The sequence below is a fragment of the Enterobacter sp. BNK-18 genome (genome assembly GCF_047456135.1).
In the GTDB taxonomy this organism is placed as follows: Bacteria; Pseudomonadota; Gammaproteobacteria; order Enterobacterales; family Enterobacteriaceae; genus Enterobacter; species Enterobacter ludwigii.
The window spans coordinates 803407-860786 of sequence record NZ_CP179899.1 but is presented as its reverse complement, the minus strand read 5'-3'; the positions used below and the strand labels follow the sequence as shown (position 1 = coordinate 860786).

At 55.4% G+C, this 57380-nt stretch carries 50 protein-coding genes, 4 pseudogenes and 1 riboswitch (2 of these 55 only partly in view); of the genes and pseudogenes, 15 read left to right on the top strand and 39 right to left on the bottom strand.

Features of this window, described 5'->3' with window-relative positions:
• Positions 1–426, bottom strand: partial view of a DMT family transporter gene (locus ACMGG3_RS04050; protein WP_041162529.1) — the start only. Its footprint begins 498 nt before the window's first position; only the first 426 of its 924 coding nucleotides appear in the window; the start codon lies at positions 424–426; its stop codon lies off the left edge, out of view.
• Positions 427–543: 117 nt separating this feature from the next.
• The gene (locus ACMGG3_RS04045; protein WP_001273664.1) at positions 544–714 is read right to left on the bottom strand and encodes a general stress protein; all 171 of its coding nucleotides are present in this window, start codon (positions 712–714) and stop codon (positions 544–546) included.
• Positions 715–1105: 391 nt separating this feature from the next.
• On the opposite strand from ACMGG3_RS04045, the gene wrbA reads away from it, so the two are divergent.
• Together wrbA and ACMGG3_RS04035 are read left to right on the top strand one after the other, a co-directional pair.
• Positions 1106–1702, top strand: coding sequence for an NAD(P)H:quinone oxidoreductase (gene wrbA, locus ACMGG3_RS04040; protein WP_014169491.1), 597 nt, complete (start codon positions 1106–1108; stop codon positions 1700–1702).
• 18 nt (positions 1703–1720) lie between these two features.
• The gene (locus tag ACMGG3_RS04035; protein WP_014169490.1) at positions 1721–1948 is read left to right on the top strand and encodes a YccJ family protein; all 228 of its coding nucleotides are present in this window, start codon (positions 1721–1723) and stop codon (positions 1946–1948) included.
• 32 nt (positions 1949–1980) lie between these two features.
• Here ACMGG3_RS04035 and agp read toward each other — a convergent pair whose 3' ends face one another.
• A complete protein-coding gene (gene agp / locus ACMGG3_RS04030; protein WP_032681278.1) occupies positions 1981–3222 on the bottom strand; it encodes a bifunctional glucose-1-phosphatase/inositol phosphatase in 1242 nt (413 codons plus the stop codon).
• Between the two features lie 86 nt (positions 3223–3308).
• Positions 3309–3668: a winged helix-turn-helix transcriptional regulator gene (locus ACMGG3_RS04025; RefSeq protein WP_020884724.1), complete on the bottom strand. Its 360-nt coding sequence runs from the start codon at positions 3666–3668 to the stop codon at positions 3309–3311.
• A gap of 100 nt (positions 3669–3768) precedes the next feature.
• Between ACMGG3_RS04025 and ACMGG3_RS04020 the strand changes: the two genes are divergently transcribed.
• Complete coding sequence (locus ACMGG3_RS04020; protein ID WP_032681279.1) at positions 3769–4518, top strand: SDR family oxidoreductase; 750 nt, start codon at positions 3769–3771, stop codon at positions 4516–4518.
• A gap of 1 nt (position 4519) precedes the next feature.
• Here the strand turns inward: ACMGG3_RS04020 and ACMGG3_RS04015 are convergent, their stop codons facing one another.
• The gene (locus ACMGG3_RS04015) at positions 4520–5023 is read right to left on the bottom strand and encodes a DedA family protein (protein ID WP_414149607.1); all 504 of its coding nucleotides are present in this window, start codon (positions 5021–5023) and stop codon (positions 4520–4522) included.
• A gap of 290 nt (positions 5024–5313) precedes the next feature.
• Positions 5314–5483: riboswitch (M-box (ykoK) riboswitch) on the top strand.
• Positions 5484–5543: 60 nt separating this feature from the next.
• On the opposite strand from ACMGG3_RS04015, the gene ACMGG3_RS04010 reads away from it, so the two are divergent.
• Entirely contained in the window at positions 5544–6545 is a 1002-nt protein-coding gene (locus tag ACMGG3_RS04010; protein WP_020884727.1) for a magnesium transporter, read from the top strand.
• 41 nt (positions 6546–6586) lie between these two features.
• On the opposite strand, the gene ACMGG3_RS04005 is transcribed toward ACMGG3_RS04010, so the two are convergent.
• Positions 6587–7663, bottom strand: coding sequence for a LacI family DNA-binding transcriptional regulator (locus ACMGG3_RS04005; RefSeq protein ID WP_041162527.1), 1077 nt, complete (start codon positions 7661–7663; stop codon positions 6587–6589).
• A 269-nt stretch (positions 7664–7932) separates the two neighbouring features.
• Between ACMGG3_RS04005 and ACMGG3_RS04000 the strand changes: the two genes are divergently transcribed.
• Positions 7933–9198, top strand: a complete 1266-nt coding sequence (locus ACMGG3_RS04000; RefSeq protein WP_025204490.1) for a maltoporin — start codon at positions 7933–7935, stop codon at positions 9196–9198.
• Between the two features lie 104 nt (positions 9199–9302).
• Here the strand turns inward: ACMGG3_RS04000 and ACMGG3_RS03995 are convergent, their stop codons facing one another.
• The 6 genes from ACMGG3_RS03995 to ACMGG3_RS03970 form a co-directional block, all read right to left on the bottom strand.
• Positions 9303–9545, bottom strand: coding sequence for a glucose PTS transporter subunit EIIB (locus ACMGG3_RS03995; RefSeq protein WP_025204491.1), 243 nt, complete (start codon positions 9543–9545; stop codon positions 9303–9305).
• A gap of 99 nt (positions 9546–9644) precedes the next feature.
• Positions 9645–11702, bottom strand: coding sequence for a beta-galactosidase (locus ACMGG3_RS03990; protein WP_414149606.1), 2058 nt, complete (start codon positions 11700–11702; stop codon positions 9645–9647).
• A 30-nt stretch (positions 11703–11732) separates the two neighbouring features.
• The gene (locus tag ACMGG3_RS03985) at positions 11733–12935 is read right to left on the bottom strand and encodes an arabinogalactan endo-beta-1,4-galactanase (RefSeq protein WP_223398199.1); all 1203 of its coding nucleotides are present in this window, start codon (positions 12933–12935) and stop codon (positions 11733–11735) included.
• Positions 12936–12937: 2 nt separating this feature from the next.
• Positions 12938–13789 (bottom strand): sugar ABC transporter permease, encoded by an 852-nt coding sequence (locus tag ACMGG3_RS03980; protein ID WP_014169479.1) that lies wholly within the window; start codon positions 13787–13789, stop codon positions 12938–12940.
• 11 nt (positions 13790–13800) lie between these two features.
• Entirely contained in the window at positions 13801–15105 is a 1305-nt protein-coding gene (locus ACMGG3_RS03975; protein WP_020884733.1) for a carbohydrate ABC transporter permease, read from the bottom strand.
• 57 nt (positions 15106–15162) lie between these two features.
• Positions 15163–16377 carry an extracellular solute-binding protein gene (locus ACMGG3_RS03970; protein WP_047744289.1) on the bottom strand — a complete coding sequence of 405 codons (1215 nt, stop codon included), beginning with the start codon at positions 16375–16377 and terminating at the stop codon, positions 15163–15165.
• 321 nt (positions 16378–16698) lie between these two features.
• Between ACMGG3_RS03970 and ACMGG3_RS03965 the strand changes: the two genes are divergently transcribed.
• Positions 16699–17814, top strand: a complete 1116-nt coding sequence (locus tag ACMGG3_RS03965) for an ABC transporter ATP-binding protein (protein WP_020884735.1) — start codon at positions 16699–16701, stop codon at positions 17812–17814.
• Here ACMGG3_RS03965 and hpxK read toward each other — a convergent pair.
• The 7 genes from hpxK to hpxU form a co-directional block, all read right to left on the bottom strand.
• Positions 17811–19052, bottom strand: coding sequence for an allantoate amidohydrolase (hpxK, locus tag ACMGG3_RS03960; RefSeq protein WP_414149605.1), 1242 nt, complete (start codon positions 19050–19052; stop codon positions 17811–17813). The two genes, ACMGG3_RS03965 and hpxK, sit on opposite strands and share 4 nt — an antisense overlap.
• On the bottom strand, positions 19049–20290 hold the full coding sequence (locus ACMGG3_RS03955) for a pyridoxal-phosphate-dependent aminotransferase family protein (protein ID WP_014169474.1): 1242 nt from the start codon (positions 20288–20290) through the stop codon (positions 19049–19051). The genes hpxK and ACMGG3_RS03955 overlap by 4 nt, the downstream gene beginning before the upstream one ends.
• A gap of 14 nt (positions 20291–20304) precedes the next feature.
• Positions 20305–21042 carry an amino acid ABC transporter ATP-binding protein gene (locus ACMGG3_RS03950; protein ID WP_020884737.1) on the bottom strand — a complete coding sequence of 246 codons (738 nt, stop codon included), beginning with the start codon at positions 21040–21042 and terminating at the stop codon, positions 20305–20307.
• Positions 21023–21679: an amino acid ABC transporter permease gene (locus ACMGG3_RS03945; RefSeq protein WP_025204495.1), complete on the bottom strand. Its 657-nt coding sequence runs from the start codon at positions 21677–21679 to the stop codon at positions 21023–21025. Before ACMGG3_RS03945 ends, ACMGG3_RS03950 begins: the two co-directional genes overlap by 20 nt.
• On the bottom strand, positions 21679–22344 hold the full coding sequence (locus tag ACMGG3_RS03940; protein ID WP_014169471.1) for an amino acid ABC transporter permease: 666 nt from the start codon (positions 22342–22344) through the stop codon (positions 21679–21681). Before ACMGG3_RS03940 ends, ACMGG3_RS03945 begins: the two co-directional genes overlap by 1 nt.
• A gap of 4 nt (positions 22345–22348) precedes the next feature.
• Positions 22349–23131 (bottom strand): transporter substrate-binding domain-containing protein, encoded by a 783-nt coding sequence (locus tag ACMGG3_RS03935; protein WP_020884739.1) that lies wholly within the window; start codon positions 23129–23131, stop codon positions 22349–22351.
• Between the two features lie 192 nt (positions 23132–23323).
• A complete protein-coding gene (gene hpxU / locus ACMGG3_RS03930) occupies positions 23324–24163 on the bottom strand; it encodes a MurR/RpiR family transcriptional regulator HpxU (protein ID WP_044867811.1) in 840 nt (279 codons plus the stop codon).
• A 153-nt stretch (positions 24164–24316) separates the two neighbouring features.
• On the opposite strand from hpxU, the gene hpxW reads away from it, so the two are divergent.
• Genes hpxW through hpxZ form a run of 4 tightly spaced genes read left to right on the top strand, consistent with a single transcriptional unit; the run spans position 24317 to position 27876 of the window.
• Positions 24317–25900: an oxamate amidohydrolase gene (hpxW, locus tag ACMGG3_RS03925; protein WP_333098105.1), complete on the top strand. Its 1584-nt coding sequence runs from the start codon at positions 24317–24319 to the stop codon at positions 25898–25900.
• Positions 25901–25910: 10 nt separating this feature from the next.
• Positions 25911–26099: an oxalurate catabolism protein HpxX gene (hpxX, locus tag ACMGG3_RS03920; protein ID WP_014169467.1), complete on the top strand. Its 189-nt coding sequence runs from the start codon at positions 25911–25913 to the stop codon at positions 26097–26099.
• Positions 26096–27493: an AtzE family amidohydrolase gene (locus tag ACMGG3_RS03915; RefSeq protein WP_414149604.1), complete on the top strand. Its 1398-nt coding sequence runs from the start codon at positions 26096–26098 to the stop codon at positions 27491–27493. Before hpxX ends, ACMGG3_RS03915 begins: the two co-directional genes overlap by 4 nt.
• On the top strand, positions 27490–27876 hold the full coding sequence (gene hpxZ / locus ACMGG3_RS03910; RefSeq protein WP_032677834.1) for an oxalurate catabolism protein HpxZ: 387 nt from the start codon (positions 27490–27492) through the stop codon (positions 27874–27876). The genes ACMGG3_RS03915 and hpxZ overlap by 4 nt, the downstream gene beginning before the upstream one ends.
• Positions 27877–27966: 90 nt before the next feature.
• Here hpxZ and puuE read toward each other — a convergent pair.
• The 3 genes and pseudogenes from puuE to ACMGG3_RS03895 all read right to left on the bottom strand — a co-directional run.
• Positions 27967–28818, bottom strand: a pseudogene (puuE, locus tag ACMGG3_RS03905) (allantoinase PuuE); the annotation flags it as partial.
• Positions 28751–29657 (bottom strand): annotated as a pseudogene (locus tag ACMGG3_RS03900) (aspartate/glutamate racemase family protein). The pseudogenes puuE and ACMGG3_RS03900, both read right to left, overlap by 68 nt.
• On the bottom strand, positions 29657–30373 hold the full coding sequence (locus ACMGG3_RS03895; RefSeq protein ID WP_020884746.1) for a GntR family transcriptional regulator: 717 nt from the start codon (positions 30371–30373) through the stop codon (positions 29657–29659). Before ACMGG3_RS03895 ends, ACMGG3_RS03900 begins: the two are co-directional and overlap by 1 nt.
• Before the next feature lie 144 nt (positions 30374–30517).
• Here ACMGG3_RS03895 and ACMGG3_RS03890 point away from each other — a divergent pair, with 144 nt between their 5' ends.
• Positions 30518–32014, top strand: a complete 1497-nt coding sequence (locus tag ACMGG3_RS03890; RefSeq protein ID WP_032681295.1) for an NCS1 family nucleobase:cation symporter-1 — start codon at positions 30518–30520, stop codon at positions 32012–32014.
• A gap of 99 nt (positions 32015–32113) precedes the next feature.
• Positions 32114–33433, top strand: coding sequence for a guanine deaminase (guaD, locus tag ACMGG3_RS03885; RefSeq protein WP_176586742.1), 1320 nt, complete (start codon positions 32114–32116; stop codon positions 33431–33433).
• Here guaD and uraH read toward each other — a convergent pair.
• Positions 33413–33736 (bottom strand): hydroxyisourate hydrolase, encoded by a 324-nt coding sequence (gene uraH / locus ACMGG3_RS03880; RefSeq protein WP_014169459.1) that lies wholly within the window; start codon positions 33734–33736, stop codon positions 33413–33415. The two genes, guaD and uraH, sit on opposite strands and share 21 nt — an antisense overlap.
• Entirely contained in the window at positions 33733–34233 is a 501-nt protein-coding gene (uraD, locus tag ACMGG3_RS03875; RefSeq protein WP_414149603.1) for a 2-oxo-4-hydroxy-4-carboxy-5-ureidoimidazoline decarboxylase, read from the bottom strand. The genes uraH and uraD overlap by 4 nt, the downstream gene beginning before the upstream one ends.
• Before the next feature lie 242 nt (positions 34234–34475).
• On the opposite strand from uraD, the gene hpxO reads away from it, so the two are divergent.
• Genes hpxO through ACMGG3_RS03860 form a run of 3 tightly spaced genes read left to right on the top strand, consistent with a single transcriptional unit; the run spans position 34476 to position 37645 of the window.
• Positions 34476–35630: an FAD-dependent urate hydroxylase HpxO gene (gene hpxO, locus ACMGG3_RS03870; RefSeq protein ID WP_025204503.1), complete on the top strand. Its 1155-nt coding sequence runs from the start codon at positions 34476–34478 to the stop codon at positions 35628–35630.
• 17 nt (positions 35631–35647) lie between these two features.
• On the top strand, positions 35648–36682 hold the full coding sequence (hpxD, locus tag ACMGG3_RS03865) for a molybdenum cofactor-independent xanthine hydroxylase subunit HpxD (protein WP_414149602.1): 1035 nt from the start codon (positions 35648–35650) through the stop codon (positions 36680–36682).
• A gap of 12 nt (positions 36683–36694) precedes the next feature.
• Entirely contained in the window at positions 36695–37645 is a 951-nt protein-coding gene (locus tag ACMGG3_RS03860; RefSeq protein WP_047955335.1) for a PDR/VanB family oxidoreductase, read from the top strand.
• 263 nt (positions 37646–37908) lie between these two features.
• Here the strand turns inward: ACMGG3_RS03860 and ACMGG3_RS03855 are convergent, their stop codons facing one another.
• The 15 genes and pseudogenes from ACMGG3_RS03855 to ACMGG3_RS03785 all read right to left on the bottom strand — a co-directional run.
• Positions 37909–39300 carry a VasL domain-containing protein gene (locus ACMGG3_RS03855; RefSeq protein ID WP_414149601.1) on the bottom strand — a complete coding sequence of 464 codons (1392 nt, stop codon included), beginning with the start codon at positions 39298–39300 and terminating at the stop codon, positions 37909–37911.
• A 529-nt stretch (positions 39301–39829) separates the two neighbouring features.
• A pseudogene (tssE, locus tag ACMGG3_RS03850) lies at positions 39830–40270 on the bottom strand (type VI secretion system baseplate subunit TssE); the annotation flags it as partial.
• Positions 40271–40496: 226 nt separating this feature from the next.
• Positions 40497–41345: pseudogene (locus ACMGG3_RS03845) on the bottom strand (type VI secretion system Vgr family protein); the annotation flags it as partial.
• Positions 41346–42049: 704 nt separating this feature from the next.
• Positions 42050–42844 (bottom strand): hypothetical protein, encoded by a 795-nt coding sequence (locus tag ACMGG3_RS03840; RefSeq protein WP_410378910.1) that lies wholly within the window; start codon positions 42842–42844, stop codon positions 42050–42052.
• A gap of 11 nt (positions 42845–42855) precedes the next feature.
• Positions 42856–45267, bottom strand: coding sequence for a type VI secretion system Vgr family protein (locus tag ACMGG3_RS03835; protein ID WP_414149600.1), 2412 nt, complete (start codon positions 45265–45267; stop codon positions 42856–42858).
• Positions 45268–45271: 4 nt separating this feature from the next.
• Entirely contained in the window at positions 45272–45796 is a 525-nt protein-coding gene (tssJ, locus tag ACMGG3_RS03830) for a type VI secretion system lipoprotein TssJ (RefSeq protein WP_414149599.1), read from the bottom strand.
• A 35-nt stretch (positions 45797–45831) separates the two neighbouring features.
• Positions 45832–46914 carry a type VI secretion system baseplate subunit TssG gene (tssG, locus tag ACMGG3_RS03825; protein ID WP_414149598.1) on the bottom strand — a complete coding sequence of 361 codons (1083 nt, stop codon included), beginning with the start codon at positions 46912–46914 and terminating at the stop codon, positions 45832–45834.
• Positions 46878–48647, bottom strand: a complete 1770-nt coding sequence (tssF, locus tag ACMGG3_RS03820; RefSeq protein WP_414149597.1) for a type VI secretion system baseplate subunit TssF — start codon at positions 48645–48647, stop codon at positions 46878–46880. The genes tssG and tssF overlap by 37 nt, the downstream gene beginning before the upstream one ends.
• Before the next feature lie 33 nt (positions 48648–48680).
• Positions 48681–50288 carry a type VI secretion system protein TssA gene (gene tssA / locus ACMGG3_RS03815; protein WP_414149596.1) on the bottom strand — a complete coding sequence of 536 codons (1608 nt, stop codon included), beginning with the start codon at positions 50286–50288 and terminating at the stop codon, positions 48681–48683.
• Positions 50289–50689: 401 nt separating this feature from the next.
• Positions 50690–54061: an ImcF-related family protein gene (locus tag ACMGG3_RS03810; protein ID WP_414149595.1), complete on the bottom strand. Its 3372-nt coding sequence runs from the start codon at positions 54059–54061 to the stop codon at positions 50690–50692.
• On the bottom strand, positions 54054–55262 hold the full coding sequence (locus ACMGG3_RS03805) for a hypothetical protein (protein WP_414149594.1): 1209 nt from the start codon (positions 55260–55262) through the stop codon (positions 54054–54056). The genes ACMGG3_RS03810 and ACMGG3_RS03805 overlap by 8 nt, the downstream gene beginning before the upstream one ends.
• Before the next feature lie 2 nt (positions 55263–55264).
• Complete coding sequence (locus ACMGG3_RS03800) at positions 55265–55528, bottom strand: PAAR domain-containing protein (protein WP_063925123.1); 264 nt, start codon at positions 55526–55528, stop codon at positions 55265–55267.
• 2 nt (positions 55529–55530) lie between these two features.
• On the bottom strand, positions 55531–56019 hold the full coding sequence (locus ACMGG3_RS03795; RefSeq protein WP_414149593.1) for a hypothetical protein: 489 nt from the start codon (positions 56017–56019) through the stop codon (positions 55531–55533).
• 136 nt (positions 56020–56155) lie between these two features.
• A complete protein-coding gene (locus ACMGG3_RS03790) occupies positions 56156–56734 on the bottom strand; it encodes a hypothetical protein (protein ID WP_414149592.1) in 579 nt (192 codons plus the stop codon).
• 92 nt (positions 56735–56826) lie between these two features.
• Positions 56827–57380: the 3' portion of a hypothetical protein gene (locus ACMGG3_RS03785; RefSeq protein WP_414149591.1), read on the bottom strand. 232 nt of this gene lie beyond the right edge of the window; 554 of the gene's 786 nt are visible here — the last part of the coding sequence; its start codon lies off the right edge, out of view — the gene reads right to left on this strand; it ends in the stop codon at positions 56827–56829.

Below are 57380 nucleotides of genomic sequence, written 5' to 3'. Positions count from 1 at the left end.
GGCAAGCAAGATAAGGCCAATAAACGCCAGCACGATCCCCGTGCAGGACATCAGACCCGGTATTCTCCCCAGACAGAGCCATTGCAGTAACGGCACCAGCGGCACATACATGGCGGTGATAAACGCCGATTTGCTGCTGGTGATGGTCTGTAATCCCCACGTCTGCAGGCTGTAGCCCATGGCAATCGCAACCCCAATGGCCACCCCGGCCTTCAGTTCTTTAAGCGTCAGCCCGCGCAAGGTTTTAAGCGAGAGTAATCCCACGGCAATCGCCGCCGTCGCAAAGCGCAGGCCGACAAAAAAGAACGGACCGCTCAGCGTGACCGCGTACTGGACGGCAAGAAAGGTTCCGCCCCAGAACATGGTGATCAGAATGAGAAGGGCTTCCTGAGGTTTGACGGAGAATGTGAAACGGGAGAGAGACATGCGGCACCAGCAAATAAGCATCAATCCTCTAGTGTGCGATGCCTTTGGTTACAGTTCAATGTTGCAGAAATAAAAAACCGCCGGGAGATCCCGGCGGCAGGGTATCAGCCCGGCGTATTACTTATTGCTGCCATGACTGTTTTTGCCCCCTTTTTTGCCAGCTTCTGATGCGCGCTGAGGGTCATTTTTGAAATTCCCCCCGCTAGACTGGCCACCTTTACGACCTGCTTCTGATGCTCTTTCACGGTCTTCAGCGAAATTACCTGAACCACCACGATGGTTTGCCATCTCTAACCTCCAGAGTGTGAAACATTAGACATCATATTGCATTCAGTAAAAGAGGATTCTTTCACCGCGCGGCTGAAGGACAGTGCCTTTATCTGTGCCGCGTGAAATTAAGCTTAGTGGAATGCGGCTATCCGGCAAGTCAGAGGTAATATTCTGCAACATGATCTCAGCCATTCGGGTGAGATTACGCGACGGCCATTTATAAGCCTTTCTTATCATTTTAAAAATCCGCAGCGGGAAAGTTGTTTCATTTTGCTACAAAGCGCTTTTGTATCCATATTGTTATAAATCAAAGAAATGCCGTTCATTTTTGCAGTCTGGCTGTGATGACATATCTTTAAATGAACGCAGCGATCCGCTGTCAGAAAACACAAACGAGGAGTGATGCAAAATGGCAAAAGTTCTGGTGCTCTATTATTCCATGTATGGACACATTGAAACCATGGCTCACGCGGTAGCAGAAGGTGCAAACAGAGTGGACGGCGTAGAAGTTGTGGTGAAACGCGTACCGGAAACGATGCAGGCTGAGGCGTTCGCCAAAGCCGGGGGGAAAACACAAAATGCCCCGGTTGCCACCCCGCAGGAACTGGCTGATTACGATGCCATTATTTTTGGCACCCCTACCCGATTTGGCAATATGTCAGGCCAGATGCGGACCTTCCTCGATCAAACCGGAGGACTTTGGGCATCCGGAGCGTTATACGGCAAACTCGCCAGCGTCTTCAGCTCCACCGGGACCGGCGGCGGTCAGGAGCAGACGATTACGTCAACCTGGACTACCCTTGCTCATCATGGGATGGTGATTGTGCCGATTGGCTACGGCGCGCAGGAACTGTTTGATATTTCCCAGGTTCGTGGCGGGACACCGTACGGCGCCACCACCATTGCCGGTGGCGATGGCTCCCGACAGCCGAGCAACGAAGAGCTCACTATCGCCCGCTATCAGGGTGAGTATGTCGCAGGCCTCGCCAAAAAACTGAACGGCTAACTCAACAGGAGGACAAGCATGCCAACTCAAGAATCCAAAGCCCACCGCGTGGGTGAATGGGCAAGTTTACGCAACACCTCTCCGGAGATCGCCGAAGCCATTTTTGAAGTCGCGAACTATGACGAGAAGCTGGCAGAGCAGATTTGGGAAGAAGGCAGCGATGAAGTGCTGGAACGTGCCTTCGGGAAAACGGACAAAGACGCGCTCTTCTGGGGTGAGCAAACCATCGAACGTAAAAACGTCTGAACGTTTCCCCCCGCCTGAGCGGGGGGTTTTACCTATTTCGCCGCGTTATTCATCACCGCATTGAATTTATCGATTGGGCAAAAACCGTTCGCATCAACCGGACACCCCTTCAGCTCCAGCGTCACACGCTGTGCCGGCGCATCCAGTGATAATACGCTGGCGTTACGCAACTGGTCGGCGCTCTGATAGACATACTCAATCTTCATGAGCTCCTGGTTGGCGCTTTTATCATGCCAGCGCTGGAAAACAATTTTCCCGCCAATTGGCGTCCGCTCGTGCTGGTCATGCAGCTGGTACGGTTTGAAATCCAGCGCCGTAAGCAGCGACGCGATATTGGAATCATGCCCCACCAGCAGGGTGATTTTCGGCGCTTTCGCCTGCCCGGTGACGAGAGCCTGGTCGATATACTTCACCAGCGGTTTGGCCACGTTTTGCGCCACCTCGGTGGAGGTAAACAGCGAGTCCTGATAGCCATTTTTCAGCTGCGACAACACGCGCCACTGTTGATCGGTTTTAATTTCACCCCAGGCAACCTGGTCTGCCGGGAAGCCTTCGTAATACTGCAGCGTGAAGGCATCCACCAGCGAGTTACCGACTTTTAACGGCCCCGATACGCCAGGTTCTTTTTCATAGTCGGCGCTGAAGGTATCTTTCGCCTCTGCCAGCGAGCACACGTTCTTCTCTTTACAGGACGGTGAATCGGCGTAATTCGTCATCTGCTCCAGCAGCTTGTAGCTCTCGCCAAGCTGCATTTTCTGCCGCTCAGTCTCCATCGCCTTCAGCGCTTTTTCACGGAATTCAGGTGAGTTATCCGTAATCACCGGGTTAAAGGTCGGATCCATGGTGCCCATTTTTTCCTGATGATGCACAGGCACATCGCACCCCGGGAAGGCGCCGGTGATAAAGAACTGCGCGGTGGCGACAGTGCGCTGCAGGCTGTTGGCATAGGCATATACGCTATCCGCGGCCGGGCACTCGCCGGTTTTCACCATCCCCTGCTGTGCCAGCCACTCGCGCATATAGTGGCCCATATAGACTTCAAGCACGCCACCTTTGGTGGTGAGCTGGCCGCCTGGCACCTCCCATTCTGGCCACTGCTTCGGTGTGGATTGCTCGAGCACGCTGCCATTATTGGCGAGCGGCGCGCGCAAATTATGGCGACTCATGATTAAAACTTGTTCCAGCTGATACCCTTCCGGCGTCTCTTGCGCCTGCACGCCAGATGTCACTGCAATGGAACCGGCGATTGCCAGCGCGAGTAGTGCTTTTCTCATCCCTAATTCCTCACTCGTTTTAAAATGTCGCAGTGAGTGTGACAGATTCGTGACAATTTTCCGGGAAGCGTTTCGCAAACTGAGGATTACTTTTCAAGGCGATCGCCGTATTCGCTCATCCAGTCGGCCAGCGGGGAGAGCGCGCTCTGGAGGGTTAATCCCAGCGCGGTTATCTGATACTCCACCCGCGGTGGGATCTCCGGGTAGATAGTGCGCGACACCAGCCCGCGCTGCTCAAACAGGCGCAACTGCTTCGTGAGCTCTTTTTGCGTGATGGGGGCAGCGGCGCGCAGCAGATCGCCAAACCGGACCGGTGCATTGAGCATAATCAGGCGATAGAGCACCGGGATGGCCCACTTACCGGAAATCAGGTTTACAAACTGCGTCATCGGGCAGAGATAAACCTCAGATTTTTTTTCACAGGGTATAGTGAGTGATTCCGCCATAGCACACCTCTAGCCTCATTAGTATCCAAATGGTACCTGGTTTCCTTTCGATACTAACGTTTCTATAGTGCTTTCTCCAGAGTCATTTCAGGAGAAGCACATGGGTCGTTTAGCAGGTAAATATACGCTGATTACCGGCGGCACTTCCGGTATTGGTCTCGCTACCGCGCAGGAATTTATTGCCGAAGGGGCGCACGTTGCTGTCACCGGACGTAACCCGGATACCCTTGCCGAAGCACAACGCATTCTGGGCGATAATGCCTGGGTTATTCCGACCGATGCGGGTGACATCGCCGCGCAAAAAGCGCTGGCGGACACGCTCGCCTCTCGCTGGCCACGTCTTGATGCCGTGTTTATTAACGCCGGCGATGTGACGCACGGGCTGCTTGAAGAGTGGCAGGAAGACGCCTGGGATCGCCTGATGGGCATCAACCTTAAAGGACCGTTCTTTTTGATTCAGGCCCTGCTGCCGCTGCTCAATAATCCCTCCTCTGTGATCCTGTGCGGGTCCGTGAGCGCCCGCATCGGGCTGCCTGCCAGCAGCGTTTATGCCGCCAGCAAGGCGGGATTACTGTCGCTGGCACGCACGCTGTCAGGGGAGTTGTTGCCGCGCGGTATTCGCGTCAACGGCCTGAGCCCGGGTCCGGTAGAAACACCGGCATTTAATAAAACGGGGTTAAGCGAGGAAGCGCTCAAGGCGATGCTGGGGGATATCACCAAACTTGTGCCGCTGGGCAGAATGGGCACGCCGACGGAGCTGGCGAAAGCCGCGCTCTATCTTGCCTCTGACGAATCGCGCTATATGGTGGGAACGGAACTGCTGGTCGACGGCGGAATGGGAAACCTGTAGGTCAAAAGGCGCTGATGCCGGTGACGATGCCGACATACAGCGCCGCCCATACGACGGCTGAAATCAGGCTTACCGCGTACACCTTCGCCGCGTTCAGTCTGAGCATGCCCGCTGCCAGCGGGACGATATAACGCAGCACCGCCAGGAAACGCGCGGTAAAGAGCACCAGCACGCCGTTTTTCTGCAGCTGATGTTGTACCCGCAAAAATTTCTCGGCGTGCCGGGAGGTGAAGCGCGTGACCAGCCGCGTGTGGCCCATCAACTGGCCGATATGATAATTCAATACCGACCCTGTTGTGGCACCCGCCGCGACAGCCAGCCACGTCAGTGCCGGATGCAGGCTGGTCTGGCTGACGGTGATCCCTGCCAGCAGCATCACCGAGGCCGGCGGAAGCACGGAGGAAACCAGTACCGTAGACTTGCTCAGCGCGATGACGAAAAGCAGCGCGAACAGATGCGTCGGATAGAGCGCAAAATGATTCAGCAGATTGTCAAACCGCGTCATATTCCACCCCGCAGCGTTCGTGATGCTGACCATTAGAAACGAACAACCTTAAGTGGGGTATCAACCGCTCAGACCTCCAGCAGGAAGGCATTAACGACACGCCAAAATGTCAGCGCCATTTAGAAACACAGAAGTGTGGAATTATACTCTCTTGAGCAATAACCTCCGTCATTGATGAATAATCGATGTCATTAATACGCGGGATTAAATTATTGTTCTAAACGTTTCTTAAACGTCTTTTAAATTCCACAGCGCGATTTTTAAAGTGGCGTATTATCCCTCTCGTTTTACAACGATCTCGTTATGGCGAGGCTCCTGTACAAATACACGTTATCGCTCTGGTGGGTTCGAGAGAACCGGCACAGGGTAAAACAGGCACTGTCGAATCAAGGCTTTGTCAGTATAACTTCCCTTACGGGATACGGTGTACAGTGCTGAACCCAGGACGTGGGGATCTCCTCTTCGACATGCCCTGTCTTGCTCGCCCCTGAGAGATTTTATTATTCAAAGGGAATTCACTATGTCTTACGCTATTCACAATCAAAACCTGGCATTCAATGACAGCGCAATCGCGCAATATATGAATACCGATTTTATCGTCCTCGATATTTCATTATGCGTGGCGCTGGCACGCGAGCAATTTTTCGAAAAATTAAAAGACGATGATATTCCATCGCATATTTTCCTCGAAGATAACGGTCGGCTGGCAGGCATGGTTGCGGTGCGCAAACTGCTGCAGACCGCCGATACGGTACAGCCGGTGAAAACGCTGATGATTTCTCAATTTCTGCAGGTCAAACCGGAAGACGAGCGTGCCGATGTCGCCGGGCTGCTGGCCCACGGCGAGGCGGATGTCGTGCCGGTGGTCACGCACGGTAAAGTGGTAGGCTGCCTGACCGAACGCGAAATCGCCCATCTGCTGGAAGATGATGTCACCGAAGATGCCCAGCTCCAGGGAGCAACGCTGCCGCTGGAAAAGCCGTATCTGGAAACCAGCCCCTTCAGCCTGTGGAAAAAACGCTCCGTCTGGCTGCTGCTGCTGTTTGTCGCTGAAGCCTATACCAGCTCGGTTATTCAGCACTTCGAAGAGGCGCTGGAATCCGCCATTGCCCTGGCCTTTTTTATTCCGCTGCTGATAGGGACCGGTGGGAACAGCGGGACGCAGATCACCTCCACGCTGGTGCGTGCAATGGCGCTGGGTGAAGTGCGTCTGCGCGACGTTGGCCGCGTGTTACGAAAGGAGATGACCACCTCGCTGATGATTGCCGCCACGCTTGGTCTTGCCGGGTGTGTTCGCGCCTGGATGATGGGTATCGGGCTGGAAATTACCCTTATCGTCAGCCTGACGCTGGTCTGCATTACGCTGTGGAGTGCGATTGTCTCGTCAGTTATTCCGATGGTACTGAAGCGCTGCGGCATTGACCCGGCCGTCGTTTCCGCGCCCTTTATCGCGACGCTTATCGACGGAACCGGTCTGATTATCTACTTCAAGATTGCGCAGTACACGCTGGGGCTGGAATAAGAGTGCAGCACCTCACCAACCGGGTTGAGGTGCTCACCGTTTTACATATCGCCAAGCTGATGTGCGATATCACGAAGCTGTTGCGCCAGCGCCTGCAGGTTTTTGCCCTTCTCACCTTTCGGCCCGGTCGACTGCCGCACCACCAGCCGGGCAGGCAAAATGGATGACATGCGCACGGCATTGTCTTCGCCACTGTCAAGAATGCGGCGCACCGCCTCCTTCCCCTGCAGATCCAGGTCCAGCGATACCGTGGTCAATGCCGGATAGAAGAATGAGCTTTCGTAGGTGTCATCGTAGCCAATCACCGATTTTTCACCCGGAATGGAAATCTGATGCTGATGGAAAGCACTTAATACCCCCAGCGCCATCTGGTCGTTGGCCACCAGCACGGCAGAAAATTGCGGCGTCTCGCGCAGCATCTGCAACGCACCCGCGTAACCGCTCTGCGCATCCCAGTTCCCGCGGATCACCGAGGCCGGCTCCAGACCGTAACCGTTCAGGGTTTCAATCCAGCTTTTCAGCCTGAGCTGCGCCGAGACAGAAGACGCTGGCCCCGCCAGCAACGCGATTTCCCGGTGCCCCAGCTCGTAGAGATATTTGACGCTGGCACGGGTGCCATCTGCCGGGTTAAACGAAACGTTAAACACGGAACTGTAAGGGTCAACGTCGAGGAACAGACAGACGATATCGTCGTTGTCCGTCGCGATTTTCTGTGCCTGCTCTGCTTCCAGCGGGACGTTGATGATCACCTTACTGACGAGCTGAGATTTCAGTTCATTGATCGAATCCTGGATGCTGTGGTTGACGTTCTCATCAATCATGGAGATCAACACCTGATACCCTTCCACATTTGCATAGCGTTTTACCGCCGCGGCGACCTGTGACGGCGCATGCAAAGCCAGCGAAATCGTCACCAGTCCGACGGTCTGGGTCTGCTTTCCGACCAGCTGCTGCGCCAGGCGGTTCGGGACATACCGCAATAACTCTATGGATTTCTCCACCTTGTGACGCGTGGCTTCGGATACATTGGCAGATTTATTCAGTACCCTGGACACGGTCTGATAGGAGACGCCCGCATGGCGTGCGACGTCCTCTAACGTTGCGCTTTTCGACTTCATGGTCCGGTTCCTTATGTTGTTATGCGCTGATTGTATCAGGGGCGATATAAAAAAACGCCCACTGGGCACTCCTGGCTGCCATAACACCATCAAAAAGTATTACGTTCACAATACTACATTTCTGGTCACACCTCATCAATCGTAACAAAATTGGCTATTTTATTTGCACTTAATCACAGATTAACGATCACGCAATTGCCAGAAAAAAGGTTTAGGCATTTTATGACAGCGGATTTGTGAACGTATTACAAAACAATAAGAGGGTAACAATGAACACGACGATCCGCTCTGTATCTGTTGCGTTGGCTGCCGCGTTAGCGTCTCCTTCGCTGTTTGCAGCGTCTTCAGTACCAATTGATTTTCATGGGTATCTTCGCTCCGGTGTGGGCGTCTCACGGGATGGTGGGATGGAGGAGTGGCAAAAAAATAAAATTGGCCGTCTGGGTAACGAGGCCGATACCTACGGCGAGCTGGAGCTGGGCTCAGAGGTGTACAAAAAGAACGATGTCAGCTTCTACCTCGACAGCATGGTGAGCATGGTCTCTGACGGCTCTAACGACAATGAAACCACCTTCGGCGACGATGCGCAGTTCGGGTTGCGTCAGTTGAATCTGCAGATCAAGGGCCTGATCCCCGGCGATCCGAACGCGGTGATCTGGGGCGGTAAGCGCTACTACCAGCGCCATGACCTGCACATCATTGACACCAAATACTGGAACATCTCAGGCGCGGGTGCCGGTATCGAAAACTACACGCTCGGACCGGGTGCGGTGTCCGTGGCCTGGATCCGTGGCGATGCCAACGACGTGGACTACCGCGTTGACGGCGATAGCGACGTCAATATCAACTACATCGACCTTCGCTATGCGGGCTGGAAGCCGTGGGCGGGTGCATGGACTGAAGTGGGCATTGATTACGCCATGCCAAACCCCACCAATAAGCAGAAAGAGTACGGTGGGCTGTATGAGGCCGACAACGGCGTCATGGTCACCGGTGAGATCAGCCAGGACATGTTAGGCGGCTACAACAAGCTGGTGCTGCAGTATGCGAACAAAGGCCTGGCGCAGAACATGGTGTCCCAGGGCGGCGGCTGGTATGACATGTGGAACTACGTGAACGACGCCAGCGGCTACCGTGTGATTAACACCGGCTTAATTCCGATTACGGACAAGCTCTCCTTCAACCACGTGCTGACCTGGGGCTCGGCGGATGACACCACGCAATTCACCGATAAATCGCGCCTTGTCTCGCTGGTGGGTCGCGCACAGTACCAGTTCACCGAATACGTGCGTCTGATTGGTGAAGTGGGCGGTTTCTACCAGAAAGATACCTACACCGACGGCTCCAGCTACAAGCAGAGCGGAGAGAAGTACACCCTCGCACTCGGACTGGCGGATGGGCCTGATTTTATGTCGCGTCCGGAACTGCGCGTCTTCGCCTCTTACCTGAATGACTCCGAGAAAGGACAATCCTTCGAAGACGGCACCGCAAATAATACCTGGAACGTTGGCGTGCAGGTGGAAGCCTGGTGGTAATGTTTATTTCCTGATATGCGTTAATCGTTATTGTATCTCCAACAACTGGCAGTCTATTCTCCTCGTTTGGGATAGCCATTATTTTGGCTATCCCTTTTTTATTGTTAGTGATTAAAATGCGCATCTAATAATTGCCGCAAGGTATCAGACTGCCGGCCAAATATCGCATGCACCTGCTGGCCGATAATAATTACGCCCAGCGCCCCCTCCTGTTGTAACGCCTGCGTATCCACCTTATTTAAATCTTTTACCGTGACGCGCAGACGGGTAATACAGGCTTCAACATGTTCGATATTATCGTCGCCGCCGAATGCAGGAATTAAACGCTGAGTTATTTCACTGTCCATAATACGCCTCTCTGTTATGCAGATAAAAAAATGCCTGCTCATAGAGCAGGCGCCTTCAGATTGATTAGCCAGGGTTGTACGACGCGACGCCCTCAGCGACTACGCTTTACGTCTGAGTACCCGACAATCCCACGGCAGCAGAGCAGTATCACCGGCGGCGGCGGCATCGGTCATGCAGTCGGTATACCCCTGCGGCAGCGTAATGAGCTGCTGCTGGGCGGTGTAGTTCTGCACAAACACCCACGTGGTGACGCCGTCCGTGCGAGCCGTTGCCACCACGCCCGGTGGGAAATCGCATTCCATGGCCCGCGGCAGCGCCAGTTCGTCAATAATCCCGGCGAAGAAATCACGCTGGAACGGCAGATCGTTGCGCGACGCCACATGCCACGCTTTCCCCTTACCGAAACGGTTCACCGTCACGGCAGGCCGACCGGCGTAGAAATCATCCCGGTAGGTCGCCAGCGGCTGAGCGTTTTCGACATGGATCAGTTCGCACAGATGACGAACCTGATACGGCCCCTGCAGGCCAGCCGCATTACCCGCCAGCCCCTGTACCAGATTACGTTCTCCCTCACCGAGACAGTCGATCTCTTCTGCCCAGATGCCGAGCAGTTTACGCAGCGGCCCCGGGAACCCGCCGAGATGACAAAGATCGCTTTCATCCACGATGCCGCTCCAGTAGGCGGTCACCAGATGGCCGCCCCCGGCGACAAACGCTTCTGCGCGTTCGGCGAAGCCTTCCCGCACCATATAAAGCATCGGCGCAATCACCAGCGCGTACTGGCTGAGATCGCCGTCGGCATCAATCACATCCACCGCGATGCCTTTTTCCCAGAACGGACGGTAGTGTTCGTTAACGGTTTTTTCGTACTCCATCCCCATGTTGCGCGGCCCTTCGGCATCGTCCAGCGCCCAGCGATTTTGCTGGTCGAAGATAATCGCCACCCGTGCCTGCGTGCGACACCCGACTACCCCCGGCAGGCGCTCAAGCATTTCGCCCAGACGCGTCACTTCGCGCCCGACACGCGTATCAAGATGCCCCACGTGGTCGATAACCGCCCCGTGGAATTTCTCCACCGAACCGCGGCTTTTACGCCACTGGAAGTACTGTACGGCATCGGCCCCGTGTGCCACCGCCTGCATTGACGAGAGAATATGCATCCCCGGCTTTTTCAGCTTGCTGGTCGGCTGCCAGTTGGTGGTACTCGGCGTGGACTCCATCAGCACAAAAGGTTTGCCGCCTTTCAGGCTGCGCATCATGTCGTGGTACATGGCGGTGTAGCAGGCGAGCTGGGTTTCGTCTTTCTCCTTGTGCCACATCGGGTAGCTGTCCCAGGAGATAAAGTCGATCGCTTTCGCAAGCTGCCAGTAGTCGTAATCGTAGAAGTACTCCATGAAGTTGGTCGTCACCGGCAACGCTGCGTTGACGGCTTTTAGCGGCGCAACCTCATGGCGGCAGAAATCTGTTACCTGCGCCGTATTAAAGCGGCGCCAGTCGAGGTTCAGACCGTGAATGGACACCTCTCCCTGCGGCGCAGGGGACTCAATCTGCGACCAGTCGCTATAGGTGTGGCTCCAGAAGGTGCTCCACCATGCGTGGTTCAGCGCATCCAGGGTTTTGTAGCGCGCTTTCAGCCAGTCACGAAAGCGCTCCTGGCACAGATCGCAGTGGCACTCACCGCCGTACTCATTGGAGATATGCCAGCCCAGCACCGCCGGGTGCTGTGAATAACGCTCAGCCAGTAAGCTATTCATTTTGAATGTCTTCTCACGGTACACCGGGGAAGACATACAGTGGTTATGACGCCCACCGTGCAGCGCAGGCACGCGGTTACGCCCTACGCGCAGCACCTGCGGGTATTTTTGCGACATCCATGCCGGTCGCGCACCGCTCGGCGTGGCGAGGAAAATATGGATCCCCGCTGAATATAATTTATCAATGACGTTATCCAGCCAGACAAAATCATATTCCCCTTCACGCGGTTCGAGCTTCGCCCAGCTAAATATGCCCACCGACATGACATTACATTTCGCCTGCTGCATCATGGCAATATCTTTTTCAATAATACCGGGGTAATTCTCCCATTGCTCCGGGTTATAGTCGGCGCCATGCAATAACGCAGCGACCTTCGAACTTAAAGGCGCAAATTTATTCATATTAAAAACGTCCTGAATTGAAACAGAATACTATTTAAATACCGTTATCGACGGCAGCACTTTGCCATGACAATCAAATAACGCCTGGTTTTCGCGGGCATTTCCCTCTTTCCAGTCATCATGGATATATTTCATGCCGGTTTTGGTGGCCCATGTGGTGCCCGGTACGGCAATCCAGGTCGGCTCCCAGTAGAACAGGCCCTTACCGCGACGATCGGGAACGTTAATCACGGCCTGCATTAAATCGTGGATATAATCGTACTGACCCTGCACGGTGCCGGGATAGCCACCGTCCTTCTCTTCTTTGGCCTGGAAACTGTTTTCTGCGTTATCGCAGTTCTCCAGCGTATAGCCATAGGCCGCTTCCACCACAATGACGTCTTTGTTATAGCGTTTGCTGATGTCATCCATATTGGCTTTCAGCGCGCCGATCGGGCCATTCCAGTAGGTGTACATCGACAGGCCGATAATATCGAACGGCACTTCGCGCTTCGTGATCTCATCAAACCACCAGCGGAAGGTGTCATTTTTAGTGCCTTCGGCCAGGTGCAGCATAATTTTCACCTGCTCGCCGTCGGTCAGGTTCTCTTTCATCCCGCTGATTGCGGCGTTGAGTAACCCGGCTACGCGGTCAAACTCGCCGCCACCCTGCCCCCAGCTTTTGCCTTCCGGCCAGAGCAGCCCGCCATTGATTTCATTACCAATCTGGACCATGTCCGGCAGCACGCCCTCTTTTTTAAAGCGGGCAATGGTGTCGCGCGTATAGTCATGGATTGCCGTTTTAAGCTGCGGGTAATCCATCTTCTCCCAGGCTTTAGGTTTGAACTGTTTGCCCGGGTCGGTCCAGAAATCGCTGTAGTGGAAATCGAGCAGGAGTTTTATGCCCTGGGCCTTCACGCGCTTCGCCAGCGCCAGCGTGTTTTCCAGATTGTTACTGCCGCCCCCGTAGGTATTTCCGTTGGCATCCTGCGGATCCACCCACAAACGCAGGCGCACATAGTTCACGCCGTTGGCTTTCAGAATGGCAATCGCATCCTGCTGCTGGCCGTTCTGGTTATAAAATGTTGCGCCATGCTGTTCCGCCTCGAGCAGCGTCGAGATGTCCGCCCCCTTAATAAAGTCTGCCGGCATGGCGTTAAAAGGACGCGTTTTTACCCCGTCCGCGGCAAACGCACTCGCGGCAAGACCGCAAGAAAGACAAACAGCAAGCAAAGCGGGTTTGAGTCTTTTCATGGTTATCCCTTAGTACTCCCGGAGGTCAGACCGGAGACGAAGTATTTTTGTAAGGCCAGATAGAGGATCGCGACCGGCACCGCAATCAGCACCGCGCCTGCCGCGTAGGTGGTGTAACTGGCACCCATTTTTTGCGCCACCAGGTTATAAAGCCCGATGGGTAAGGTGTATTTGTCCGGGGTGCGCAAAATGGTGCTGGAGAGAATGAAATCCCCCAGCGGCCCGGTGAAGGAGAACAGCGCCACCACCGCCACAATGGGTTTGGAAAGCGGCATGATGATCTCGATGAAGATGCGGAAGTTACTGGCTCCGTCCATGCGCGCGGACTCATCCAGATCCTTAGGAATGGCGTCCAGGTAGCCCTTCATCAGATAGGTGTTCATTGGGATCATGCCGCCAACGTAAATCAGCACCAGCGCCAGATGGCTGTTGATTAAGCCCAACAGCTGCGAGAGCACGAAGATGGCAATCAGCGCCGAGAACTGCGGGATCATCTGCAGCAGCAGGAAGAGCATCAGTCCGTTCTGCCGCCCCTTAAAGCGAAAACGCGAGAAGGCATAGGCGGTAAAGCTAACGCTGATTAAGGTCAACACCATGGTCAGGAAGCTGATTTTCATCGAGTTCCAGTACCACGTCATGTAGTTCACCTGACCATTAAACAGGTCGGCGTAATGCTGGAACGACAGGTTCTGCGGAATAACAGAGGAGCTTAACAGGCTGTTGCCCGCGTTGAGTGAGGCGCCCACCGTCCACACCAGCGGGTAAATGATGATGACCGACACCAGCACAATAACCAGCCAGGAGAGTGAAAGGCGGACCCATTTCTCACGTTTAATACTTTGTGATTTAGCCATTGTTACGTCCCTTACGCCATGTCGTCATTTTTGAAAGATTTGGTGGCGCGGAACTGCCATAGCGCCAGGCCGACGACAAAAACAGACAGCAGGATGGTGATGGTCGCCGCAATGGCATATTGCGAAGATGACATCGTCAGTTTGTAGATCCACGACACCAGAATGTCGGTGCCGCCCGCATTCGACCCCACCACCGCCGGCCCGCCGTTATTGAACAGATAGATGATGTTGAAATTATTGAAGTTAAAGGTGTATTGCGTAATCAGGATCGGCGCAATGGCGTAGAGCACCAGCGGCAGCGTAATGGTCCGCAACCGGGTCCAGCTGCTGGCGCCGTCCATGGTGGCCGCTTCATACAGGTCATCAGGAATGGCCTGCAGCACGCCGGTGGTCATGGCGAAAACAAACGGGAAACCAAGCCAGGTTTGCATCATGATCAGCGCCGTTTTGGTCCAGAACGGATCGGTCATCCAGGCTTTAGGCGCAATCCCAAAGAAGGCCAGAATGGCGTTGTTAATCACCCCGAACGAGTCATTAAACATCCCGGCGAAAACCAGGATGGTGACAAAGCCCGGCACCGCCCACGGCAAAATAAAGATGGTGCGGATCAGAGGCTTAAAGCGTAAATCTTTCTGGTTCACCAGAATCGCCAGCAGTACGCCCACCGTACACTGCAGCGTGGTGGCGAGCAGCGTCCAGACCACCGTCCACTGCAGCACGTCGAAGAAGGTGGAACGCCAGATAGAGAGCGTAAAGATATTGATGAAGTTCTTAAACCCGACCCAGTCAACCAGCTTAGCCGGCGGCGTGTGGTAGAGGTTGTAGTTGGTAAAGGCGATGGCAAACCCGAACAAAATGGGAAACACCACCACAAACACCAGCAGGATAAAGCCCGGTGTGATCATCAGATACGGGAAGCCGTCGCTCAATAGCATCTGATACTGTTTACGCACGCTGTTAAGCTGCAACCCTTCGTCACGTTTCAGGCCATTGACCCACGCGTCACGCATCGACAGGTAATACACCATCACGCCGAACGCAGCGATTAACACGCTGATGATCCCCTCCGCCAGCAGGAAGATGGAGTTGTCGCGTGGCACCTCCTCACCCAGCGTCACCAGTCCCCACAGCCCTTCGCGCAGAAAATCAGCAAATACGCCGATAAAACTGGCAAGCAGCACCAGGAAGATGACCCCTTTCAGCCACTGACGGTGGTAAAACTGACCGAAGCCGGGAATGACCGCCAGCAGCAGGCTGGTCCAGGCGTGACGCCCGGCCACGCGCGGTTTGGCAAAATGTTCCGGGATGATACTCACAAACAACTCCTTTCAAAAAACGGGAGAGACACCCTCCCGTTCTGCGACGTCAGAAAACTACTGGTTGCTGGCCTGCATGGCTTCGATTTGCATCTGAACCTGTTTTTCTGCGCTGTCGAGCGCGGCTTTCGGATCCTGTTTGCCGGTCAGGCTCAGCTCGAGGGCAGCGTTCGCCGGAGCCCAGACTTCACCCATTTCCGGAATGCCCGGCATCGCTGTCGCCCGTGCGGCCTGCACGGCAACCGCGCTGGCTTTCTCGTCGTTCTTAATGAGCGGATCGTCAATCATCGCGGTCAGCGGCGGAATTTCTCGCGTCGCGATATAGCGCGTTTTGACGTACTGCGGCTGGTTGATAAATTCGATAAATTTCTGCGCCATGGCTTTGTCTTTGCTCCAGGTAGAGACGACATAGCCCTTCACACCCAGGAATGAACTCATTGGCTTACCGTCCGGCAGCGTCGGCAGCGGCGCAACGCCGTAGTTAATGCCCGCCGCTTCATACGGCTGGAACGCCCACGGACCGTTGATGACGGCTGCCGCTTTTTTCTCGGTAAACAGAGAATCGATCGCGTTCAGACCGTTATCGCCGATGATCCCCGCCGGGAACACGTCATCGGTATAGAATTTTTTCAGGTAGGTGACCGCGTCTACTGCGCCCGGCTTGTTCAGGCCCACGTCGCTGGCGTTATAACCGCCTTTATCGTTTTTACCGAAGATGTACCCGCCCATCGGGGAGATAGCCCCCCAGCTGTAGTAAATCTGGTCGAACTTGGCGAGCAGGCCGTACTGGTTTTTGGCGCGTTGCTGTTTAGAAAAGTCATACCAGTCCTGAAGTGAGTTGAGCGGCTTCGCGATCAGGTCTTTGTTGTAAATCAGCACCAGCGTCTCAACCGCTTTCGGCACACCGTAAAGGGTGTTATCCATTTTGAAGGCATTTATTGACGCCGGCGTGTACTGTTCGGTCTGCTTCGCCTCCAGATTCAGGGGGGTCAGCAGCCCTTGCACAACCGCCCCGCCCAGTTGATCATTGGGAATGACCAGCACGTCCGGGCCAATTCCTGCCGGGCCGTCGAGGCGCAGTTTTTCCAGCTGCTGCGCGTAAGGCATCTCCTGCAGGTTAACCTTAACGTCGTACTGCTTTTCGAAATCGGCGACCGCGTCTTTAATGCCGGACGACTTTTTGATGTCTTCCCAGACGTTAAGCTGCGTGGTGGCATAAGCCTGCACCGCGAGCGTAGAGAGGATCAGAGCAGCGAGTATGTTCTTTTTCATTATCAACCTCATGTGAAGGTATAACAATTTTATGGTTGTTATTGCATTTCACCGCCATACACCTTCGCCAGAAAACCGACTAACACTGGCGTACAACGTATAACATCAAATGCCTTTGGTTTGGTATACGCTACCCTTCACATCATGATAACTCTACAAAAAACTGTAAGTTGTGTGATCGTCATAACATTAATGGAATATCGGTATAGGGTGCGTGAATACTGGAAGTTATAGTCAGAGCAGACAAATTGCACCGTCCAGCCATGTAGCAAATAATTGTTATACGTAATACATACGCGGCGGTTTACTCGGGGAATACAGATGTCGAACATACAATTGAGGAATGTCACCAAACGCTTTGGCGACACCGTAACCTTGCACAACGTGAATCTTGAGATTGAAGACGGTGAGTTTGCCGTCTTTGTCGGTCCTTCCGGCTGCGGTAAATCGACAATGCTGCGCATGATTGCCGGACTGGAGGACATTAGCGAAGGGGAAGTGTTGATTGGTGACGAGGTGATGAACGACGTTGCCCCCTCCCACCGCGGCGTGGCGATGGTGTTTCAGTCCTATGCGCTCTACCCACATATGACGGTAGCCGAAAACATGGGCTACGGCCTGAAGGTCAATAAGGTGCCGAAAGATCAGATCCGCCATCAGGTCGAGATGGTGGCCAAAACGCTGCAGCTTTCCCACCTTCTGGATCGCAAACCTAAGCAGCTTTCCGGCGGCCAGCGCCAGCGTGTGGCTATTGGCCGCGCCATCGTGCGTAATCCGCGGGTCTTTATGTTCGACGAACCGCTCTCCAACCTGGATGCCGAGCTGCGCGTGGAGATGCGTCTGCATCTTGCCCGTCTGCACCAGGAACTGAAAACCACCATGGTGTATGTCACCCACGACCAGATAGAAGCGATGACCCTGGCTGATAAAATTGTGGTGATGAACTACGGAAAGGTTGAGCAGATGGGCGCGCCGATGGAACTCTACTACAAACCGGCGAACAAGTTCGTGGCCGGGTTTATCGGCTCGCCGAAGATGAATTTCCTGCCGGCAACGGTAGAGGCCTGGCAACCGGGTGAGCTGACGGTGAGATTATCCCAGCAGAAGACGCTCACACTGGCCCTGACCACCACACCGTTGAACGCAGGCAGCCCGGTGACGCTGGGCATTCGTCCGGAACATTTAACCACCGATCTCCGCCACGGCACGCGGCTGACGTTTAACTGTGAAGTGGTTGAGCGTCTGGGCAACAACACCTACCTCTTTGGTCAGTGCTACGGCCACGACAATGTGAAGATTTTGCTGCCGGGCGATGTGAAATTCGCGCCGTGGCAGCAAATTGATGTGGCTTTTGATGATCGCCACTGCATGGTGTTTGACGAGCAGGATGTGCGGGTGAGTGCCGACATCGATGAAGCGGTACGCTCGGTCGCTTAACCCGCCAGACGCGTTACCGCACGCGTAAAGGCATCAATCGCCAGCGCGACATCCTCAGCCATCACCGATTCCGCCGGATGGTGGCTGACGCCAGCCCTACACCGCACAAACAACATCCCTACCGGCCAGCGCTCCGCCAGGGCGATGGTGTCATGACCGGCACCGCTCGGCAGCGATAATGTCTTCCCCTGCACCGATTCTACAGCCTCCGCCAGCAGCGCCTGCAGACGTGTATCGCATGGCGTGGCGGCGATTCGGTAAAATTCGTCGGCTGCAAAATGTATTCCGCGACGGGCCGCTATCGCCTGCGCCTGCGTCAGCAGTGCAGTAAGCAGAAGGTCAAGCGGCGCATCCTGCGGGCCGCGAATATCTAACGAGAGCGCGACCTCGCCGGGGATGACGTTTACCGCACCAGGCAGACAGCGCAACTCACCCACCGTGGCCACCAGGTTGCCGCCGTGCTGACGGGTGGTGTTTTCAATCAGCACCATCCATTCGGCGGCGGCGGCCAGCGCGTCCTTACGATGCGCCATCGGCACGGTCCCGGCGTGGCCGGCCTCACCGGTGAAGCGGCAGTTCAGACGACGCGCGCCGTTAATGGCTTCAACCACGCCCAGCGCCAGACCGGCCTGTTCCAGACACGGTCCTTGTTCAATATGGAGTTCCAGACAGGCGCTGAAATCATCCGGGCGTCGCGCGGCCATCGCGACACGGCAGGGATCTAACCCTGCCTGTACCATCGCCTGCGCCACGCTGATTCCTCTGGCATCGCATGTGTCGAGCCAGCCCGCAGGCCAGGTGCCCGTCAGGGCGCGGCTGCCCAACAGCGTGATACCAAAGCGGGTACCCTCTTCATCGCAAAAGCCGACAATCTCAACGGCCTGCGCCAGCCGTTTTCCCTGCTGGTGCAGGCTGTCAACGACTTCAATGGCCGTCAGCACCCCCAGCATCCCGTCGTAGCGCCCGGCATTGCGCACGGTATCCAGATGCGAGCCAAGCAACACCGCCGGTGCGCCCTCCTGCTCGCCTTCATAACGTCCGCAGATATTCCCCACGCTGTCCTGCCAGACGGTCATGCCCGCCTGGTTCATCCACTGCCCGACCAGCTGGTTAGCCTGCAGATGCTGGGCAGAGAGATACACGCGGGTAAGGGAATCCTGGGTTTCGCTGATGGCGGCCAGCGCATCGGCGCGAGCCATCACACGTTCTGCCGCCTGCTGGCGTGTCGCGTGATTCATAGCGCCGTCTCAGTGCGGTAATGATCCCACGCGGCCTGCATCGCGGCACCCTGCGTAGTGGAAAACTTCAGGTAGTTCAGTACCGACTCCAGCGCACTCAGGGTGGTCATCACGCAGTCTTTACGCGCGTTATAGCCCATGGTGCCAATACGCCACACTTTGCCGTGCAGCGGACCAAACGAAGTACCGATTTCAATGCCGAAATCCTCCAGCATCAGTTTACGCACCTGGTCACCGTTTACGCCCTGTGGGATAAGCACGCCCAGCACGTTGTTCATCTTGTGCCTGAGGTCGCCGAAGGTCTCGAGTCCCATCGCCTGAATACCTTTCAGCAGCGCATCCCCGTGCAGCTTGTGGCGGGCGATACCGTTATCCAGCCCTTCCTGCAGAATGAGGCGGGCACATTCGCGGGCGCCAAACAGCGCGGTGGTCGCTTCGGTGTGGTGGTTCAGACGCTCGGGTCCCCAGTAATCCATCACCATGCCGAGGTCGAAATAGTTGGAGTAAATCATCTCCTCGTCGCCGTCGCGATGGGCATCGGTACGGATCCCCTCTTCGATGCATTTGCGGCGACGGATTGCCTCTTCCATCCGCGGGCTCAGGGTAACAGGCGAGGTGCCGGACGGACCGCCAAGACATTTCTGCATCCCCGCCGAGACCGCATCCAGCCCCCAGGCATCGGTCTCCAGGGCGTTGCCGCCGAGCGACGCGGTAGCATCGGTATAAAACAGGACATCGTAACGACGGCAGATTGCCCCGAGTTCCGCAAGCGGCTGCAGCATGGTGGTGGACGTATCCCCCTGCACGGTTAACAGCAGGCGCGGACGCACGCGTTTAATGGCATCTTCCACCCGATCCGGTGTGAACACCTCGCCCCACGGTACCTCGATGGTGTGGACCTCTGCGCGGCAGCGGCGGGCAATTTCGCACAGCAGATGGCCGAAGCGACCAAAAACGGGCACCAGCACTTTGTCCCCCGGACGAATGGCCGATACCAGAATCGCTTCAATCCCCGCACGGGAGGTGCCGTCCACCAGCATCGTCCAGCGGTTTTCCGTGCGGAACACGCCGCGGTAGAGTGCCATGACGTCGTTCATGTAGTGGGTCATCGCCGGATCGTACTGGCCGATAAGCTGGCTCGACATGGCTCGCAGCACGCGCGGATCGGCGTTGATTGGCCCCGGCCCCATCAGCAGACGTTGTGGCGGATTGATTTGCGGAAATTGAGCGATATCCATTTTTTAGTCCTTAGTTAATTGAGGCCGCGCACGGAGGAGATAAACTGTTTAAGCTCAGTGGTCTGTGGGTTAGCGAACAGCGTTTTGCTGTCGCCCTGCTCCCAGACGCGCCCCTGATGCATAAACACCACGCGGTCGCCCACTTCGCGGGCAAAATTCATTTCATGGGTCACCAGGATCAGCGTCATCCCCTCAGCGGCCAGTTGTTCCAGCACCTTGAGCACTTCGCCTACCAGTTCCGGATCGAGCGCGGAAGTTATCTCGTCACAGAGTAAAACTTTAGGCGACATCGCCAGAGCACGGGCAATCGCCACGCGCTGCTGCTGGCCGCCGGAGAGGCTTGACGGGTAGTAATCCAGACGGTCACCCAGCCCGACTTTCTCCAGCATGCGCTGCGCCAGCACCTGACATTCTGCTGCGCTTTTCTTCAGCACCCGACGTGGCGCGAGCATCACGTTTTCCATCGCCGTCATGTGCGGGAAAAGGTTGAAGTTCTGAAATACCATGCCGACCGAGCGGCTGATTTCACGCGCCTGGGAATCCCGGTCGGTAATGGTCATGCCGCCGAGCTTGATGCTGCCGTCCTGATACCCTTCGAGGCCGTTAATGCAGCGCAACAGCGTGCTTTTACCCGAACCGCTGCGCCCGATAATTGAAATGACCTGGCCCATGTCGATGTCCAGATCCACGCCCTTGAGCACGTGGTTATCGCCGTAGTACTTCTGCACCTGATTAATGGTGATGAGAGGCATTGAATTTAGTCTCCAGATAACGGCTGTAGCGCGACAGCGGATAACACAGAATGAAGTAGCCGAGCGCCACCAGCGCAAAGACTTTAAACGGCTGATAGGTCACGTTGGTCAGCATCGTCCCGGCCTTGGTCAGCTCGATAAAACCGATAATGGATGCCAGCGCGGTCCCCTTAATCACCTGCACGGCGAACCCCACCGTTGGGGCGATGGCGATGCGTAACGCCTGGGGAGCCACCACGCGAAACAGCGTCTGGCCGAAGGTCAGCCCCAGACAGCGCGACGCCTCCCACTGCCCTTTCGGCAGCGCACGAATACTGCCAAACCAGATATCAAGCAAAAAGGCGCTGGTGTAGAACGTCAGGGCCAGCGACGCGGCGGTCCACGGCGAAACATCGATACCCAACAGCGCCACGCCGAAGAAGGCCAGGAACAGTTGCATCAGCAGCGGCGTGCCCTGAAACAGTTCGATATAGCCGCGGATAAGACGTTTTACCGTACGCCCACCCGTGAGGCGCAACAGCAACAGCGGCAGCGTTACCGCCGCCCCGCCGACAAACGCCACCAGCGACAGCAGCACCGTCCAGCGTCCGGCGAGCAGCAGATTGCGAATAATGTCCCAGTCGGTAAAGGTGGTCATCATGCCTGTACCCCCAGCCACTTCCGTCCTGCCGCCATCATTAGCTGGCGCAGGGTAATTGACAGCACCAGGTAAATTCCGGTGGTCACCAGATAGACCTCAAAGCTCAGGAACGTTCTTGACTGAATCAGGTTGGCGGCAAAAGTCAGCTCTTCATAGGAGACCTGCGACACCACCGACGAACCGAGCATAACGATAATGCACTGGCTGACCAGCGCCGGATAAATACGCTGCAGGGCCGGTGGCAGCACCACGCGTATAAACGTTTGCAGGCGGGTAAGCCCCAGCACGCGGCCGGCCTCCCACTGTCCTTTGGGCGTAACCTGAATACCGGCACGGACAATCTCCGTGCTGTACGCGCCCAGGTTGACGACCATTGCCAGCAGCGCCGCTTCGCCCGCCGTCATCTTCAGCCCCAGATTCGGCAGACCGAACACAATGAAAAACAGCTGCACAACAAAGGGCGTGTTGCGGATAATCTCCACGTAGCCGCCCCAGATCCGGCTGAACCACGTCGTCCGGCCGCTGCGAATCGCCGCCCCGAAAATACCGATCGCCAGCCCGCCGAGGGTTGCCATCACCGTCAGTTGAATGGTGACCCACAGCCCTGCCAGCAGCGCCGGCCAGTACGGCCAGAGCGCAGAGAAATGGAGTTGCTCTGTCATCGCCTTACACGCCCAGGCTTGCCGGCAACGGCGCTTTCAGCCACTGCTCAGAGAGGCTATTCAGGGTGCCGTCTTTAATTCCCTGCTCGATCACCGCATCAACTTTCGCTTTCAGCGCCGGTTCGTTTTTCTTCAGCCCGATAAAGCACGGCGAGTCCTTCAGCATAAAGCTCGGAACCGGGGCTTTGGCGGCGTTCTGGCGGGAAATCGCCGCCACGACCAGATTACCTGTCGCCACGTACTGGACCTGACCGGACAGGTAAGCCGACAGGGTGGTGTTATTGTCTTCGTAGCGTTTGACGTCTGCATCTTTCGGCGCAAGGCTGGTCAGCACCATGTCCTCCACCGCGCCGCGCGTCACGCCAATGGTTTTTCCACTCAGTTGAGCAGCATCTTTCAGCTCAGCCCCTTTCGGGCCGAACACGCCGAGGAAGAACGGCGCATAGGCACGGCTAAAATCGATCACCTTTTCACGCTCGGCGTTTTTACCGAGGCTTGAGATCACCAGATCCACCTTATCGGTTTGCAGATACGGCACGCGGTTGGCACTGGTCACCGGCACCAGCTGCAGCTTGAGCTTCATCTGTTTTGCCAGATAGCGCGCCATGTCAATGTCGTAGCCCTGCGGCTGGAGATCGGTCCCGACCGAACCAAACGGAGGAAAATCCTGCGGGACGGCGATACGAAGAGTGCCGCGTTTCTCAATATCCTGAAGCTGGTCAGCTTTTGCTGGCAGGTTTGCAAACAGACAGACGGCCCCGGTCAGTGCAATCAATAACTTTTTCATGGTGCTTCCCCGTAACGTTAACATGAAACAAAAGATTCTTTGAATTGGATTTTGCAACTAATGTGCCAGATGAAGCGAAACGGGAAATTTTCTCTGAAGGCCTGATAAAACGAGAGCGGGGCGGAAAAGGCCTCCCTTTCCCGCCCCGCTCTGCTGCACCATTTTAATGCAAAGCACCAGCCTGATGCCCCATTATCGCTGTTCCAGTTCGTCCAGCTGCTGATACAGGGAGGCGATATCGTGGATCCGGGGACGGCCTTTATCGAGGATTTCATGCAGGAAGGCGTTAGCCAGCAGGTTGATCAGACTGTTGACCGACGAGTAGCTGTCGTACGCCGAGACGCTGTCCAGCGGGGCGCAGAGCTGCCAGCTGGTCAGCGGAAACAGGCTGTGCGCCTGCGGCTCACACATCAGCAGAACCGGAATACCGCTGTGCTGAAGCTGCTGCAACAGCGGCCGAACGATCCGCGGGCGACGGCGAAACGCCATCATCATCACCAGATCGTCGGGCGTGAGATCGACCAGTTCCTCGCTCAGGCTCTGCCCCGGCTGCGGCAGCAGCAGCACCTGTCCGCGCGCCTGCAACAGCTGCTGGCGCAGGTGCAGCGCCGCCGGATAGGCGTTGCGCATCCCGATAATCACAATCCGCCGCGCCTTCACCATTGAGGCCATGGCCTCGGCAAACTGCTGAGCATCCAGAGCGTTGACCCACTGGGTGAGGTTTGCCATCTCCTGCTTATAATGCCGCGCCAGCAGAGTGTTGCCCTGCACCGCATCGCGGTTATCGGTCAGCGGCATGCCGCTCTGGCGCAGCGTGCGCAGTTCGTCGCGCATCTCTTTATACTTCTCATAGCCCAGACGCTTAAACAGACGGCTCACCGTGGCTTTCGACACCCCGCTCAGCTGCGCCAGCTCGGCGCTGTTATAACTAATGAGGTCGTCGAAATGATCAAAAATAAAATCAGCCACCCGTTGCTCCTGCGGTGACAACGACGCGTATTGCGCTTTCAGACGTTCATCAAGCTGTTCCATAAAGCCTCTGTAACTTTTGTTTCACCTCACTATACCTTTCATTAAGCATGCCAGCTTCTTAAAACGTTATGTTACGACTGACGTGAAACTTTTCATTCATAACTGGAACAGCTTTTGCAGCACCTTGTGACTTTTGGGTTATGAGGACTCTCCATGCAAAGTAATGTCTCCGTACACGGAATGGCCGTGGCGCCCCACCATCTTGCCAGCCAGAGCGCCCTGGCCATTCTGCGCGAAGGCGGTAGCGCGATTGAGGCAATGGTCGCCGCCGCCGCAACCATTGCCGTGGTTTACCCGCACATGAACGGTCTCGGTGGGGACGGTTTCTGGCTTATCGTGCCGCCTGACGGCGAACCGGTCGCCATTGACGCCAGCGGCGCAGCTGGCTCACTGGCGACGCTTGCCGCCTATGACGATGTCTCTCAGATCCCCCATCGCGGGCCTCGCGCGGCGCTGACCGTGGCGGGAACGGTCAGCGGCTGGGACGAAGCGCTGAAGGTTTCACGCACGCTGACGGGCACCGCTCTTCCCCTGAATCGCCTGCTGGCAGACGCCATTGACTATGCCCGAAACGGCACGCCGGTGACCGCGTCTCAGGCCGCCGCCACGGCCAGTAAGCTGGATGAACTGAAGGACCTGCCCGGCTTCGCAGAGACCTGGCTGGCTGACGGCAAACCGCCGCAGGTCGGCAGCCGGTTTTATCAACCGGCGCTGGCCTCCACGCTCTCGCACCTCGCAGAAGACGGTCTGGACAGTTTTTATCGCGGCCCGCTGGCGGAGCGTCTGGCCCGGGGCATGGCAACGCTGGGGCTGCCCATCACCCTGGCTGACCTAAACGCGCATGTCGCCCGGCGCACCGCGCCGCTGAAATTACAGCATCAGCAGGGCGAAGTGTGGAACCTTGCGCCGCCAACGCAGGGGCTGGTGTCGCTGGCGATCCTCGGGATAACCGACCGCCTGTCCATGGCCGATGCTGACGAAGCGACCACCGTTCACCGCATTGTAGAGGCCACCAAACTGGCGTTTGGTCTGCGCGATGCCCATATCACCGACCCGCGCGAGCTGAAAACCGATATCCAGGGTCTTCTGGATCCTGCCGCACTGGCCGCCCTCGCCGACCAGGTCGATGATAACCAGGCCGCACCGTGGGGCTGCGGCAAAGGCCCTGGTGATACGGTCTGGATGGGGGTGATGGATAACAGCGGTCTTGCCGTGTCGTTTATCCAGAGCATTTATCACGAGTTCGGCAGCGGCGTGGTCCTGCCTGATACCGGCATCGTCTGGCAAAACCGGGGAGCCTCATTCAGCCTCAATCCCCGTCACCTGCTGGCGCTTGCGCCAGGAAAACAACCGTTCCACACCCTGAACCCGGCAGCCGCGCGTCTGCATGACGGACGCGTCATGGTCTACGGCTCGATGGGCGGTGACGGCCAGCCGCAAACCCAGGCCACCCTGTTTACCCGCTATGTGGTGCAGGGGGTCCCGCTGCAGGAGAGCATCGCCCGCCCGCGTTGGTTACTGGGGCGCACCTGGGGACAGACATCCGACACTCTGAAGGTGGAAGGCCGCTTTACGCCGCAGACCGTCGCGCGCCTGCAGGCGCTGGGCCACGACGTGGAGTGCTTCCCGGCATTCAGCGAAGCCATGGGCCACGCGGGTGCGATTGTTCGTCATCCCAACGGGCTGTTTGAAGGGGCATTTGACCCGCGCAGCAACGGCGCCGCCGCCGGATTTTAAGGAGAGACTGATGAATACCACACAACCTGACTGGCATGCCTATCTGGCGCAAATGGAGTCCGTGCTGGGCGTTGAGCTGGATGACGCCCGCCGGGCAGAACTCTATGTGCAGTTCTGCCGTATCGCGGCGATGGCCGCCCCGCTGATGGCGCTGCCGCTTGATGACCGTCTGGAGATCGCAGGAGTATACAAAGCATGACGCTACACGAGATGAGTATCAGTGAGATCCAGCAGGCGCTGAGTGCAGGCGACCTGAGCGCCCATGACATCGCCCGCCAGACGCTGGAAGCCATTACGCGCATCAATCCCCACATCAACGCCTGGACCACCGTCACGGAAGAACGCATGCTGGCCGAAGCCGAGAATATCGACACCCTGCGTCGGGAGAAACGCCCTCTGCCGCCGCTGGCAGGCATTCCCTACGCGGTGAAAAACCTGTTCGACGTTGCCGGGCATACGACCCTTGCCGGTGCAGAGCTGTTCAGTCAGCGCCCCCCCGCCACCGCTGACAGCTTTGCGGTACGCCAGCTGCGCAGTGCCGGAGGCTTATTGTCGGGGATGGTCAACATGGATGCCTACGCCTACGGCTTTACGACAGAAAACAGTTACTACGGCGCAACGCGTAACCCGCACGATGTGACGCGCATTGCCGGAGGATCGTCCGGCGGCTCTGCCGCCGCGGTCGCTGCCGGACTGGTTCATTTTTCGCTCGGTACCGACACCAACGGGTCGATTCGCGTACCGGCCTCCCTGTGCGGAATATACGGTCTTAAGCCCACTTTTGGTCGTCTGTCACGCGCCGGCAGCCATCCGTTTGTCGCCAGTCTGGATCACATTGGGCCGTTTGCCCGTCGCGTGAGCGATCTGGCGTCGGTGTACGATGCACTGCAGGGTCGGGATACCAGCGACGGATTTCTGGCGGAGAGCTCCCGGGAGCAGACCCGGCCCCTGCTCGACCGCGGTCTGGATGGTTTGCGCTGCGCGGTGCTCGGCGGCTATTTCAGTACCTGGTGCGACAGCGACATGCGAGAGGCCGTGGCGCGGGTGGCAAAAGCCCTCGACGTGCAGGAAACGCTGCAATTCCCCGATGCCGAGCTGGCCCGCTCCGCGGCGTTTATCATCAGCGCCTCGGAAGGCGGAAATCAGTACCTGCCCGCGCTTCGCCGCGAGCCCGGGCGTTTTGAACCGCACTCCCGCGAGCGACTGCTGGCCGGCGCGATGATCCCTTCAGCCTGGTATATTCAGGCCCAGCGTTTTCGCACGCAGGCCCGACAGGCGTTTAAAGCGCTGTTTGCGCAGGCCGACGTGCTGATCGCCCCGGCCACGCCGCGCAGTGCAACGCAAATTGGCGAAGAGATTATGGAGATCAACGGCCAGCCGTTACCGGTTCGCGCCAGCATGGGCATGCTGACGCAGCCGATTTCGTTTTTAGGTTTACCCGTTACCACCGTCCCGCTGCGCACCGCTCAGGGCGCACCTGTTGGCCTGCAGTTGATCGCCGCACCGTTTAACGAGCAAGCCTGCCTGCGTGTGGCGCGGGTGCTGGAAGCAAGCGGAATAACCGATGCCCGGCCGGCGGAGATGGCTCCATGATAAATCACGATGACATTAACCTTCCGTGGGTCGTTGCAGAAGTAACCGCAGCCTTTTACCGCTATGAAGACGCGCTGGTAAGCAACAACATTCCGGTGCTGGATGAGCTGTTCTGGCACGACAAAAACACGGTGCGTCTCGGTGCGGGCGAAAACCTGTACGGCATTGAGGAAATCCGCGCCTTTCGGGCGGCGCGCCCGTCCGCGGGCCTGCAAAGGACGTTGCGCCATACGGTAATCACCACCTTCGGAGAGGATTACGCCGTGTGTAGCACCGAATTCACCCGCGAAGGAACGGAGCGGATTGGCCGCCAGCAGCAGACATGGGTACGCTTCCCGTACGGCTGGCGAATTGTGGCGGCGCAGGTGAGCGTGATGGCGTAATGTTAATAACCCTGCCCGATGGCGCTTTTCCCATCAGATAAGCAGCAGGCCGGGACAGGCGTCACCGCCGCCCGGCACACTGCTGGACCGTTATTGTTGGAACGGGTGCACTTCACGCCAGTGATCGGCTATCTGCTGGCGGGTACAGACCCATACCCGATCGTGCTGCGCAAGGTAATCGAGGAACCGCTGCAAAGCACGAAAACGCCCCGGACGCCCCAGCAGGCGGCAATGCATGCCGATGGACATCATCTTCGGCGCACGTTCCCCTTCTTCGTACAACACGTCAAAGCTGTCTTTCAGGTAGGTATAAAACTGCTCGGCGGTGTTGAACCCCTGCGCGGTCGCGAAGCGCATGTCGTTGGCATCCAGCGTATACGGCACAATCAGGTGGGGTTTGCGCGTGCCGTCGCTGCACGCCACTTGCGTCCAGAACGGTAAATCGTCGCCATAGTAGTCGCTGTCATAGTCAAAGCCCCCATGCTCCACTACCAGCTGGCGGGTGTTTGGGCTGTCACGCCCGGTGTACCAGCCGGCAGGCGGTTTGCCAAACAGGTCAGTCAGGACATGCACCGCCTTGTGCAGGTGCTCGCGCTCCTGGTTGATATCCATACTTTGATAGTGGATCCAGCGCCAGCCGTGGCTAACCACGTCATAATCAGCCGCTTTGATGGCGTCAACGATATCGGGATGTCGCGCCAGCGCCATTGCCACGCCAAAGACCGTCAGCGGCAGGCCACGCTTGCAGAATTCGTTATGGATCCGCCAGAACCCAGCGCGGCTGCCGTATTCATAGAGGGAGTCCATCGACATGTGTCTGTCCGGATAACTGGCCGCACCGATGATGTCCGAGAGGAATTGTTCTGAGCCGGCATCACCGTGCAGAACGTGGTTTTCCGCCCCTTCTTCGTAATTGAGTACAAACTGCACGGCGATGCGCGCCTGGTTCGGCCACTGCGCGTGCGGCGGCTTGCCTGCATAGCCGCGTAAGTCCCGCGGATAATCTTCGTTAAAAAGCGCCATTATCCCCCCCTCAATTAAAATGGATTCAGTGCCTGAAAGTGTCCGCTCAACGCTTTTTTCTCCGGGAAAGCCAGGTCCCCGTGCTTGCTGGTTGACAGCCCCAGCGCCACCAGCGACTCGACCATTTTCACCGCCGCGCTGACGCCGTCGATCACCGGCACGTGCAGCTCGCGCGTCAGCTCCTGCGCCAGCGTCGCCATTCCACCGCAGCCGAGCACAATCGCGCCGCAGCCATCTTCTTTCAGCGCCTGGATGCAGCGCGCGCGCACCTTCTCCTGAGCCAGGCCGCTACCGTCTTCCAGTGCCAGCACCGGCAGATCGATGGCATGCAGGGCTGCACAGTGGTCCTGGAAACCATACTGGTGCAACAGATGACGGGCGATAATCCGCGTGCGCGGCAGCGTGGTCACAACGGAAAAGCGCGTTGCCACCAGCGTGGCCATATGCATCGCAGCTTCTGCGATACCGATGACCGGCCCCTGCGCCAGCTCGCGCGCCGCCAGCAGGCCGGGGTCACCAAAGCAGGCAATCACGTGTCCATCCACGCCCTGTTGCCGTCCGCGTTTTATCTGTTCGAGAACACCCACGGCGGCGATGGCCTCATCAAAATGACCTTCTATCGAGGGCACACCTGCGCTCGGGCAGACGGCGAGGATCTCCGTTCCCGGTGCTGCTACCGCGCGGGCTGCGGCGCCGATGGTTTCCGTCATCGCGAGGCTGGTGTTGGGGTTAATCACTTGTATACAAACAGACGACATTACGACTCCTTGTGGCTGGCGAACAGCCGGGCAAAATCAGGCAGGCACTCACCGGCCCGTTCGAAACAGAGGCTGGCGACAATATGTTCAAAATGGTGCATTAAGGCCTCACTCAGGGGCTGGAGCGCCTTCTGGCGCAAGAGTTCCACCAGTTGCTCGTGGTCATTGCAGCGGCAGCCCTGACGCCACGGCGCGCCCCAGGCTGCGATCACCAGCGACGACCGCTGGCTCAGTCCGGTCACCATCTCTGTCAGCACCTGATTGCCTGAAATGGCCTGAAGCTGAATATGGAAATTGGCGGAGTGGCGGATTGCGGCGGGACCGTCATACGCCTCATGCGCCTGCTGCTCCTGGCGAATAATCCCTTCCAGTGCAGCCAGATGCGGCGGCTGACAGTGGGCCAGCACGTCCGGCAGGTTAGCCACCTCAAGCAGCGCGCGCGTGCGGAAGATCTGCTGCGCCTCTTCTACCGTCGGGCTGGCCACGTGTGCACCACGTTTGGGCGTTAAGGTGACCATTTGCACAGCGGCGAGTCGTTGCAGCACCTTGCGAATACCGGTGCGGCTCACGCCGAAGACCTCAGCCAGCGCCTCTTCAGGCAATTTACTTCCCGGGAGCAACTGATGTTCGACTATCGCGGTCATCAGCGCCTGAAAGATGGATTCATCTTTGTCATGCAGGTCTGGCGCGGTCTGCAGGCTGTTTATGTTGTTCATTCACCACTCCGATTTTTACTTTTCGTTATCGAATCGTATACATAAAAATAAAATATTGCATACAAGATTTATTATTTTGGCCTGGATCCTGCAACACCGTCTGCACTCCCACTTAACGGGTTTTCATTCACAGGAGCAGGTTTCATGCCAAACAGACAAAACGCGCAGCACGGTACGGCCGCTGATTCCGGTGCGGTTTACAGCCCACGGCTTTGCAATGAGGATCTGGCACCGACGCGTGACCAGAACTGGAGCTGGTACAACATCTTTTCTTTCTGGATGTCGGACGTCCACAGCATGGGGGGTTATGTTGTTGCCGCGAGCTTCTTTACGCTCGGGCTGGCAAGCTGGCAGGTCTTGCTCTGCCTGCTGATAGGGATTTGCATTGTGCAGTTGTGCGCCAACCTGGTGGCGAAACCGAGTCAGATGGCAGGCGTACCCTACGCGGTGATTTGCCGTCAGGCATTTGGCGTTTTCGGGGCCAATATTCCGGCGGTGATCCGCGGGCTGATTGCTTTCGCATGGTACGGCATTCAGACCTACCTGGCCGCCAACGCGCTGATGCTGGTGGCGCTTAAGTTCTGGCCTTCACTCGCGACGCTCACCACCGGTTCGTTCCTGGGCCTGTCGCATCTTGGCTGGATCTGTTTCGCTATCATGTGGGTGCTGCAGGCGATGGTCTTCTGGCACGGCATGAGCGCCATTAAGCGCTTTATTGATATCGCCGGTCCGGCGGTCTACGTGGTGATGCTGGCGCTGGCGGGATGGATTGTATACAAGACCGGTTTTGACGGCATCTCCTTTACCCTCGCCAGCAAATCCCTGAGCGCCGGTGAGCAGACCTGGCAGATGATCACCGCCACGGCGCTGGTGGTCTCTTACTTCTCCGGCCCGCTGCTCAATTTTGGTGACTTCTCCCGCTACGGTAAAAGCATGGGGGAGATCCGCCGCGGTAACCGCTGGGGCCTGCCGTTTAACTTCCTGCTGTTCTCCATCGTTACCGTGGTGATTGTGTCGGGTACGCAATCGCTGTTTGGCCGCATGATCACTGACCCGATTGAAACCGTCAGCCGTGTGGGCAACGATCTGGCGGTGGCCATTGGCTTGCTGACCATGATCACCGCCACCATCGGGATCAACATCGTGGCGAACTTCGTCTCCCCGGCGTTTGATTTCTCTAACTGTTCACCGCAAAAAATCAGCTTCCGCACCGGGGGGATGATCGCCGCCGTCGGCTCTATCCTGTTAACCCCGTGGAACCTGTTTAACTCGCCGGAGCTTATCCACTACACTCTGGACGTGCTCGGGGCGTTTATTGGCCCGCTGTTCGGGATTCTGATTGCCGATTTTTACCTGATTAAGCGCGGCAAGGTCTCCGTAGACGATCTGTTTGATGACACGCCAAAAGGCAAATACTGGTATCGCAACGGTTTCAACCCGAAAGCCATCGGCGCGCTGGTGCCATCCGTTGCCGTTGGACTGGTGATAAGCTTTATTCCCTCCCTGCATGAAGTGGCCAACTTTAGCTGGTTTATCGGCGTCTTCCTGGGCGGGGTCACCTACCGCTGGCTGGCGCGGGAAGATCGTGAAGCGGCAGGCGCCTCGTCGTTCAGCCCCCGCGTGGCGACGCAAAAAGAGTAACCCTTCCTCCGGGCCGCAGTTCCTCTGCGGCCTTTTTCATTCTGGCACCGTTTTTGCTCAGTCTCATCACCCCGCTACGCAAACACTAAGGCAGGAATCATGATGGACTACCAGACTGCGATCCGCGGTGCATTTTTTGATATTGCCCAGGTCTGCAACAGTGCAGACGTTATCGCCCAACAGGCGCGCTACCTTGAAGACGGGCTGTTGTTCATCCATAACGGCAAAATTCTGGCGCAGATGGCCTGGCAGGAGGGCGAGCAGTATCTTGATCCCTACAAAGGGTACACCGACCTGCGCGGCAAACTGCTGCTCCCGGGTTTTGTCGATACCCACGTTCATTACCCGCAGACGGAGATGATTGGCGCTTTTGGTGAGCAGCTGCTGGAGTGGCTGACCACATACACGTTCCCGGTAGAAAGCCAGTTTGCCGATGAGGCCTATGCGAAAGAGATCGCGGCGTTTTTCATCAACCAACTGGTCAGCCACGGCACCACCACCGCACTGGTGTTTTGTACGTTACATCCTGAATCGGTCGAGGCGCTGTTCACCGAGGCCCTGCGCCTTAACATGCGCCTTATCGCCGGGAAGGTGATGATGGACCGCCACACGCCTGACTACCTGAGTGAAACCGCGAAAGAGAGCTACCGGCAGACGCGCGAGTTGATCCAGCGCTGGCACCACCGTGGACGGTTGGGCTATGCCATTACGCCACGCTTTGCCCCGACCTCCTCACCGGAACTGCTGGCCGCGGTCAGCCTGCTCAGAGAGGAGTTTCCCGACACCTGGATGCAGACCCATCTGAGCGAAAACCCAAATGAAGTGGCCTGGGTAAGCGATCTGTGGCCGGAACATGAACGTTATCTGGATGTGTATCATCATTACGGGCTGACCGGCGAACGCAGCGTGTTTGCCCATGGGATCCACCTCCATGAGAGCGAGTGGCGCTGTCTGCACGATACCGGCTCGGCGGTGGCGTTTTGCCCCACCTCGAACCTGTTTCTTGGCAGCGGACTGTTCCGCTTACCCGCCTGCTGGCAACACCAGGTGCGTATGGGCATTGGCACCGATGTGGGTGCCGGAACCACCTTCAGCATGCTGCGCACCCTCGGGGAGGCGTACAAGGTGGGTCAGCTGCAGAGCTACCGCCTGCGCGCCAGCGAAGCGTTTTATCACGCCACGCTGGGCGGCGCTCACGCCCTGAGGCTGGACGATAAGATTGGCAATTTCGCCCCCGGCAAAGAGGCCGATTTTATCGTCATCGACCCGGCCGTTACGCCGCTACAGCGCCTGCGTAACCGGCGCTGTCAGGACATTTATGAGCAGCTGTTTGTGCTGATGACCCTGGGCGACGAGCGCAATATTAGCGAGACCTGGGTCAACGGTGTGCAGGTGTGGTCAACTGCCGCGGTAGGTTGACCACCCGCCCGGCGCAATCACAAACGGCAGGTGGAAGTGCTCGTCTGCCGTTTCTCCCGTCACAAAATCGATCTGTGCGCAGGGGTAAAGCGTGTCGCGGCCGGTTTCGGTGAACCAAGCCCCAATCTCGGCCACCAGCCGGTAACGTCCTGCAGGCAGGAAAGGGATAAACGCGGTGATGCGCCCCTGGGCGTTAGTGAAAGCAGTGGCCAATACGACGCCGTCCTGCTCAAGATAAACCCTTACGCCCTGCGCCGGTTTTCCCGTCGAAATATCAAGAATATGCGTGCTTAACGTACTCATTCGTCAATGACTCCTTCCAGCCGAAGCAGCGTAATTTCCCGCAGCTGTTCCAGTGCGGCCTGTACCTCCTGCGCATCGCTGTTTTCCAGCCGGGCGTTGAGGGCGCGTAAAATCTCCTCACCGCTACGGCCTTTCGCGCGGATCAAAAACACGCGTCCAAAACGGGCCTCGTAGCGAGCGTTCCCTTCCCGCAGTGCCTGTGCCAGCTGCCTGTCGCGGTTGTCGACGGCGCCCTGCTCCTGGCGCGAAAGCACCGCCTCCGCCCGGGCTCCTGTCGGTTTCTCACCAATTCGCGGGTGCGCATTCAGAGCCTGCGTAAGCGCCGTTTCATCCCAGGTTTGGGCCAGCACCCGGGCGGCGTCGAACAGTGCTTTGCGGTGTAAATAGGGCCGCCCCTGCACCAGCGCATCGGCCCAGTCGGGCAACGCCACGCAGGGCTGCAACCGCGCGAGCGCCTCTTCGTGGCTCAGTTGATTAAAAGTTTGCAGTGCAATCATACTCACTCCCGTCATATCGTCGTTTTCTCGCTTTGCACAAACTACGCCACTCTTGCCATCCCCCATGAAACAGTCGATTCCGGATCGCACAACAGGAAATTATTGATTCATAAAAAGGCATTCTCACCGCGTTTGCGCACCTTAGCAGTGCAAAACCACCCCATACAACGCGCTTTTCGCCACTCTGCAGCCTGGTACGCAAATTGCTCTTCTCTTTTTACACCCTGCAAAAGGAGAGAAGCATGAGAGCAATCGTTATTGGCGCGGGCATTGGCGGCCTGAGCGCCGCTGTAGCGCTGAAGAAGGCGGGAATCGACTGTACCGTGTTTGAGGCCGTGAAAGAGATGAAGCCCGTCGGTGCGGCCATCTCCATCTGGCCCAATGGGGTGAAATGCATGCAGCACCTCGGAATGGGCGACATCATCGAGACCTACGGCGGCCCTATGCGCTTTATGGCCTATAAGGATCACCGGCGCGGCGATACCCTCACCCGCTTTAGCCTTGCCCCGCTGGTCGAGCGCACGGGCGGTCGCCCCTGCCCCGTGTCGCGTACGGAACTGCAGCGCGAAATGCTGAACTTCTGGGGGCGCGAGAACGTTCAGTTCGGCAAACGCGTTGAAAGCGTCCGTGAGGACGCAGCTGGCGTCACCGTCACCTTTACCGACGGTACTACCGCGACGGGGGATTTCCTGATTGCCGCCGATGGCAGTCACTCCGCGGTTCGCCCGTACGTGCTGGGCTATACGCCCGAGCGCCGCTACGCCGGTTACGTCAACTGGAACGGGCTGGTGAAGATTGATGAAGAGATTGCCCCTGCGCACCAGTGGACCACCTTCGTCGGCGAGGGCAAGCGCGTTTCGCTGATGCCCGTCGCCGGCGGACGTTTCTATTTCTTTTTTGATGTTCCGCTCCCCCTCGGGCTGGCGGAAGATCGCACTACCCTTCGCGCCGATCTCACGGGCTACTTCCGCGGCTGGGCGCCACCGGTGCAGAAGCTCATCGCCGTGCTGGATCCCGAGACCACAAACCGTATCGAAATCCACGACATTGAACCGTTCGACACCCTGGTGCGCGGCAACGTGGCGCTTCTTGGCGATGCCGCGCACAGCACCACGCCGGATATCGGCCAGGGCGGATGCGCGGCGATGGAGGACGCCGTGGTGCTGGGTGACTGCCTGCGCGAGAACCACAACATCGCACTGGCGTTGCGGCAGTACGAAGCGCTGCGCTGTGACCGGGTCCGCGACCTGGTGCTTAAGGCCCGTAAACGCTGTGATATCACGCATGGTAAAGACATGGCATTGACCCGGGCCTGGTACCAGGAGCTCAAAGAAGAGACCGGAGAGCGCATCATTAACGGTCTGTGCGACACCATTCAGGCCGGGCCTTTAGGCTGAACGCGAGAGGGACAACCATGAAAATACAACCGACTCCACCCCCCCATTGTACGTTTGAGCCAGAGGACTGGCTGCGTCTGGCAAAATGCTGGCACCCGGTTGCTCGCGCCTGCGACATCGGCGCGGCACCGGTCAAAGCCACCCTGCTCGACGAACAACTGGTTATCTACCGCGTCAAAGACCAGGTTGTGGTCGCCCGGGACGTTTGCCCGCACCGCGGCGTACCGCTGACGCTGGGCTTTCACGATGAACACGGGATTATCTGCCCTTATCATGGCTTACGCTTTGGTGAAGATGGACGCTGCAACCGCATTCCGTCCAGCCCTGACCAGCCGGTTCCCGCGAAGCTTAACCTGATTAACTATGCCGTGGAGGAGCGCTTTGGGTTGATCTGGACCTGCCTGGCGTTTGATCCCGATAACCCAATGCCGCTGCCCACCATGCCGCACTGGGATAACGACGGATTTCAGCAGATCAACTGCCCGGCGTTTGAAGTGAATGGCTTCGCCGGCCGTCAGGTGGAAGGCTTTCTGGACGTGGCGCATTTTGCCTGGATCCACACTGACACCTTTGCTGACCCCAATAATCCGCTTGTTCCCCATTATCAGCCCCAGGAGACGCCGTTTGGCTTTGTTGCCGATTACTGGAGCTCGGTGAGCAACTACCCCGCCAGCTCCGATGTCCAGGCCCCGGAAGGCTTCCAGTGGCTGCGTCATTTTGAAATGCATCTGCCGTTTACCGCCACGCTGACGATCCATTTTCCGGGGGAAGCCAGGCTGGTGATCATGAACGCCGCCTCGCCCGTCTCTTCACGGGTAACCCGCATGTTCGCCCCTATCGCGCGCAACTTTGACCTGCATATTCCGGTAGAGGAAGTGCACGCCTTCAATTTGCGTATTTTTGAAGAAGACCGCCTGATGGTTGAGACGCAGCGCCCGGAAAGCCTGCCGCTGGATCTGACTCTGGAAGCCCATATCCCTGCGGATAAAAGCTCGATTGCCTACCGCCGGGGGCTGAAAAAGATGGGCTTCGGCGAGTTTTTCCTGGTGTGACGGAGGAACGTGATGAGCGAAATGTTGAGCGTTATTGTCGACGGTCTCTGGCGTGAGGGGGATAAGAGTCTCGCCGTCAGGCTGGTGTCAGAATGCGGTGAAGCCCTGCCGGGCTGGCAGCCCGGGGCGCACATTGACGTGCATCTGCCCTGCGGGCTGGTTCGCCAGTATTCGCTGACCGGGGCAAGCGACAGCGAGAGCTATCTTATTTGCGTAGGACGTGAAACCGCCTCGCGCGGCGGGTCACGCTATGTTCACGAGACGCTACGTCCGGGGCAGAAACTGTTTATCTCCTCACCGCGCAATCTGTTTGCGCTGCACGAGGCTGAACGCTTCTTGCTGCTGGCGGCAGGGATAGGCATAACGCCCTTGTATGCGATGGCCCGGCAGCTGGAGGCTTCCGGCACCCCGTTTACGCTGCACTATTACGTTAAAGAGCATGGCAACGCGGCGTTTGCACGTGAACTCATGCAATTTAAACACGGCGAGTGTGTCATCCATACCATCAGCCCGCGCACTGCGCTGGCTGAGCACATGCCCACGCCAGCGCCCGGTTTCCACGCCTGGGTCTGCGGGCCGGCAGGCTTTATGGAGAAAGTGTATCAGGTCGCCCTCACGAGAGGCTGGGCTGAGAGCAATCTTCACAGCGAAGCATTCCAGCCCGTTATGCCCGCCGACTGTAATGAAACGGGCGAGATTTTTACAGTCAAGCTGGCATCAACCGGCGAGCGCTGGCCAGTGCCGGCGGACAAAACTATCGCGCAGGTGCTGCTGGAAAACGGCGTGGCGGTACCCCTCTCCTGTGAAATGGGGATTTGCGGCGCCTGCCTGACGCCGGTTATCGATGGCGTAGTGGATCACCGGGATAGCGTGCAGTCGGAGTCAGAGAAAAGCGCGGCAGACCAGCAGGTGGCGCTGTGCTGCTCGCGAAGCCATTCAGGGGAACTGGTGATTGGGTTGTAGAACGAAAAAACCCTGCGATATTGCTATCGCAGGGTTTTCAGATTTGGCAGGATCCACGGATAGTCAAAACAAACGGCATACCGGGCTTCGGAGAAAAAAGCATGTCCATAATCACCGATATCACCTCAAAAACAGCGGAACGGACGATAAAACGATCCCTCATGTCAGCATAACTGGCCTGATGCTTCATCATCTTAAAACGGGGAAATATCCGTGAAGCTTCCCGTCATAATGACGAGTTTTAAAGTATCTTAACGATGGATTTACTCTGATGCATTCCGTTTTATTTCAGCATATCGGGCTGCCAGTTGTTTCAGATGCATCTCCAGCTGAGACCGCGCAGCTGCAGGTAAAGGTACACCAGGAGGATTTTCTGACAAGATACGCAGTTGCTCTTCAGCCGGTATGGACTGGTTAAAAGACTGCCGGACGGAAAATACAACGGACTTCAGTTCACTGACCGTCATGTATTTGCCTTTCTGCTCATCAAGCCCGTTCAGCCGGTCACTCAATTTTTGTAGCGTTGACATCCCCTTATACCAGCCATTGAGCTGTTCTACCGGTAATGCGGCAGCATTAAGGTGTTGCTGCCACTGTTGTGTCAGGGGTTTTGCTTGCTCCGGCCACAGCACCTGAGCCTGTTCTGTAAGTTTTCGGCTGTAAGTAATACTCCAGTCAGGAGGCAATTTATCCAGTCGGGCAAGCTGCTGCTGTGTTTGTTCTATCATTGTTTGTGATGACGGAGATTGCTGACGCAACATATCCAGTTTTTCAGGCGCGAGAGGTGCAGGTAACGGAGCCAGTGAGGCAGCAAGCTGAGTCTGTAGCGGGTCTGGCCGGTGAAGAAATTGCCAGCTCCACACTGCGCCCGTACTTATTATCAGCATGGTACACATTCCGGCAGCGAAGGATTTCCACTTTTTTACCTGAGTGGGCATTGCCGTCAGTACTTCCACATTTGCGTGGTGTTCTGGCTGTGCAACGAATACCCACTTCACTGGGCTGTCTGGCGCAGGGGTCTCTTCAGAGAGACTACCGGTATGAGAGCCTGTTGATATTACTGCACCATTCTTTACGGTGGCAGGCAGGACAATACCAGACTGAATATTCGACCCGGTACTGGTTGTATCGTTGCTGTTTTCCAGCCGGACAGCGCTGTTGTGCATCAGGGAACGCAACGTATCGAGCTGGCTCAGATGCTTAAGCTCCAGACGTTGAAGCACCTCCCCCAGACTGCCAAGCAGTTGCTCAGCCCGATACAGTTGTCTGAGGTCGCTGTAATTGAGCGGGAGCGAGCGCATCCGTTGCTGAAGACGCTGGTTCAGCCTGCTGAGGATTTCCATGCGGGCATGTACCGGCTGCGGCCACAGTGTGCCCCACTGATGGCTTATCAGCGCATCCAGTATCGCCAGGCCTTCATTGAGGCCGAATAAGCCGGCCAGTTGCGTCCGTGCCAGCGTGTACCAGGCCGCCGTCTGTAACTCCACACCGTTTTGCTCAAACAGTGAAAGGCAGAGTTTTTCGACATAATGCCAGTTCACATCCGGACGGGCCGGATGTGTCAGCTTACTCAGTTCATCACGCAGGGTGGCATAATCCGCTAGCGTGCGCGGATCGCCACCGGTTTTGATTTTTCGTGGATTGATGTCATTCATGGCTGAATATCCAAATGAAGGTTGCGGTGCTGTACTTCCTCTTTATGCAGCTTCACCACAAGTCTGCTGGTACTGCCAGGTTAACAGCTATGGAAGAAGCGCTAAAATCAGACAAAAAGAAGTACTTTGATCAAAAGGTTGTACTGTGCGCAACAACATCCCCGGGGGATTAAAGGTCCAGTCACTGAAATGACCTGCCCTTATGAACAGGCGCCCCAAAGAGATCACGCAACCTTCTGCATGAAGGGTCACTTCCACGCATCCGGTCACGCCCTGGCCGTACAAAAATACTGGTGTCAATTTCACAGACTGGTCATCTACACACAGAAAGATATCGGTAATCTCAAGAGCCCCGTGCTCCACCAGCAGATCCGTAACGGATGTAGTCAGCGTCTCCTCGTTCAATCCGGTACCTTCCAGCCACGCGTCCATTTGCTCCTGAAGCTGCGCATTCGCCGGCAAACTCTGCAATATCGGCCTGACTCTTACTGGGTGTTGGAACTGGTGAAGGCTGTCTGGCCTTACATACGGATTGCGTATCGAGATACTGCTGTTGCTTCAGGTGCCTCAGCATCACGCGTCCTCCGGGCATAAACTCGGTGCCGTAACGTACGAGGCCAATGCCCTTAAGCTCAGCATCAATGGCATAACGCAACTCTCCTGGCACGTGCTGTTCGAGTAAAGTTACATTGAGGGACTGCAAACGGGGTTCATACTTGAGCAGGACACCGGCCAGCGTATCGATCAGCTCGTGGGCTGTACCCGGCATGCCTTGCAGAATTTTGGTCATGTCCGGCAAACCATAATCTGGTAAATGGGATATGGTCCCGGCTCGGGCGTTCAAAATACGCTGGATGTTATCCAGTACAGATAAAATGACCTGGTCTTCTTCGTTTACAACTTCAAGGGGAAGATCCCCTGTAAAGTTGCCGGTAAGAATTTCATATAAAGAGGGCGTTTTTTGATTCATAATATAGCAAATTATTTTAAATGATAGAGGTTTAGGTTCTAAGGGATGTGAATTACCTTATGTTTCTTTTAAGGATTTTTTTTGCAAAAATAATTATTGAACAAGCGGATAATGAGGAACAAAACATCAACATTACTCGAAGTGGATTTGTTCCATACCAAGAATAAAGCATAAAGATAATAACCAGGTCAAAGATTACTGAAGAGTGCTTTGGTTTTATAGATGTTGCTAGAAATGTAATGGATTCGGTCTCCGGCTCCGCGCTGGTGTCATCACCTGCTTCACGATAAGGCGCTGCGTAGCGGTAATGCTTTCCGGTGGTGACCGCATCGTTACGCACACTGACCGTCGCATCCATCGGCGTGAAGGCTGTCCGGTAGTTGTAATCCCGCGTGGCGACCGTGCCGGTGGCAAGGGTGTGCCAGGTTCGTACATCCCAGACCGACTCTGCCGCACCGTCAAACAGACCCGACGGCTCGCTGTAGGGCAGGCGCACATCAAACTGGTAGTTAAGCTGGCTGTCGGCCAGTATGTACGTATCCAGACCGCGCACGTCGTCCATCACCGTACGCCAGTAAATCCCCACTTCAGACAGAATGCGCCGGATAAACTCAAGGTCCGTTTCACGCCACTGGGTGATAATTTCACGCGGCGGGTACGTGCGCTCCAGTCTGAACTCAAAATCAGGTCCCTCCAGCCCGTGTTTGCGCAGCACCTGCTCCACCACCTCAGGAACGGACTGGTTCTGATATACCGCACACTGCCGGGTGTATCCCAGGAGCGCCAGGCGGGAACTGAGCGTAAGACGGTAGTGGGACTGATCCTTTGAGGTGGAAAGCCATCCCAGGCGGGTAATAATGCCGTGGACATTTTTACCGCTCCGCATCCGGAAAGAGGCATATTTCATCAGGACCTGTTCAGGGGGGATATTCGCCTGTTGGGTCGTGAACTCAATATCCCATTTGAACGGTTCGCTCTGTACTTCCCTGCCCCGAAATCGCAGAACATCCGGTTTTACCAGACTGTCGTTGATATCCAGAAAGTAACGGGTCTGTCCGTCAAAAAGCGCTAACATTTTGTTGACTTCTTGCCTTGCAGATATCGACTATTTGGAAAAGCGTTGGAGCCATTCCCCATATATTGAGACACTCATAAATGTTAACTGTACTCTGGGATCTTCCTCATTTGTAAGCTCAAGAAGAAGATTACCTGTAAAATTGCCGGTGAGAATTTATATATTGCTTATGCCTTTATTATAAATTTCTATTCAACCAAGATATAGAAAAGGCCAGAAATATAACGCAGGCAATGAATAATGAAACATTCCTGAACATTTCCACTTCAAAGAAGAGGTATGCTGGATAAACAATTAACAGAATATATTTAAGTCGCCTTGCTGTTTTGGATGTGTGCGACTCAGAAGGTACTTTTCTCAATTGACCATTTAATGAGAAAACAAATAGATAAGACAAAGAAGAAGAGAGAATAAACAATAAGGCCCTATATGGAAAATCAGCTTCAAAGATTTCAATCCCCAATAGCAGAGTTGAACTTATTGCTACGATGATACCTATTGCTTGCTTGGGAACAAATGCTGATATAAATATGCAAAACACAAGAATTAAATATACATAAAAACCATATAGGTTTGTTGATATGTGGATTTTATGTGGAATAAAAAACTGGGCGTAAAGTAAAGAAATCGAAATGGTGATGATTCTATAGAACATACATGCTAACAAGCCGATCAGTAGTTTACTATTAAATGAATTAATGTTTTTATTTATTCCATGCCGCATAGTTATCATACTCTTCTGAGGTTATAGAGTTACCTAATGCATCAGTTGACGCTCCATTATCTTGCTCGACAACATTCACAGCAGGGTAAGTGCTACCACCAGATTTAATGCTATATGTAAATCTTTGGCTTGCATATAACGCCCCTCGGAGCACAAAGAAATTATCATACGTATTAGTTCTATCGGCAACATCAGTACGTTTACCAGTTCCCCATATCATACCGGTTTCAACTGTTGATGGTATATTTTTTTCCATTCTATATGTGTCTATGGCGAAAGGTATTTGCCCAACGGCATCAGTCCAGTATGGAATTTTATTTATCATCACGAGGAGATAGCTGGCACCACCCCCACTATTATTTTTCCAGTCGCCCTCACCTTTTGGACGAAAAGCCAAAGGCGTTCTATCGATAACTGAAAATTCTGCAATATCATCCCAAGTGAATATTTTGTAAGCTTCTTTTGCGTAATCAGCTTCGTTAACATACAACAATTTCCGATAGTTATCTGCCAATGGTTCAAACCATTGATACTGGAATTTATCATACAACTCTTGAGCTGTCATGATTTTAAAAGAATCCTTTTCACCCCCTCTCAAAACGAACAAAACATCAGCGTTTTTTCTTGTGATTATCAAAATGTTTGGCACTTCAATTTTATGGGCTTCTTCATCTTTTTCAGGCGTGGTATTACCTTTTATTCCTAATTCCGTTTTTTCATTTTTTGTAACGATAAAATAGGGGGTGCCATCGACTTCAATATTTATTTTTTTCATTGAATCATTACTCAGCTTAAAAATACCCAATACTCAGACTCACTGTCTTTCTTGTCGATATATCCATCTGCGCCAGAGCCTGAAAGTATTTCCTCTCCCTCCATTGTTTCAACACGATAATTGACATTTGAAGAGAAATTTAACTTTCTGTCGTAATACTGAGTGATCATTACCATCTGCTTCAATGACTCAATTGGTAGATTGGTTGCACCAGCAAACATCGTCCGCTTCACCTTCCGCAAATAAGACGCCGTCGTACCATACTCGACCTTCCCGGCCTCGAGTCGCAGATAGCTTCCGCCGCCGATCAGCGTGATACTTTTTTTCCCAGCGAATGAAATGTCACTCGCCGAGCTCAGCGTCAGCTTCTTCTCAGCAAACAACCGCAGGCTGGCGTTTTGCGCCTGGATATCTATTGGCCCTTCTCCGGATTTGACGCTCAGTTGTCCGGTCCGGGCAAAGAGCCCCAGTTTTTCTCCGGCCAGCGTGGTTAGATTGCCCATAGTTCCGACGCTGATATCACCCCCGGTGTTAACCACCAGGTTTTGGCCAGCGGTCAGCTGCATATCTTCACCACTGGTCAGGGCCATGCCTTCCGGGGCTGAGAACTGCAACGCCTCGTTAAGCGGTTTCAGCCGCTGCTCAAACATTTGTACCTGGCTGTCGACGTCCGCTTTCAGGGCCTGCGCTTTTTCGGCGGCCATTTCCAGCTGTTGCAGTTGCTGATTAAGCCTGTCTATTTCCTTCAGCGCGGCATCCATGTCCAGGGCTTCGCCCTGCGCTTTCGCCTGTGCATCTGCACTGATGAACAGCCCCTTTCCGGCGCGGATAACCCCGTGTTCATCAGTGCGCAGTTCGCTACCGGTGCCGCGGGATTTGCCCTGATTGTCCACCAGGTGCCCGCTGTTGAGCTGCGTCCTGCCGTATTCCGTGGCGAGCTTGATATGCTCCTCGCCACGTTTGTCCTCCATCCGCAATTTTGAGTTAGCGGGTGTTCTGAGGATATTTCGGGTGTGATTATCCCGGTTCACGAGGTCCGGATGTTCGGAGTCGTGCAGTGCGTACGCGATGTACGGCAGGTCAATATCGCCATTGCTATACGCAATGGCCACTTCAGTGCCGTCAATGAGCGGCGTATGCCAGCCCAGCGTGTCACCGACAGTCGGCTTCGCCATACGCAGCCACAGATACCCAAAGCCCTGCTCTGTTCCTTCGAGGTCGAAGTCCGGCTTTACCCGGTAGCGACCCTGCTCATCCAGGTGCGCGTAGATATCATTTTTCTCCCGGCTCTCGACGCGGGCCGGAAGTGTGCCGTGGATTTCAGGGCGCGGGATTTCAGTTGGGCGGAAACAGTAGCGTTCGGTATAAGGCATCCCCCAGACCGACACATGCAGACGGGAATCACGGGCCCCCCGGTAGGTCACCAGGGTGAGGATAACGCCCTCTTTCAGGGCAGTTATGACATCGCCCTGCGGCTCAAGCACCTGTCCCGGCGCAAGGTGGGCAGCGTTGCTGAACAGGTGAATGCGGGTCGTTCTGTTCAGCTCCCGCTCATGATGGAGCCGGGCCCAGAATGCGCCGGATTCGGTCTCCGGCTCCGGGCTGGTGTCATCACCTGCGTCACGATAAGGCGCTGCGTAGCGGTAATGCTCTCCGGTGGTGACCGCGTCGTTACGCGCGCTGACCGTCGCATCCATCGGTGTGGAGGCTGTCCGGTAGTTATAATCCCGCGTGGCGACCGTGCCGGTGGCAAGGGTGTGCCAGGTTCGTACATCCCAGACCGACTCTTCCGCACCGTCAAACAGACCCGACGGCTCGCTGTAGGGCAGGCGCACATCAAACTGGTAGTTGAGCTGGCTGTCGGCCAGTATGTACGTATCCAGACCGCGCACGTCGTCCATCACCGTACGCCAGTAAATCCCCACTTCAGACAGAATGCGCCGGATAAACTCAAGGTCCGTTTCCCGCCACTGGGTGATAATTTCACGCGGCGGGTACGTGCGCTCCAGTCTGAACTCAAAATCAGGTCCCTCCAGCCCGTGTTTACGCAGCACCTGCTCAACCACCTCAGGAACGGACTGGTTCTGATATAACGCGCACTGTCGGGTGTATCCCAGGAGCGACAGGCGGGAACTGAGCGTAAGACGGTAGTGGGACTGCTCTTTTGATGTGGACAGCCATTCCAGGCGGGTAATAATACCGTGGACATTTTTACCGCTCCGCATCCGGAAAGAGGCATATTTCATCAGGACCTGTTCAGGGGGGATATTCGCCTGTTGGGTCGTGAACTCAATATCCCATTTGAACGGTTCGCTCAGTGCTTCCCTGCCCCGAAATCGCAGAACATCCGGTTTTACCTGGCTGTTGTTGATATCCAGAAAATAGCGAGTCTGCCCGTCAAAAAGCGCCAGCCAGTTATCCATTATGTCACTCCTTTACCGGCACGAGGCTGAGCCAGCCGTCACCCAACTCGATGGTCCGGGGTTTGTCCGGATCGAGGTCGTCACGGGTCAGTACCAGACGCCAGCGGTTGTTTTTCTGATCGGGACGATTGAACAATCCCACCACCGCCACGAACTGTGCTTCTTCATCCATGGGCATATTCAGAGAAACGCTGCCGTTGGGCATCACCAGCAGCTCTTTTGATGCCAGTACATCGTCCTTAAGTACCGTATCGGCATTGCGAAGCAGCGTCTGGTAATCGGCGGCATCAACCGCTTTCCGATCCTTGAGGAGATAAACCCGCACCATTGTTGCCAGCGGCGTCTGTGCGGCATCGGCGTTAATGGCCGTGCGTGGGGTAAAATCCAGATGCAGCGTTTTAATTTTCTTATAGAAGATGGATTTCGTGATGCTGACCGTACCGTCCGTGACGGTCTGCGTCAGACCGCAGCCTGCGAGAAGACCACAGGCAATAAGCGTCAGCGCCCACCAGCGGGTTACTGTTGCCATTCAAAAGTTCCTTTATTGAGAGAGGGAATACGTGATTAGTCGAAGCGGTAATGTCCGTCTTCTGCAGGTTGCAGTACCGAATAGTGAAGCCCTTCATAGCAACCCAGATTGACGGTCAGACTTTCCCGTGGCGTATTGAGTTTGCCTTCCTTCAGACCCAGTAAACCGGTTCTGCCCAGCTGTATACGCCTGCCCTTGCCCAGACGAGGCTCAGGGAGCAATCGCACAGGCACGGTGAGGCGCACTCGGGCGTCACTGCGGTAGCCGAGGTAGACACGCAGCAGGACCATCAAATCGGTATGAAGGACACCACCGGGTAACCAGCCTTCCGCCTCGTCAGGATCCGCTGTCTCCAGTGACACCAGGACCCGGCTGCATGCTTCTTTTGCGGTTTTACCCAGCGTGGCTCGCTGCGAAAGACGGATCTGGCTCCCGATATCCAGCCCGCTACGGTTATCGATATGCACCTTAACCGGATCGGGTTCGGTGATAATTGTCCGGGTATTCGGTGCCAGCAGGCTCACCAGGGCCCGGATGCCTTCAGCATTGCGGGTGGGTAATCGCATGGTGCCCAACAGGGCCAGGAAGCGTGAAACCGGCGTTGCCACCTGCTCAGCCGTGCCCGGTATACCAAGGCCGACCAGCCCCAGCAGACACTGTGATATGGCATCGCGGCCACCTGCCTCGAAGGTCGCCGGATAGGCATATTTTCGCCAGATCCGGTAATATTGTGTGGTGATCCGGTGACTGAAAATATCCAGAAATGAGGTGATCGCCTCGTGTCCTTCACGGCGCTGCGCAATGTCGTCCAGGTAGGTCGTCGGCAGAGGCGAATCCACGCCATACATGCCGAGGAATGTGGTGCGGACGGTCGGTGGCAATGTCGGTTGGTCTTCGTCGTTCTCCACCGCTTTCAGGGTACTGACCGGAAAACCCATACCAGGCCAGGGCCTGAAACGCACCGGATCGTCGCCCGGATGGCTGGTGGTACCCAGTTTCGGGGCGTCCGGATTTTCCTGCTCCAGCAGTTGGCAGAAACGATAGAAATTGGCCCGCCAGATATCTTTGTTAAGGGCCAGCGTCAGCCCGGTACGTGCTGGCTGTGATTCTCGCGCCATCTCAGTCGTTTCCCTGTCGGTTGCAGCACCAGCGTGAGCTGATTAAAGAGGTGAATATCGGCATAGAGCGCGAAGAACCGGTGCAGCATCTCCCCGAAGAGATTCACATCACCCTCGCCTGCAAAATTATCCATATTCAGCGTGACCTCAATGTCCACGCCCCGGAGCATAAAGCCCTTCTCAAAACGGCGGATCAGGGTGTGCTTCACGGAGACGATTGCTTCAAGCCGACGGCGGTTCATTTCATCGTCGGTCCAGTCATAGAGCGCCAGCGTCCCCCGCAGGACTTCAGGGTTATCCATCATACTGAGGAAGTTTGATCCGAGGTGACTCATCACCCGCCAGTGGAAACGGTCGTTTGCCGGGGGATACAGTGGCATGGTGGGGGCCGAGAGGTTCAGCACCCTGACGGGCACTTTGCCTGCTTTCACGGCCCTGTCCAGTAGTGTGCTTTCCAGTGCCTTACGCGGAAGCTGCCCGTTGGTACCGGTTATTCGCATCGAAAGGGATTCTGGTTTATCGGACAGCTGCTCCAGCTCAAACGAGCGGCCCCCGAGAATTAACCAGGTATCATACAGACCAGAGGGGCCGCGTTTCACGCGGGTATGGAAGTAACGCTCAGGGGCATCGTGGCGCATCATACCGCCCCGATGCCGGAAGCTGGTGAACGGTACATAGGGGTGTTTGCCATTTTTCACCGCACCGTGGATGTTATCGACGCTGTAAATCTCGGTGTGGCCATCCTGAAGGCGCAGCGGCCTGAGCAGATATTCATTATCCAGCGGATCCAGGGTCAGCGGGTCGGCTTCCAGAGTGAAGAGATTAATGACCGGTGCACAGTGCAGACGGAAGTTTTCTGTCTCAAAAGGCAGATCGGATGACCAGGCTTCACTGAGCACAATGTCGATTTCAAACCAGGTGCTTGTGGCAGAAAGCCCAATGCTGTCGAGTCCACGTAACTCAACAAACATAAACTTCGGACGGAAGCTGAAATACTCCAGCAGCAGCTGGTAACCGCTAAAGGCGGTATCGGCTTTCTTCCACAGTCCATCATTGTCATCAAAGCCCATGGGTTTGCACCAGCCATCGAACTGATGGCGTTCGATGTAGGTCCCGGCGTGACGGGCATACATGGCGTGAACACGACGGGTCATTGCCAGATGCAGCGCATAGCTAACTGGACTTTCTGCATTGAGGAAGATGGCGACCTTGTCGATCCCGGCTTGACTCCAGTCCACTTTTTCTGGGCATTCGAAGCGCAGACGGATAGCAGAGCGGCCATCGGTTTCCGTATGCAGGCGGGCGTCCGCAAGATGCAGTGGTTGCAGGGGAACATCGCGGGTCGTCCGGTACTGACAGGCGGTTTTGTGCGGCCCGACAGGACGAGACAGAACGGAGAAGCCTTCAGCCAGCATTTCGGCCTGACGCAGACTACGCCAGTCAGGCGAGAACTCGACGATGGCCAGCGACGGGATGGTCCGCATATAGTGTGGCCACAGCAGGCTCACCAGACCTTCGGTCAGCTCTGGCAGGTCGTCATCAAGCTTTTCACGCAGACGGCCCATCAGGAAAGCAAAGCCTTCGAACAGGCGTTCCACATAAGGATCGCGGGCGCCGGGTTTATCCAGATTAAGCATCGCAGCACGATCCGGATGAGCCCGGGCAAACTCTTTACCGGCTTCTCGCAGGTAGCGCATCTCTGCTTCGTAATAGCGCAGGGTTAAATCATCCATGCACGGCATTCCTGAAAATTATTAAAGAGAACATTAGCCACAGAGCACCATGGCACGGGCCGGGTCAATGGCGATCAGACCTGCCAATAGCGTATCCATCTCAGGCATCAGACGGGCTTTATCAGATTCGCTGCGACCGGCTTTCATGCGTAGCAGCTTCAGGCGTCGAGCCTGGACTTCAAATAACAGAGCGGGCTCCCAGTCTTCCAGCGTCAGCAGTGGCGCACGGGTAGTGAGTTCACCAAGCAGATGAAGCGCCATATCGTTTCGGCCATACTGCTCTGCCACCCGGGCCATGAGCAGGCGTATCAGCCAGCGATGGCGCGGGGTATCCATCCCCGGTCGGGACTGGAGCCAGGCAAGCGCTGCTTCAGGCCCTTCGGTGTCTCCCTTTTCCATGGCTTCGGACTCAAGAAGCAGCACATCGTCCGCCTGACCATTAACGACGGTAGCGGATTCATCGCCGTATATCAGGCCCTCTTCATTCACTTTTTCAGCAATCCAGGCAGTAGTGACTTCGTCGGCAAAGGGAGTGCCGTCATTCCATGCCAGCCCTTCAAGGCCCGGGAGGCGTTTAAGCAGCAACCGCAGATCGAACAGGACGGAGTCTGACCAGGTATCCCAGGGCTGACCCGCATGGCTGAGCCCCTGCCAGAGATACCACTGGAGATCGAGCCAGAAATGATTCACGCCTTCGCAATACATCTGGCTGGCCTGCTCAACCAGCTCGCCCCAGTTTTTCTGAAGGTAAAGGCGCTTCAACTGAGCTCGATACTCGGGTTTAGGCGGTACCAGGCGGGTGCGCCCGCTACTGTCCAGCGGAGGGATCTGATCGACCGTATCCCACCGCACGGTCTTTATCAGTCGATGAGAAGCCTGCCAGCCCTGCGGCTGCTCGCTTAGCCAGCGGGAAAGTAACTTTGCCTGGTCGAGTAAATCGCGGCCAGATTTCACGGCTGACAGCTGCGGTGAATCAGAATGGGCAGGTTCACGCCCGTGTTCCTGGGCACTGCTGTTCTGGGGGACCAGCGCTTCCATGCCACCCGAACGTGCCAGACGGTTTTCAAGAGCGGTACAAAGGCCTGCAAAAGACGGTTTCTCGGCTTCCGGCCAGTCAGCCACTGTGGATTCAAGCAGGCTGATAACGCCAGCCGTCAGACCGGCATCATTGCTGTCCACCTCGGGCCATAACAGCAGTGCATCAATCACTTTTGCACTGTTCAGCCACTCCAGCGCAGCTTTACGGGCTACGGGACGCCGGGGATGGCATGCCTGCCCGTAGCGGGTCAGCATCGCGACAAGCAGCAGTAAGCCTTCGGATAACCCTTTTTCACCGTCGCGGCTGAGTCGGGCCTGCACGTACCAGGTCACGACACGAATGTCTTTGGCGCATTCGCAAAGACACTTCTGGGCCAGCTCACACAATAACGCTGAATCGGTACCTGAAAGCTTGTTGATCTCCTCACGCATCAGCTGAAAATTATCATCATATGCGGGATCGTCCCCGGTTTCTGCCCCGGAGGTGAACGGGTGCAGCCAGTTATCCCAGAGCGACAGGGCATCATTTGCCCGCGAGATGAGGCGCTGCCTTTCTTCCTGCCTGGTGGCGCAGGCGGTTAACAGTTCTTCCGGTGAGCTCATTCTTTTTCCCGTTTGTTTGTCTCTTTCATAAACCTCACGACCGCTTCCAGAGAATCATCGTCCTTACCATTGACGATTTGCGGTAGCTTCCATTTCAGCAGCATACTTTTCTCCTCCCCCTGAGTGGGTTTGGCCTTCCAGTAGCTTTACCAGTGGGCTTTTCTGACATGGGGACGAAGGCGCCGATGGGGCGCGGAGGCGCTGTCCCCTGGTGTACCTGGCGCTGGATTATGCTTCAGCCAGTCGCTGAGCCATGCGCGACACTGCCGAAAGGTCATAAACTGGCATGGGGATGAGGATTCAGTTTCGTGCCATCGGTTCACTTTGCTGCAAATACCCTGAGACCAGCCTTCAACCTGTTTTTGCGAAAGCCAGTGCCGGGTAAATTTTCCCGCCCATCATTACTGGCGCTCTTCTCCGCCAGCTGCGACGCTAAAGATAGTGTCGGGCAGCGTGAATCCCTGAAGTTTCAGCAATGCCAGGGGACCTGTACCGAGCTCGCTACGCATCACAAACTTCAGAGGGTTGCCATCGGCGGTGATCCACACCAGTTGTGTACGGCTGGCGTCAAGCGGAGTGATGAGAGCCTTGTCCAGTAGGCGAATGAAACCCCAGTTGCCCTGGTTACTGGCATACAGCTGCATGCCGCTGTTCACACTACGCCAGCTGAGCGACACGCCAGGATAGTAAGTGTTTCCAGGCCAGGTGAAGCTTTGCCAGCTTTCCATCTGATTGAAGTAATCCAGGTTCTGCTCATCGAGGGTAAACTGCACTCTGGCAACATCCCGTGAAGGACGCGTCATCAGTTCGAAGTGAACACCCGCATCGCCCTGCGAAAACACGATATCTGACAGTTCCGCCAGCTGATTAATCGCCCGGAGGAAATCCGGGCTGACAACCATCCCCTGACTTGCGGAAAGGTCAACGACCCAGCGATTTCCCTCCTGGTGGAGGATCCCGCCAAGATTCGTTTTCAGGAAGGTCGTGATTCGACCTGAGTCGCTACGCAGGAACTGAGCCAGCAACGGCAACGAGGCATCGCTGCCGGTGGCTTTAAACGGATAGCGTCCCGCAAAGGCCTTATTCCACTGTTCGACAATGGTCGACTGCCAGCGAGCATTGAGGCTTCCCGCAGCCGGGGCAAGTACCTGCCGCCAGGCCAGATCAAGCGGTTGCACAAATAACGACTGGCCAAATCCATTCCACTCCTGCCCCAGACTCGCCGCAACCAGACTGCCATAGTCGCGGGTATCGGTCAGATCGATGGCTTTGCCCTGGAATACTGTCTGGGCCAGCATCTGCGACATGGCCTGCGGATCCGGGGCGCTGGTAACCTGCTGGAGTTTCAGGCGTACCTGCGTGACGCGGGCAAGCCAGGACTGGAAACTGAGGTTACCGTTGGCACCGGTGCCCTCTTTACCTTCCATCAGCCCCATCAGCGGTCCAAACACCTCATCGAGCGGCCCTTTTGGGCCCTGTGCCTGTTCAATAAACTGTCTGGCATTTTTTTTCTGACCGATCAGCTTTTTCGCCGAATCGACAATCGAATCGGCCAGTGCCTCGCCCTTTTGCCCTGTTTTGCCCTGCCAGGCCAGCGTGTTCATCAGTGCCACCAGCGGCGACTGACGGACATCGCCGATCAGGTTGAGCTGGGCAATCGCCTCAGAAAGTGACGTGGCTTCCTGCCACTGAATGCTGTTGACCATGTTCAGCCAGGCATTGCCAAAATCGGTAAAATAGCGTTCAGTCAGGCGGGCCTTCAGCGCCTCCGGGGAGATATCGCTCCCTGTCTGGTGCGTCTTATCCGTCAGTACCCAGTCAATTTCATCACGGCGTGTCTTGACGACCTCGTTAATCGCATCTTGAACCTGCTCTTCCCAGGCCTGGCGTGTAAACATTCCCGGGACGACTTCGTCAGTGCTGAATACCGTTGAGGCATCGGTGTCGCCTGTCATATCGGCAAGCGTTAAATCAGGCCAGTTGCTGGCCACGCGCTTCAGCATGTCCTGGTACAACCCGGATTCAGCGTTACGCTGGCCAATCTGTTTGAGCAGGATCTGACGGATCGTGCTGATTAATTCCGCGTCAGGCTTAATTTTCCATTCCGGATGTGCCGAGAGGTTTTGCGCATAAAAGCCTAGCAGTTTCGGTGCGAGGTCCTGCCATGTGCCATCCGGCACATTCTGGCGTTTCGGTAAGACTTTCAGCACGTTTTTTGCCAGCCAGCCTGCGTCCGCTTTGTCCGGACGGGCCAGCATCAGATAACTTTTGAGCACGTCGTAGGTATGCTGTGTACCCTGCATTCGGGCACCACTGGCAGGAGGCAGTTGCACAAAAGCATTCAGCTGCTGCCTGAGACTATCTGCGGTGGCATCCCTCATCAGCTGTGCGTTGTTTTTCGCATACAGCGGCCAGAGTGCGGCCAGCGTGTCGCTGTCCTGATTAAGACCAAATCGGGTATACCATGGAGCGCCGGTCGCCTCACGGTGTTGCAGACGGGCAATGGCTTGCTGGAGTACGAGCTGGTTGTGCAGGCGTTCTGCCAGGGGTTTTGTGGTATCCGCTGCCTGACTCGCCGTTTCCTGTGCCTGATAAATCTGGGTACGGTTAACGATCAGGGACAGCAGTGTACCGGCCCCCCACAGAACAATCAGGGAAAGGAGAATTAACCGCAGCATCTTCAGCCAGTCGAAGCCCAGCTTTCTGCCGCTGACGGCATCACAGTCATCAATGACGGCTTTCCAGGTCGGTGTGTCGAGGCGTGTATTTGGTACCGTTCCGGCAACGGCCAGTTCGGGGCTGAACATGACACCACGTAAACGCCAGGCCGCAGATCCCTGCATCAGCCCGCTGAGTAAAACAGCCAGACTGGCTTTCAGCTCCTGCCGCAGTCGGAGGGACAACTGAAGAAGACCAAAGTCAGCCGGATTATTCATTATCTGTGCCATACCTGCTTTTTGCAGGTGTAGCGCCAGTGTAGATAACCCTTCACCCGCACCTTTCACGGTGCCTTCCGGCCCGAATATGACCCCTGTCGCAGTCGTTTCCGCGTCCTGATGAACATCGGTAGCCTTATCAGTCAGCCACAGCCAGACAGGCGCCTGCCAGCCAAGCTGATGGTCGGCTTTCTGGCGGCAACGCAAGAAGGCATCCCGCTCGCTGTCCGTCGGGAGCGCTGAGGTACTCATCACCTGAATGATGCCATCAATCGGTTGCCCGGATCGCAGGCGTACCAGTTTTGAAAGGAAGATCTCATCCGGGAGTGACTGCGCATCACCGCCATAAATCAGCACGTTGCCGTCGCCTTCCTGCCAGAGGTCATGAGACAGGCCTGGGGCCGCTTTCTGGACGTCGTCCGGATTACCCATCACCAGCAGGATTCGCACCTTACGCTGCCAGCGGCGTCCATAGCGAAAGCGCAGGTGTTCGGACACGGCGTCTTCGCTGAAGACAAGCTCTTCTTCATCATCTTCGCTCGCAATGGTGCCTGTTGCCGGGGCGACCATCTGCGCCTTTTTCTGACCCCAGTGGAAATACAGCCCCGATTTACCTGCGAAGTCGAAGGCCTTCTCAATCAGCCAGCCGAATAAAAGCATCGCGGCAACCAGGATGGCACTGAACGTGAGGATCCGTAGCCCGTCATACGGCCCAAACCCCGTGGCCAAGGCGACATTTTCCGGAAAGGCATAAAAGAGAAATGCCACGATAACCGTCAGAAAAAAGGCGACAGTCACAACGGAGCCGATGAGTGTTTTTACTTTTACCTTAGACATTTTTGGGCGTTCCCTTGCGAACTTCTTCTTTGGTGATGACCGCTACCCAGATGTCGTCTTTGTCAGCGGCGGGTTGTGCGGCGATAACCTGTACTCCGCGCTGTTCAAAGGCTGCATCGGCAAGCGTGATGGCGACCCATGGGGCACCATGGCCGGTGTAGCCCAGCACCGGGTCGATACTGACGTTGTCTTCAGAAAGACTAAATTCCACACCGCTCGCCTCGCAGGCATTATTCCAGCCGCTTCCTGCTGTCAGACCCGGACCAGAAATCCAGCTGCCCCGGAGTAGGTCGGGACCGATGTTGGCCCAGAGCAATGCATGTTTAAGCGTTTTAGTCAGCATGGCCTCAGTTCCTCTTTCCGGGCGATGGAGACGTAATGCATCCGGATATGCGAGAGCTTTACGGTTGCTGAGCACCACCATCGAGACAGCGTCAGCGTCTCCTTCCTGAGGAGATGCAGGTAAAGACAGGGTGATGGCAACCAGGATCCCCGGGGTATCCCATCGTTTATCCAGCCAGGCATCCAGCGCGCTCAGTCCTTTTCCGGCCATCAGGCGAAATATCCTGCCTGTTTTGAGTAAGAGCTCGGCTTTTAGCTGCTCTTCAACCAGGGGATACAGGTCACGGTCACAGTCCAGCATCAGCCAGCATGGCAGCTCTGGTGGAAGTGGCTGAACGATTACATCCACACGCGTGGTCAGCTTAGTGACTGCTGCTTTGAGCGCTTTCGATAAATCCGTTTGATATTCTGTTAAGGCCGCGTACCTGACCGGTTTGTCACATCCTCTTGGGTGCGAGAAATCGATAGCGGGAGCGGCGAGTTTCATTACTTCCAGCAGATCGTCGGTTTTGTTTCCGGCCGGAGCCTGGATGTGCGTACCGAGGATCCAGCCGCAGCGCTGACCGCGCAGAATTTCACTGTCAATAAGCGCTTCTCGCTCAACATTACGGGACTCGGCTCCCACCTGTTCGGCTTTATAGGCAAACCGGCGTAAACCGAAAAGAAGCCCCCAGGTGCAAAACGGAAGCCCCATCGCGGTGAACCAGAAGACAAATCCTGTTCTTTCTGACGTCCAGCACCATAGCGTGAGTGCTATGCCCCCCAGCATGAGAAATGCCAGGAACAGTACCCAGCGAAGAGTGCCGGGGCGAGCTACCTTAGGGGCCTGTTCAGGGATGGCATCCAGCCAGACGGGCATAATCAGGCAACCTTGGCAGCGGCAAATGAACTAATCAATGTGCAACCACAGGCACATTTGTGACCGTGAAAGGCTACCGGGATACCATGATCAAGGTAATCAGGGTTTCCTTCTACGATGGTTGTAGGGCCATGCCCCGGAACCGGGCAGGACACTTTGTCGCCTTTGCGGGCAACACCGATACCACCGAATTTCATCGTATCGGAAGCGGTCAGGACCGAGCCGCCGTGAGTGGTTTTATCGCCTTTACGGATAATCTGGAGCATTATTAAATTCCTCTTCCTTGTCTCTTAACTAATTCATCATTATTTAATTCCCATATCTCAGTTGGGATCTTTTTATCCGTGCCGTCAATAGAGATTGAAGGGACTTTTATTATGAATGTTTCTGGGCCACTGGTTATTGATGGGTAATGCCCGCCACAGAAGTCAATTGTCTTCAGATGTTTGAATTTCTCATCATCCGTTTTGCTAAACACATGTAATGGGCCTCCATCGCATGCATTCCCCATTGGACTATCAATAAATATTATTATTTGTTTGCTGGCTTCGTACAAATATGAATGCGACCATACTGATGGTGCGCGATAAAACTCACACTTGTAACCATCAACAAGTTCGTCATTAATTTTTATGCTACATGTATTATTTTCTGAAGACGTGTTTATCCTTGGTGTTTCATCTGAAATAGCAAGACTATTAAATGTGAAGAATGCAAATAAAATACAGAGCAATAATTGTGTTGGTCTAAAGCCCATTTGACTAGCCTAAATTAACATTTATTACTGAGTTAGGGTTGAGTTTATTAACTCAACCCTGGTCGCCCTCTGATGCATGCTGTATACGAATTTTACTACTGTCGCTTTCTCGTTATGCCGGAGCTTTATGAGAGGCTCATTGGTTGTTACACCCTTCCAATGATTCTATCAATTTCACATATCTACCATTATTAAAATTAAATAAGGCCGTTTTGCATACAGGACTATCACTCTTGTTGATTGAGATAGATTGACCGGTTATTGCAATCATAGAACTATTTTTATAAGCATCCATCTCAAATGGAAGGCCAACAGGGGTACCATTATCAGAAATATCTGCATAATTATAACTACCATTATTATCTGATGGTAGTGTTGCTACAACTTCCCCTGATAGTTTATCAATAACCCAGCCACATACCCAATTATCACGAAGGCATTCTTTACCATGATCTCCAAAGTCTGTATAGATTCTAAAGTGCCCTGCAAAGTTAACAGTTTTTTTTAGTTGCTCTTGGGCTGCATTTTTCCAGTGTGGCGAGTAGTTTTTCTGCTCTTTATTAAAGTGAATATTTTGTTCAAATGGACCGTTGCTTACGGGAACCAGGTAGTCAGTAAACTGAGGATTAGAACTGTCTTGTGAGTATGCTCCAAAAGACAAGAGCATACATGACACAAAAAGCAAAAATTTGTTTGATTTTTTATTGCATCCCATTTTTAGAATCCTCAAGTAATTTGAAGCATAAATTAACCTCATAATATTCAGTTAAGTTAGATAGAAGAAAATCAAGTCCTGATTCTGGACTGTTACTCTACTTTTTCATCCATAACTATGCTTTTGATTTCATCATTTTTAAGAGCAAATGACAGTTCGTTATTTTTAAATTTATATGTCACTTTATTTTTGTCTAATTTCAAAGGATTTCCATAGGCAGAAATTATATTTTGAGTTGTATCCCCTATGGTAATGCCTCTTCTGGTCATGTATTTTTTGTTGTTGACGGTGATTGTCGTTATTCTATAAGCGTCGTAATCAGTTCCTGTCTGCTGGAAGTTGATGTTTGATGAGCGAATTGAAAATCCACTCCAGAAGTTATCAAAATATTTATACGTTTCATTCCCCGCAGTAATAAAATTACCTGAAATTCCAATGTCAGGTTGTTTATTTACTTCGCAGTCTCCCCATATTTTATAGAATTGCTCGTATGAACTACCTAGCTCGATATTTTTATATGGCGAAATAATGACAAAGTCGGACCTTGACACTTCCGGTGGGGAATTCGACGATTTAGATGGGACAACATCTAATGTTTCAGATTTTAGCCAGCCACTTACAACAGTCCCATTTTTCCTAGTGTACG

Coding starts and splice junctions, on each gene's coding strand:
- ACMGG3_RS04045 (WP_001273664.1), bottom strand. CDS start 714: ATGGCAAACCATCGTGGTGGTTCAGGTAATTTCGCTGAAGACCGTGAA.
- wrbA (WP_014169491.1), top strand. CDS start 1,106: ATGGCAAAAGTTCTGGTGCTCTATTATTCCATGTATGGACACATTGAA.
- ACMGG3_RS04035 (WP_014169490.1), top strand. CDS start 1,721: ATGCCAACTCAAGAATCCAAAGCCCACCGCGTGGGTGAATGGGCAAGT.
- agp (WP_032681278.1), bottom strand. CDS start 3,222: ATGAGAAAAGCACTACTCGCGCTGGCAATCGCCGGTTCCATTGCAGTG.
- ACMGG3_RS04025 (WP_020884724.1), bottom strand. CDS start 3,668: ATGGCGGAATCACTCACTATACCCTGTGAAAAAAAATCTGAGGTTTAT.
- ACMGG3_RS04020 (WP_032681279.1), top strand. CDS start 3,769: ATGGGTCGTTTAGCAGGTAAATATACGCTGATTACCGGCGGCACTTCC.
- ACMGG3_RS04015 (WP_414149607.1), bottom strand. CDS start 5,023: ATGACGCGGTTTGACAATCTGCTGAATCATTTTGCGCTCTATCCGACG.
- ACMGG3_RS04010 (WP_020884727.1), top strand. CDS start 5,544: ATGTCTTACGCTATTCACAATCAAAACCTGGCATTCAATGACAGCGCA.
- ACMGG3_RS04005 (WP_041162527.1), bottom strand. CDS start 7,663: ATGAAGTCGAAAAGCGCAACGTTAGAGGACGTCGCACGCCATGCGGGC.
- ACMGG3_RS04000 (WP_025204490.1), top strand. CDS start 7,933: ATGAACACGACGATCCGCTCTGTATCTGTTGCGTTGGCTGCCGCGTTA.
- ACMGG3_RS03995 (WP_025204491.1), bottom strand. CDS start 9,545: ATGGACAGTGAAATAACTCAGCGTTTAATTCCTGCATTCGGCGGCGAC.
- ACMGG3_RS03990 (WP_414149606.1), bottom strand. CDS start 11,702: ATGAATAAATTTGCGCCTTTAAGTTCGAAGGTCGCTGCGTTATTGCAT.
- ACMGG3_RS03985 (WP_223398199.1), bottom strand. CDS start 12,935: ATGAAAAGACTCAAACCCGCTTTGCTTGCTGTTTGTCTTTCTTGCGGT.
- ACMGG3_RS03980 (WP_014169479.1), bottom strand. CDS start 13,789: ATGGCTAAATCACAAAGTATTAAACGTGAGAAATGGGTCCGCCTTTCA.
- ACMGG3_RS03970 (WP_047744289.1), bottom strand. CDS start 16,377: ATGAAAAAGAACATACTCGCTGCTCTGATCCTCTCTACGCTCGCGGTG.
- ACMGG3_RS03965 (WP_020884735.1), top strand. CDS start 16,699: ATGTCGAACATACAATTGAGGAATGTCACCAAACGCTTTGGCGACACC.
- hpxK (WP_414149605.1), bottom strand. CDS start 19,052: ATGAATCACGCGACACGCCAGCAGGCGGCAGAACGTGTGATGGCTCGC.
- ACMGG3_RS03955 (WP_014169474.1), bottom strand. CDS start 20,290: ATGGATATCGCTCAATTTCCGCAAATCAATCCGCCACAACGTCTGCTG.
- ACMGG3_RS03950 (WP_020884737.1), bottom strand. CDS start 21,042: ATGCCTCTCATCACCATTAATCAGGTGCAGAAGTACTACGGCGATAAC.
- ACMGG3_RS03945 (WP_025204495.1), bottom strand. CDS start 21,679: ATGACCACCTTTACCGACTGGGACATTATTCGCAATCTGCTGCTCGCC.
- ACMGG3_RS03940 (WP_014169471.1), bottom strand. CDS start 22,344: ATGACAGAGCAACTCCATTTCTCTGCGCTCTGGCCGTACTGGCCGGCG.
- ACMGG3_RS03935 (WP_020884739.1), bottom strand. CDS start 23,131: ATGAAAAAGTTATTGATTGCACTGACCGGGGCCGTCTGTCTGTTTGCA.
- hpxU (WP_044867811.1), bottom strand. CDS start 24,163: ATGGAACAGCTTGATGAACGTCTGAAAGCGCAATACGCGTCGTTGTCA.
- hpxW (WP_333098105.1), top strand. CDS start 24,317: ATGCAAAGTAATGTCTCCGTACACGGAATGGCCGTGGCGCCCCACCAT.
- hpxX (WP_014169467.1), top strand. CDS start 25,911: ATGAATACCACACAACCTGACTGGCATGCCTATCTGGCGCAAATGGAG.
- ACMGG3_RS03915 (WP_414149604.1), top strand. CDS start 26,096: ATGACGCTACACGAGATGAGTATCAGTGAGATCCAGCAGGCGCTGAGT.
- hpxZ (WP_032677834.1), top strand. CDS start 27,490: ATGATAAATCACGATGACATTAACCTTCCGTGGGTCGTTGCAGAAGTA.
- ACMGG3_RS03895 (WP_020884746.1), bottom strand. CDS start 30,373: ATGAACAACATAAACAGCCTGCAGACCGCGCCAGACCTGCATGACAAA.
- ACMGG3_RS03890 (WP_032681295.1), top strand. CDS start 30,518: ATGCCAAACAGACAAAACGCGCAGCACGGTACGGCCGCTGATTCCGGT.
- guaD (WP_176586742.1), top strand. CDS start 32,114: ATGATGGACTACCAGACTGCGATCCGCGGTGCATTTTTTGATATTGCC.
- uraH (WP_014169459.1), bottom strand. CDS start 33,736: ATGAGTACGTTAAGCACGCATATTCTTGATATTTCGACGGGAAAACCG.
- uraD (WP_414149603.1), bottom strand. CDS start 34,233: ATGATTGCACTGCAAACTTTTAATCAACTGAGCCACGAAGAGGCGCTC.
- hpxO (WP_025204503.1), top strand. CDS start 34,476: ATGAGAGCAATCGTTATTGGCGCGGGCATTGGCGGCCTGAGCGCCGCT.
- hpxD (WP_414149602.1), top strand. CDS start 35,648: ATGAAAATACAACCGACTCCACCCCCCCATTGTACGTTTGAGCCAGAG.
- ACMGG3_RS03860 (WP_047955335.1), top strand. CDS start 36,695: ATGAGCGAAATGTTGAGCGTTATTGTCGACGGTCTCTGGCGTGAGGGG.
- ACMGG3_RS03855 (WP_414149601.1), bottom strand. CDS start 39,300: ATGAATGACATCAATCCACGAAAAATCAAAACCGGTGGCGATCCGCGC.
- ACMGG3_RS03840 (WP_410378910.1), bottom strand. CDS start 42,844: ATGAAAAAAATAAATATTGAAGTCGATGGCACCCCCTATTTTATCGTT.
- ACMGG3_RS03835 (WP_414149600.1), bottom strand. CDS start 45,267: ATGGATAACTGGCTGGCGCTTTTTGACGGGCAGACTCGCTATTTTCTG.
- tssJ (WP_414149599.1), bottom strand. CDS start 45,796: ATGGCAACAGTAACCCGCTGGTGGGCGCTGACGCTTATTGCCTGTGGT.
- tssG (WP_414149598.1), bottom strand. CDS start 46,914: ATGGCGCGAGAATCACAGCCAGCACGTACCGGGCTGACGCTGGCCCTT.
- tssF (WP_414149597.1), bottom strand. CDS start 48,647: ATGGATGATTTAACCCTGCGCTATTACGAAGCAGAGATGCGCTACCTG.
- tssA (WP_414149596.1), bottom strand. CDS start 50,288: ATGAGCTCACCGGAAGAACTGTTAACCGCCTGCGCCACCAGGCAGGAA.
- ACMGG3_RS03810 (WP_414149595.1), bottom strand. CDS start 54,061: ATGTCTAAGGTAAAAGTAAAAACACTCATCGGCTCCGTTGTGACTGTC.
- ACMGG3_RS03805 (WP_414149594.1), bottom strand. CDS start 55,262: ATGCCCGTCTGGCTGGATGCCATCCCTGAACAGGCCCCTAAGGTAGCT.
- ACMGG3_RS03800 (WP_063925123.1), bottom strand. CDS start 55,528: ATGCTCCAGATTATCCGTAAAGGCGATAAAACCACTCACGGCGGCTCG.
- ACMGG3_RS03795 (WP_414149593.1), bottom strand. CDS start 56,019: ATGGGCTTTAGACCAACACAATTATTGCTCTGTATTTTATTTGCATTC.
- ACMGG3_RS03790 (WP_414149592.1), bottom strand. CDS start 56,734: ATGGGATGCAATAAAAAATCAAACAAATTTTTGCTTTTTGTGTCATGT.